General features: G+C 45.7%; 5 protein-coding genes and 6 pseudogenes (1 of these 11 only partly in view). 7 read left to right on the top strand and 4 right to left on the bottom strand.

The window, feature by feature from the left end:
• Positions 1-936 precede the first annotated feature (936 nt).
• A pseudogene (locus BCU34_RS23870) lies at positions 937-1174 on the top strand (transposase family protein); the annotation flags it as partial.
• Between the two features lie 398 nt (positions 1175-1572).
• On the opposite strand, the pseudogene BCU34_RS23865 reads toward BCU34_RS23870, so the two are convergent.
• Positions 1573-2382: pseudogene (locus tag BCU34_RS23865) on the bottom strand (IS5 family transposase); the annotation flags it as partial.
• An 84-nt stretch (positions 2383-2466) separates the two neighbouring features.
• Here BCU34_RS23865 and tnpA point away from each other — a divergent pair.
• A pseudogene (tnpA, locus tag BCU34_RS23860) lies at positions 2467-2773 on the top strand (IS66 family insertion sequence element accessory protein TnpA).
• On the top strand, positions 2770-3159 hold the full coding sequence (tnpB, locus tag BCU34_RS23855) for an IS66 family insertion sequence element accessory protein TnpB (RefSeq protein ID WP_102479617.1): 390 nt from the start codon (positions 2770-2772) through the stop codon (positions 3157-3159). Before tnpA ends, tnpB begins: the two are co-directional and overlap by 4 nt.
• Here the strand turns inward: tnpB and BCU34_RS23850 are convergent.
• Positions 3124-3687 (bottom strand): recombinase family protein, encoded by a 564-nt coding sequence (locus BCU34_RS23850; RefSeq protein ID WP_102479615.1) that lies wholly within the window; start codon positions 3685-3687, stop codon positions 3124-3126. The genes tnpB and BCU34_RS23850 overlap by 36 nt on opposite strands.
• A 161-nt stretch (positions 3688-3848) precedes the next feature.
• Here BCU34_RS23850 and BCU34_RS23845 point away from each other — a divergent pair, with 161 nt between their 5' ends.
• The 4 genes and pseudogenes from BCU34_RS23845 to BCU34_RS23830 all read left to right on the top strand — a co-directional run.
• Positions 3849-6731, top strand: coding sequence for a Tn3 family transposase (locus BCU34_RS23845; RefSeq protein ID WP_102479614.1), 2883 nt, complete (start codon positions 3849-3851; stop codon positions 6729-6731).
• Positions 6732-6773: 42 nt separating this feature from the next.
• A pseudogene (locus BCU34_RS23840) lies at positions 6774-7259 on the top strand (Tn3 family transposase); the annotation flags it as partial.
• A 45-nt stretch (positions 7260-7304) separates the two neighbouring features.
• Positions 7305-7661: pseudogene (locus tag BCU34_RS23835) on the top strand (tyrosine-type recombinase/integrase); the annotation flags it as partial.
• A 371-nt stretch (positions 7662-8032) separates the two neighbouring features.
• Positions 8033-8629 (top strand): annotated as a pseudogene (locus BCU34_RS23830) (transposase); the annotation flags it as partial.
• A gap of 175 nt (positions 8630-8804) precedes the next feature.
• On the opposite strand, the gene BCU34_RS23825 reads toward BCU34_RS23830, so the two are convergent.
• Together BCU34_RS23825 and BCU34_RS23820 are read right to left on the bottom strand one after the other, a co-directional pair.
• Positions 8805-9056: a hypothetical protein gene (locus tag BCU34_RS23825; protein ID WP_133146191.1), complete on the bottom strand. Its 252-nt coding sequence runs from the start codon at positions 9054-9056 to the stop codon at positions 8805-8807.
• A 103-nt stretch (positions 9057-9159) separates the two neighbouring features.
• A protein-coding gene (locus BCU34_RS23820; protein WP_413286285.1) for an ImpA family metalloprotease crosses the window boundary here: on the bottom strand, positions 9160-57671 show its 3' portion. Its footprint extends 17665 nt past the window's final position; 48512 of the gene's 66177 nt are visible here — the last part of the coding sequence; the start codon falls outside the window, past its right edge; it ends in the stop codon at positions 9160-9162.

The raw sequence follows: 57671 nt of genomic DNA, 5'->3' as shown, positions 1-57671 counted from the left end.
TTAAAATTAGGCTTAGGTGCTGGCTTTACTCATTTTGGTTCTTTTAGTGGGACTCTAATGACAGATAAGGCTCCTAGAGAATTGGTTAGTCAAATCATGGCTCCCGGTAGCGGGTTCTCACTCCTTGCAGCAGGGAAGTACCAATATGGGTTGTGGTCGACTACGCTGAGTATCGGACAACTCTATTGGTCTAATAACGTCCGCATAAATGATAACTCATATAACTCCAAAGATACCTCAACCATACTGGGAATAAATCTTGGATACGATATCCTTGAGAAAACAACCATTTCAACAGGGGTTAGCTTTTCTGAGTATAACAATAACAAGTCTATGTTATTTTTAGCACAGCTTACCTTCTCTCTATAATGTCATGTAGAGGGCTTAACACATTTGATAGTTTTACTGCTCTACATGCCAAAGAAAGGAATGTCCATCACATCAAAGTCTAGGGGACTGTTAATTTAGATTAGAAATCTATCTGGTATTGTATGAGTATTGATACCATACTTTTAATACCTTAATGTTATGTATGGAGTATAGATATGGCGGTACATTTAGTTCGAACTGAAGATAGCCTGATTGACTTATTGTCTTCTGAAGCATTAAGTCTGTATAAGCTTAAAGTTCATTGCACCTTTCCTCTAGACTCATCACAAAACTGGATTGTGGACCTAATAACGACTTCTGTAAGAATATGTGCTCTTCAAATAACTTTCAGTAATGGTTTTATTTTTCACAACAAAAATAATTTGTGTATCATGGAAAGAGTTCAATCCCATACGTATCATAATGGCCTGATTAAATAGTAAATCTATCCACGACAAGTAGGTCAATTCACAGGGTGAGATCGTGAACGTTTTTTAATCAAAATCATGACCAATTTGACGATCACATTTAGCTGTGATCATATACTCCCTTTTTAGGGAGAGCATCATGCACATTGACCACTTCAAAGAACATTTTCAAACGATTATCGACCAACGCCAAGGTGCAAAGGTCACATATTACCTGTTTGAAGTCCTTTTTGGCTCACTATGTGCGGTGATTGCTGGCGCCAAAGGTTGGTTTGATATTCGTGAATACATTCTCGGTCATCATGATTGGTTTAAGCGTAATGACTTGTTTTTGAATGGTATTCCTGCTGATGACACTATAGCTCGTATCATCAATTCACCACCTCTATTTCGGCCAACAGAATGTGTGGTAGGCATAGCTCACCGTTTTCATGAACAATTGCAAAACCATTTGCTGATCAAAGCCTTTTATACATTGAATACTTCAGCTATCACTTTGTCATTTCAAATAATGGCACTTGTCAATCTGCACTGTACTACTTGAAAATCCACCTACAACATTTTGAAAACCCCCTGTGTCAGGCTAGTTGTCACTGTTAAAAATTAACCAATCAAAGGGGCGGTAACAGGGAAGATGCGAATAAGTCCTACAATTTAGGTCTGGATCAAGCCTTTACTTTACGCGCTCAATTTTTAAACGATAAATTTCGATTTTAGGCCAACTTTGGGCCGTTTTAAACAGGGTTTTGGCCTTATTTCGGGCTATTCCCGGATTTTAGATAGATCTTTCCTGTCGCCGTAACATCTGATCTACTTTAAACACGTTTGCCAAAGTAAATAGCATGGCTAGCTGTGAGTCATTTTTCATCAGTCCCTTGTAACGTGCTTTGATGAAGCCAAACTGGCATTTGATAACGCGAAACGGGTGCTCTACCTTTGCTCGGATGCTGGCTTTTAAGTATTCGATGTTAATCATTGTCTTATTCTTGCGAGGGCGTTTTTTAATCACTCGGATTTTACCGGGACGCTCAGCAATCAGCCACTCCACATCCGTGCCTTTCAGTTCTTCCCGTTTCTGTGCGCCTTGATAACCGGCATCGCCGGAAACGAATTCCTCCTCACCGTGCAGCAAATTATGCAATTGGTTCAGGTCATGTTCGTTGGCGGCAGTGGTTACGAGCGTATGGGTGAGACCGCTCTTGGCATCCACGCCAATATGGGCTTTCATGCCGAAGTACCATTCATTGCCTTTCTTGGTCTGATGCATCTCTGGGTCACGCTCATTATTTTTATTCTTAGTGGAGCTCGGTGCTCTGATTATGGTGGCATCGACCAACGTTCCCTGCGTCATCATGACGCCACAGTCCGATAGCCATTGGTTGACGGTTTCGAATAATTTACGCGTGAGTTTGTACTTTTCTAACAAGTGCCTAAAGTTCATGATAGTGGTGCGGTCTGGGATCGTTTTATCCAGTGATAATCGTGCAAATTGACGCATTGAAGCTATTTCGTATAAGGCATCTTCGGTCGCTTCGTCACCAAGACAGTACCATTGCTGCATGCAATGGATGCGGAACATTGTCTCAAAGTAAGCGCATCATAAACCCCGCATTCTAATCGCCAAGCACTAATCATAAGATCAAGTCTCCAACCAAAAGGAAATTTTATAATGGCAAAACGACGCCCCAACCAAGAATGGCAAGCTCTCTTAGAACAATATGAAAACAGCAATATTACTCAACGCGTACCACGGACTGAGTTTATCGACATTCTTCGCCAAACGGCGCCAACTTCAAACCGCAATACGACCAACGCCAGCTGGATTTGTCAGAGCTGAAATCGTCGAAAAGACGACGAAATATCAAGCTCAGTTCGCAACGGCTAATATGACTCTTCTCATCAATGATGTTGAGCTGAGCATTCCACAAGGCACGCCAGCGGTCTATCTGGCGGAACTCATCGGCGCGCTGTCATGAAACACATACTCAGTGCTCCAGATGTTTACTTGTATCGTGACAGCGTTGACTTTAGAAAGTCCATCAACGGCCTCGCGGCGATTATCGAAAGTGACACCGATTTACCTCTAGGAAGTGGCGCACTGTTCCTGTTCACTAACAAGCAGCGCGATAAAATCAAAGTGTTGTACTGGGATAAAACAGGCTTCGCTCTCTGGTACAAGCGCCTTGAAAAAGCCAAGTATAAATGGCCTACAAAAGAGAAAGATGCGGTGTTTTTCCTGACTCAATTTGGGCTTGATAGACTGCTTTCTGGCTTCACAATTATCGGCCATAAAGGGGTAGTTTGCGGGAAAGTGCAGGGAACTACGTTAAGGTTTTTTATGATTTTTCATGTAGCTAAATAGTGTTCTTCTTGAAAAACCAAATAACTCACAGACCTCACGAGCCGATTTGTCAGAGTTTTGGTAAAGTATGCGAGCCTGCTCCAACTTATCTGGATCAATTCTAGGTCGACCACCGGATTTCCCTCTGGCTTTTGCTGCGGCCCTTCCTGCTTCTGCGCGCTCAGCCTTTATCTCTAGCTCCATTTGAGAAATAGCCCCCATTATGGAGAGGAACGCACGACCTGTGGCTGTTGAGGTATCTATATTCTCGCGGAGCGATTTTAGTTCAACTTTCCTGTCTTTTAGCTCATCGACAATCTCAAGCAAATGTGAGAGTGACCGCGACATCCGGCTTAGTTCCATTATAACCAGCATGTCCCCTGTACGGATGTAATTCATCATCTCTTGCCAACCAGGCCTATCTTTCTTTGTACCGTTTATTTTATCGGTAAAGATTTTTTCGCATCCAGCCAACTTTAATTGGTCAAGTTGTGCATCCAGATTTTGAGAGGCTGAGCTTACGCGGGCATATCCAATTAATTGTGTCATAGGTATAAGTGCAAAAAGAATAGATCATTTAGGTTTACGCACGTTGTTTATTGCTAAAGTTTTTGCGCGGCATTTTTGTATTATGCCACCCACTGACATTATATTGGAGTATCCGTGCAAGAAGTATACTTTTTGCACTCACTTTATTTGGAGGGTTCCCTTTGTCACATCGTACTATCCTGACTGAAAGGCAGCGTCAAGACTTGCTAGAACTGCCAAAGGATGAACCTACATTGCTGCAGTACTATATTTTAAGCGATGAAGACATTCAGCGTGTTAACGAAAAACGGAAAGCAGCCAATAAACTTGGCTATGCTTTACAGCTTTGTGCCTTTCGTTATCCAGGGAGGTTGTTGCAAAAGAAAGAGTTGATTCCGCAAGAAACGTTAATATTTATCGCTCAGCAGCTAGGTCTAGATCAGAATGAACTCATAGAATATGGTTTGAGAGCTGAGACCAAATATGAACATTCATCTTCTTTACAGCGCTCTTATGGATTTCGTACTTTCCAGGGCTCTGATGAAAAGTCATTTATCAAATGGCTTACAGAGACTGCAATAGAAACAAGAAGTAATGCTGAGCTAGCTGAACTGTTCGTGAAACAATGTCGTAAATATAAGGTAATTCTTCCTGGTATTACAGTGATTGAGAGATTGTGCGCCGATGCACGAGTCGCTGGAGAGCGTACTATCGTCGCTCAAATCACGGAGCGCCTTGATAGCAAAATGCAAAAAAGTCTGCATGGCTTACTCAAGGACACCGTTGACGGTCGACTTACCATCTATGGTTGGTTGAAACGGTTTGAGGCTGGTCACAATTCAGCCGATGTTAACCGTTTACTTGATAAGCTGGAATACTTGAAAAAGTTGAACATTCCGAAGTCTATTCTGCGAGGTATCCCACCACATCGCGTTATTTGGTTAAGGCAGCAGGGGGAGTCTTATTATTCAGATGGATTACGTGACATTAATGAATCCAGAAGGTTAGCTATATTAGCTACCTGTGCGATAGAGTGGCAGGCCATGATAACAGATGCGATCCTGACAACCCACGACCGAATTGTTGGAAAAACTTACAACGAGTGTAAGCGCTATCTGGACGACCAACTCACGCAGCAGAAGTCAGTTGCGAACAAGACCCTCAAATCCTTTGCTACGTTGGGAAAACAGCTTTTGAAGGGCCATGCAAAAAATCTCGCAGTGCCTGAAGTGATAACGGATGCAAACGAACTGCACTCTCTCATACTCACCGCAACAGAGCTATCGCAACGACTAAGTAATGACCCACTAGAATATGTCCTGCGTGGATACGGTAGATTTAGGCGCTATACACAACGTCTTCTTGAAGATATTGCCTTTGAAGGCAATGAGGTAACGAAGCCATTATTAGGCGCCATAACTTTATTGAAGAAGCTGAATCAAACTCATACTAGCATCCAAGCAAATGTCATTTTGCCGACTGAATTCGCTAATGCAAAATGGCGTAAACGCTTAGGTCAATCGCCCGAGCGAAAGCTTTGGGAAACGGCCGTTCTCTTTGCAATTCGTGATCACCTCCGCTCTCGTGATCTTTGGGTATCGGATTCTGGTACTTATCAAGATACTCGCCAACAACTACTTTCTCTTGAAATGGCTCAACATACGTTATCGCTACCTATTCCTCTTGATCCGCAAACATGGATTAAAAGCCGCCAAGACCTACTGGCACAACAAATCAAACAGGTAAACCAAATGATACGGCAAAGCAGTTTACCCAATAGTGGAATTGAGAAGGGAAAAATACGAGTTAATCGCCTTGATCGCCAGATACCAGAAGGTATGGATAAATTCTCAATAGAGCTATACAAACAACTACCAGACGTTTCGATTACAGAGATTTTACGTGAGGTCAACGAGGATATTGGGCTGACAGACAGTTTTACACACATCCATAGTGGTTCACCGTGTGCTGATGAAATTGGTTTGCTTAATGTCTTGCTAGCCGGCGGTATTAATATGGGGTTAAAGAAAATGGCTTCATGCAACTCATCCAGCATATCACCTTGGTCATTAATGCGGATCTCTAACTGGCATGTGACAAGTGAGACAATGACTGATGCTCTAGCCGTTGTCATCGAGAAGCATAAAGCTCTTCCTATGGCTAGCGCATGGGGAGATGGCACAAGTTCATCTTCAGATGGACAGTTTATGATAAGTAGCGGTTCTGGGCAGGCACTAAATGTTGTGAATGCTAAGTATGGCTTTATTCCTGGTATCAAAGCCTATACACATGTCTCTGATCAATATGGCCCCTTTGCCCTGAAAACCATCCCAGCAACGGCACATGAAGCGCCTTATATTCTTGATGGGCTTACGATGAATGATGCTGGGAAACGTATCAAAGAGCATTATGCAGACACTGGAGGATTTACCGATCATGTCTTTGCTATGTGTGCATTGCTTGGATACCAGTTCTCCCCTAGATTGCGTAACCTCTCATCTCTAACTCTTTATGGTATGGATGGAGTGACTGTACCCAAAGCAATGAAAGAACTTATCACTGCTAAAGCGAATATTACTCGAATTGAAAAACAATGGCCGGATATTATTCGTCTTATTGCCAGCGTTATGACGCATAAAGTGGTTCCGAGTGATATCTTGCGACAGCTCGCATCTTTCCCACGGCAAAACGAATTAGCCTTTGCCCTGAGAGAAATTGGACGGATTGAACGCACAATATTTATCCTAAAATGGATCAGTTCTATGCCTATGCAACGTCGGACTCAAATGGGTCTAAACAAAGGAGAGGCACATCACGCGTTAAAACGAGCGCTTAATTTCAATCGACGTGGAGAAATTACAGATCGCTTCTCTGAAAACCAACATCTACGTATGATGCACCTTAATTTGCTTGCAGCCATAATAATCTACTGGAACACCAAGCACTTAGGAGAGATCATTCAAAGCATGAAAGAGAAAGGTATTGAGATATCAGCAGAGAAACTGGCACATCTATCGCCTCTTGGCTGGGAGCATATTATCTTGACGGGCTTCTATGAGTGGTAAAACCCCTTAACGTAGTTCCCTGCACTTTCCCGCAAACTACCCCAACTAATCCGCACTTTGCTAAAAAGTGCGCGTCCTTCAAGCCTGGCACTGGCCATCATTGAAGCAGGTCGTATTAATAAGACGTTGTACCTATTGAACTATGTTGATGATGAAGATTATCGTCGTCGGATTTTAACCCAATTGAACCGGGGAGAAGGCCGTCATGCTGTGGCTCGTGCCATCTGTCATGGTCAACGAGGTGAAATCAGAAAACGGTATCGAGAAGGACAGGAAGACCAGCTTGGTGCCCTAGGTCTTGTCACTAATGCTCTCGTGCTCTGGAATACAATATATATGCAGGCTTCACTGGATCATCTGCGAGAACAAGATACTGAGATAAAAGAAGAAGATGAGGCTCGGTTGTCACCACTTGGTTACAAACACGTGAATATGCTTGGGCACTACTCATTTACGTTAGCAGATCAAGTGATGAAGGGGCAGCTAAGGCCACTGAAAAATCCTTCAGATTTTGATGATTGGCCTTAGCGTACGTTTTCGTTCCATTGGACTTCAAACCCCAACAAAGAACGTTTAGCCTTTATGCCTGATGGAACGCTAAAAAGATTGAATTTATGGGTTCAGGATGTCCGTGGTCAACAACCAGGTCCCCTTTTTTCAAGAATTCGGCGTCATGATGATGTTCAAGATACGCGGATGACTGATCAGGCGATCTACGAAATACTTAGGACCAGACGAATGGAAGCAGGCTTAGAGCATTGCTCTCCGCACGACTTGCGCCGCACATATGCAAGCACTTTGTTAGAGAATGGTGTGGATATCATGACGTTAAAGGATATGATGGGTCATGCTAGTATTACCACAACTCAACGATATATCCATATAAAAAACGAAAAAATGTATGACGCAAGCAAGCGATTAGTTATTTAGTAAGTTCTTATCATTCCGAGGAAAGAACTACCTTGACAACATGGTTTGTAAATCTAAACCTATTTATGTGAATAGAAGTTAGAGCAACCTTGTATTGAAACACCTACCACATTGGTAACGCCAATCATATTATTTGATTGTTTTTTTTGGACAAGTTATGCCCAACTAACTGGAATGTACAGGCTTGAACTGTCCTCAACCAATTTAGGAATAAACCGTTTCATATAACGTGCCAAGAAGCTTGAGCAGTCGAACCTAATGTACTTGGACACCCAAAACCGCGAAATTAGAGCGTATGGATACACACCTTAAGTAAAAAAGAGCAATTCATATTAGCTATCATAGACGCATAGCTGACATAAGTCCTCAGCTCACTGACCTTTTGGATTGATGAGGAAGCGATAGCCGAGTGGAAGCAAAACAAACAAGGTAAGCGTGGCAGACCTTGCCGATTCAGCGACTTAGCCATAACTACCGCACTAAACCTGTATAAGCCGCCGAGCTTTCATTTAAAGCCAAAACCAGAGGAGCGATACAACATCTGGCGTAAGCTGCATATCGCAGTAGATGCAAGCACCCATGAAATCGTCGCAGCAGAGCTGAGTTTATCTAACGTAACCGATGCGGAATACTCAAGCAAACACGCTGTAAAATCATTGAGATATCAGGTGATGGCGCTTATGGCACAAGGAATTGCCATGGTGCTATACTGTTCCACTTATCCCGCCACGAGAAGGGACGAGTAGGTTGTCAAAAACTCTACGGCTCCAACGACAACTAGAAAAAGCGCTATGGCTATCACAAGCGCTCACTATCAGAGACAGCAATGTACCGAGTAAAACAACTACTAGGTGGGGAAATGAAGCCAAAGAAACTGTAATGCTCAGGTTGGCGAGACTTACGCCATGATCAAAGCACTGAACAATCTTACAAGGCTTTGTATGAATGAAACTCAGTGCATTGTATAAAAGTTACTCAACTTTAGGAGGTTTGGTTCCTCGTCTGAATGACGCAACAAAGCCTTTTTTACTGTGACTCTTCCAGAGTTCGCAGGCTCTTTCGCTCCTCGAATTAATGATAATGGTCAGGTTCTCAAGCTTGCATCTTCAAGTTGATTCGGTATATAAGGTTCCAACAAGCCTTTTATTTTCTAAGTAATCTCGCTAGGATATTTTCCGCATCACAATATTTTTTTTCACCAATTAAAACATCGATGGAATCCATTTTCTCTGACACCTTTTGGAACTTCTCATTACTAGGGTCAAGCTTATAGATATAAATCATCATTTCTTTCACTTTTAAGTAGCAGATATCATCAGGATCAATGTGATTAATATGTGCCGAAACAATGGTTGGAAAACTTAGTAAAATAATAGTTAATATTTTGATTTTCATAAGTGCACCCACGATTAAAGTTACCTTAATTGTAGTCTAAATTTAACAGTGCAACACATTTCACATTCAAGCATACACATGGCAGATTCCGTTTGGCGATAGATCAGTATACGACTTGCCCTGTGCCGTAACCTGTAGTGTCTGGCTCGCCATTATCCAAGTAGCCATCGTTATCATCATCAGGGTCGAGACGGTCAAAGATGCCATCGCCATCGGTGTCTTGGTCAATACCCATGGATTTTTCATAAGCGGCGTTCAATTCGACTGCGGATAACGCATGGTTATAGGCTGCAAAACCATAGATGCCTTCATCGCCTTGTACCGAACCTTCCAAAATGCCAAGTGGCACACTGGTGTGATTGAGTAAAATGGCATGATTTAACTCACCAACCTGTACACCATTAACCCAGACTTCACTGCTACCGCTGCGTGTGACGTAAACAAGATGGGCTGGGCCGCCATAAGGTGAAGCCACTGACTGACCCGCAAGCGCCGTGATGGTGTAATCCCCTGCACCGTATTGGGTTGCCCCGAGTTTGTTCAAGTTTCTCCATTGCTCGAAACGCAAACTCCAACCACTGGCGCTATTACCCATAATCGCTAATGAATTATTCGGGTCAGTGACGAAGTTCACGACAAATTCGTAAGACACATCCCCTGCCAATGCGCTTAAATTGAGATAGTGCTGAGCATTTTGATTCACGAAGGTATCGACCACCACTTCAGGCGGATTATTGCCCGCCGCCACATGCGCACTCCAACCTGGTACATCCATACCACCGGCGCTTGATAGCGCCGTTTGCAAGGTTAACCAAATATCGGCAAACCCATCATTATTGGTATCAATCGAGAAGTCGATATCGCTGGCATCGTAAGGATCAAACCCTGCGGCTATTTCGATGTCATTGCTGACGCCATCGTTATCCGCATCGGGGTCAACACCATTTAAAATACCGTCACTGTCTACATCAGCAAGCGGACCATCATTGAGGTTGGTATCGGCATTATCACCGGAGCCATCACCATCAATATCCGCCCATTCTGATGCATCGAATGGGAAGCGGTCATTGATATCGTTCACACCGTCATTATCGTCATCGGGGTCCACCACATCATAGAGACCATCATTGTCTGAATCAAAATAGATGCTTAGCGCTTTACGGTGAAGGAACTGGATTTCTTCGACCGGTAATGCGCGATTGTAGGCGGCAAACGCGTAAATTCCGTCATCACCCTGTACATTGCCATCGTTAATACCAAAAGGTGTATTCGCATCATTGATTAAAATCGCGTTAGCGCTGATCTCGCCTACCTGCACACCATTAACCCATGCCTCTGTTTTACCATTTCGACCAATCACCACAAGGTGCACAGGGTCGCCATATGGGCTGGCAATCGATTCACCGTTGACGGGATCAAAAGTGTAGTCTGCGGTACCAAATTTGGTTGCCCCCATATTGCCACTTCCTTGCTCAAAACGGATCGCCCAATTGGTATTAATACCTTCGGCGTTATTTCTTAAACCCAAGAGTTCAAGACGCCCTGAGATATCTTGAGCAAAATGGACAATGAATTCATACGACACATCACCTGTTAAGCTACTTAAATCAAAATGTATTTGGCGCGGCGTATTGACGAATTCTGTGTGGGTGAATTCTGGCATATACGTTAATTGACTTAACCCTAATTGCCAATTGTCAACACTAATGGTTCCTTCGGCGGGTAAGTTAGTTTGCAGTAGTGCAAAAATGTCAGGAATGCCGTCATTATTGTCATCGATGCTGTAATCCACATCTGATGGATCAAGCGGATCATAACCATTCTGCGTTTCTTGTACGTCAGCCAGACCATCATTGTCGGTATCACTGTGCGGATCGTTATCGTCCACATCATAAATACCCAAGACGCCATCCATGTCTGCATCATATTCATTGGCATCCAACGGGTTCGTGCCCGCTAAAATTTCTTCTCCATTGGTCACGCCATCGTTATCGGTGTCACTCGACGCACCATCACTGGCATCATTGGGATTTAATCCAAATGACATTTCATCCGCATCACGAATGCCGTCACCATCACTGTCAATGTTACCGTCAGAGGCATCAAGTGGATTTAAGCCGGTATCGGTTTCATAGCCATCACTCAAGCCATCACCGTCATAATCTGAGTTACGATCGAGAGGCGCGCTGTCATCCATATCCGAGACACCATCGGCATCATCGTCATAGTCCATGTGATCAGGAATGCCATCAAAATCGGTGTCAATATCACCACCCAGCAGTGGAGAATGCGGATCATTAGCATTACTGCCTATTAGCTGTTCATAATAATCACCATAACCATCATTATCCGTGTCGATAGTCGGGTCGCCATTGAGGCTGATAGTAAAGCGCTGTAATTTCCCATCCGCACTGCTGTAACCATAAGCGGTACCATTCTCAACACGCAGTTCATCTGAGCGACCAAAAATGATGTCTTGGCGCATACGGGTGAGTGGTACAAGCACTTGCAACTCTTTATTTACCATCATGTAAGCGCTGTAGTCATAGCCTTCATAGTTATGAATTTCCATCAGGAGCAAGATGACATCATCGGCAAGTTTCAATGGCTTCACACGACTCACATTCTCTTGAATATCGGTAAAATCTGTTATCCATAACACATTGCGGTTGGTTACTTGGACATAGTGACTGTAATAACCATAGAAGCTCATCTCCTCATACTCACCAAAGCTTAAGTATTTATTTTCACTGATATTCTTACCCGTTGACACCACGGCGATATTACGTGACTTGTTGTGCGCTCGACCAGTTTCATGATTATTAAGGCCACGCTCACTGGCCATGAAACTAATGAAACGGTCGTCCATTTCAACCACACCACCTGGCTCAGAGTAGGTATAGGTATCATTCGACCATTTGTAATACGTCGTTGTTGGCGTGGAGATTTCGGTATATTCCTCAACTATATTGCCCAAACGATTCTCCGCGGTTGTGCCATGTTTCGCTTTTACACGGAGTATTTTTTGCGAATGTTTCTCAGTGTCGTTCCATTGGATGATATCAATGCCGCGAGGGACGGCATCACCCAGCACGGTTGAAATAAAGTTGCCTTGGCTATCCACCGTTAACATTCCACCTAATTGGTGACCAGCGATCTGGCCCCAGATTTTGGTAACGTCGAGGTTGTTCGCATCGAAAGTCACACCCCAACCACCTTGGTGGTTTATGCCATCGCTACTACGGATATAGGTACGCAGAAGATTCATACCGATACTATCACCAGACCAGGCTATTTTGGTTGGGTAGATACCCGCTTTCCAAATATCCAACGCATCGGGACCAGTAGCGCTGGTGTTGAGCATTTTTTCAACGACGGTTGTTTGACTCGTTAAATTATATCGAACCAAACGGGCTGTCGTTGGGGTGACTCTGTCGGGCGCGCCGCCTGTGGCGGCTAAGCCATACACAATATCACCATTGCCATTGCTTGCCGCTGATAATAAGGTCTCACTAGCGCTATTTGGCAAACTGATGGTGCGGCTGTGTGAACTATCGGCGTTAAATTCGCTGTAATACAGCGCCATCGTCGTTTGATCTTGCCACACTACGCCGTCTTTGGTGCCATTGCTCACGGCTGAGTACGCAACTTTTGGCATGTAGTTCGACGAATGGTGATTCAAGTGGAAGTTGTAGTGTTCGTATGGCACATACATATCTTCACTTCGTGTATGCGCTTCTGTCATGATGCGCACCACTGGCGAGGTGTATTCTGTACGTTCATGCGTTGCTGAGATAGTCGTGGTACCTAAACGTTCGCCCGTTGCTAGGTTATTCCAAACCATTGGTTCAGCATCATCTGGATCAGGAATGCCATCATGGTCGGTATCAAAACTGCTGGCATCACTCGGGTCAGAGCCGTCTTGGTATTCAACAAGGTTGGTAAAGCCATCACCATCTAAATCCCCTGTTTCATCACCCGTAACCAATGGGTTGAGCCCATGCATGGTTTCAAAACCATCGCCCATGCCGTCACCGTCAGAATCAGAAGTTACAGCGTAACCATTAATATCTTGGGCATCTGGCACGCCATCGTTATCCATATCGGTGTCGATACCGTCCTCGATGCCATCACCATCGAAATCGCTGTATGCTAAATCAAAATCGATGGTGAACGGATACATCGCCACTTCTTCACCGCCTGTCGCAACATAACGCAATTTCACCACACCGGAGTTATAACGCACACCAGTGGGTAAATCAGCAAAACTGGTGCTGTCCATCGCTAAATGGAAGTAACTCACAGTATCAAACTCTGGGCTGGCTTCTCCAGGGGTATTGGTGTGATGCATGGCGGTTTGAATGTCGTTGTAAACGCGATGACCAATTAAATCGACAGGATAGATATCGCCGTTTTCTGCCATCAAATCGACTTCAAAGCGGGTTTCTATTTCGACATCCGCCCACCAGTTCGGTAAGACAAGTTCAGTCGGTCCTGTAAGCCCTGTGTCCGCTAACATCGCAACGGTTTCATAACTGTTATTGGCGTTGTGGTTGATACGCTCAAAGCTCAATTGGGTATCTGGTGTTAAGTTCTCAACCGTGTAAACCTGCCCTGTGGTTGTCTCAATGGGGATCACTGAAACAGGCGTACCATCAGCATAAAGAAATTCCATTTCAGCGGTATGCTCACCCACGCTTAAGCCTGTGAGAATAACACTTGGATTAACTTGGGTTGCCCATGCGCCACCATCAATACGATAACGCCAACTGTGATAGTTAATCCGGGTAAAGAAAGATAAACGCGTCTCATCATTATTTATTTGTGTGAGACTAAAGCCACTGATAATTTGACCTAAAATATCCAGATCCGCAGGCACTGCCATCAGGGTCAATGGCGTGTTACGCCCGCTCATGTCTTCGTTGATTTGCAGCCAATCATTCGCAGGCAACGCATCCACTTGCAATGACATGATCTTATCGGCTTGCCATGTGTCGCCCGTCAGGGTTAATTCATAAATGTCATACGCCATGTCTTTAGGTAAGCGCAACATAGGGAAGATGCGTGGTACATTAAAAGAAGACGCTGGTTGCCCTGGGTTAATTTGATAAATAGGGATCGCCGTATTGAATTGATGGCTGATCATTTCTGACACAGCAAAGTTCGTGCTGGTATAAGCAGGTCCAAAACTGGTGCATCCATAACCATTCATATCATCAACGAAGGCAAGCGCAACATTTCCGACAACCTCAGTGGGGCTATAAGTTGCAGGGCAATCATCCGAAGCTTGACTGTACTCCCGTGACAGCTTATCGACATTACCAGACAACACACCCGACGTGAGCGTGATGCTAGTTTGCGCACTATCCAAAGTTCCATCACCATCCAAGTCAGTGTCCAGCGCATTGGTCGTATTATCGTTATCCGTGTCTTGTCCACCAAGATAGATAGGATGATTGGCATCATTCGGATCGGTAAATTGTGCAATCTCGACACTGTCCTCAATGCCATCTCCGTCGGTATCGACCGCATTGGCGAAATTCACATTGGTTAATAAGGTTTGCACCTCATCTGGCGTATTCCATAGGTTATTTGCCAGTGCATTTTGGTAATCCGTTAAGAGGCTAGAGATCAAATGTTGACTAGGCAATAAAGTTTGGATTTGTGTGATGGTAACACTGGAAGACGGCGTGTTTTGCAAATCAATAAAGGCGCTGGCTATACCATTCGTATCCGAAATAGTGCTTTCCAGTGCGGCAAGGCTGGTTACAGGATTATTGGTTAGCTCGCTACGATATAAGCTGAGTGTGCTCGCATCATTTGACAGTAAAGTAAGTCCGATAAACTCTGCGAATACATCGGCATCTGAAATCGTATTATCCGCCACACGGGTTGATAGGTTATCCAATGCCAATGGATTCACAATACTTATCACGGTTTGCGAAATCACTGGTGAGAAACGCACGCCATTTTTTACTACCGCCCAATCAAGACTATCGTTGGCGTTTCTGTCTACCGCCAAGTTAGTCATCAATGACAAGCTCGCATCTGTCCCTTGATAAGTGAGTGTCACAAAGCTGCTATCACCTGTGATGTTTTCTACCTGCAAATCGCCATCGGCATCGAGTGCCCAATCCACGCTTGGCGCAGTGCGTGGTACTAACACATCGACACTCACCACTTCTTGCCATTCGTTATCAGCAGCGGTAACCACAAAGCGAGCGATGCCATCTTGTGTGATTGTCATGCTAGTATTCACAAGACTTGTCACATCAGGCGTTAGATTTTCAATGGTCACTAGTTGGTTATCCGACGGAGTCACCGTGATAGTGTGCGCACCGTTTGTTAGATCACCAAGAACAGACGTTATTGACACAGGCGATGCTGTGGGTTGCATAGTAATGGTTTCGAATCGCGTAACTCCTTCTACATCCACACTGACATGAAGCTGTGCGCCACTGCTGTAAAGGCTAGTATCAAGTGTTCCACTGGTTACGTCAGTGAGACTATCCCCGTCCAACACACTCACACTGAGATTGCTGCCTGACGGCACATAGGTAGACAGCAAGTCAACGAGATCAAGCGAGCCGGTATTGGTTTGTAAAATTTCAGGGAAGTACGCCAAGGTTGGATCATTAGTAAAGGCAGTATCGACAGCTTGTTGCGCCGCGCTGTCTAAACCATAAGTCGGCACATTGAGCGCAAGATCTGTCATGCTATGACGACGCAACCATGTTTGGGTGTTCAGATACAAGGCTTTAGCGGTATTCACATCCAAGATGTTATCGGCCAAATCTGTCGCTAAATCTTGCGTCACATTGGCAAGTTTTTCACCACCGCCAAGTACCGACAAACCAATCAAGGCGGTGCGATATTGCTGCGCAATTCCAGTGCCAGTCGCATTCATCGCCGCTGGCGCAATCGCAAACACATCATCGGCATTAGCGGAATCTAAGAAGGTGCTGGCAATCAAGGCATTAGCGCCGTTAATTCCTGTCACGCTCAAATCCGTTGCCGCTACTTTGGCTGCAATATCCGTCAGTGGTGACACGGTCACGTTATCTCGGCGCGCAATCTCTGGTAATAGCGTGGTTAGCGTGCCGTTATTGATTGAAATCCCCGTTGCTTCATCAATATAGACACCGCCGCTGATTTCCATTATTACCGGAAGCGCAGTAGGTACAATGGTCATGCTGAACGCTCCGCTGGCATCGGTAGTGCCTGCCGTTTTGGTGAGATCAGTGCCTTTAGCACCTGTTTCAATTGCATAGACACGCACCATTGCACCGCTAATGTTGTTTGCCACCGCTTGCCCTGTGATCGCCCATTGTGGATCTTGCGCAAAGGCATCAGCGTCATTAACCAAGATTTGTAATTTCACCAGATCACTGACATCTTGAGCCTCGCTCTCTTCGATGAAATCTTGGTAGTAAGCCAGGTTATTGGTATCAAGCGTTAAGCCTGCAATACCTTGCAGCATGGCGATGGTCAGGGCATTAGCATTATTGTTTTCGGCATATTGGCTGATGCTATCGATTTGCGATTGACTGCTGTTAGCACTGGTGATCAGTGTTTGCAATTTGGTAGAGGTATCGACATTGCTGCCAAACTCATTCGATATCAAAGTTTGATAATAAAGCAAGTTATTGGCATCGATCCCGCTGAGGTTCATCACGCTATTGAGCTGAGTCACCGTCAAGGTGCTGGCATCATTACCATTCGCAAAGTCGACAATTGCCGCCAGCGCAGTAATCGATGCATTCACATCATCAATCAAGCCTTGAACCTCGGCAATAGAGCCAAAGTTACCAACAAGGGCAAGCTCAATGTTGTATTGCGTCATGTTAGCGCTCGTGATGTTGGTGAAACGACTACTATCAATCAAGAGGCTTTCGTCAATATTTTGGTTATTCGCCAACAAATCATTGATGTCACCGAGCACACCAGCAAGCACTTGCCCTGTACCGTAACCCGTTGTATCTGGGTCGCCATTGTCGAGATAACCATCGTTGTCATCGTCAGGATCTAAGCGGTCATAAATGCCATCGCTATCGCTATCGACATAAACATCGAGTGCATTTTGATGCGCTGATGTTATTTCATCTTGACTAAGCGCATGATTGTAGGCAGCAAAACCATAAATGCCTTCATCACCTTCGACCGTCCCTTCCATGATGCCAATCGGCACACTGCTGTGATTAATCAGTAAGGCTTGATTGGTGAGCTCACCCACTTGTATGCCATTGACCCAAATTTCCGTGATACCACTGCGGGTAATATAAATAACATGTGCAGGGTCGCCGTAAGGACTGCTAACAGATTGACCTGACAAGGCATCAAAGGTGTAATCCCCTGCGCCATAGCGGGTTACGCCTAATTTATTCGTATCACTCCACTGCTCTAAACGCAAGCTCCAACCGCTCGCACTGTTACCAAAGATGGCTAATGAGTTAGAACGGTCAACGGCGAAGTGGACAATAAATTCATAAGAAACTTCACCACCAAGCGTGCTTAAGTTAACCGTTTCTTGTGCTGATTGATTGATAAAGGTATTCACCACTACTTCAGGCGGTATATTTTGGGCGATAATATGCGCATTCCACGTATCAATATCCATTCCGCTAGTTGGCATCGCAGCTTGTATCGTGAACCAAATGTCCGCTTTACCGTCATAGTTATTGTCAATTGAGAAATCAATGTCAGCACTGTCATAAGGGTCAAAGCCCGCCGCGAGTTCGTATTCATTGTTGATACCATCGTTATCGGCATCGGGATCTTCACTGTTAATAATGCCATCGCGGTCGTAATCGCCCGTGGGTCCAAATGCCAGAGTAAGCTCATCATTCACATCAACGATCAGACTTTGTACATCAGACGGAGACATCCATGTATTGTCAGCCAGTGCGGTGCGATAATCATCAACAATGCTCTCATGCAAAACTTGCTCGGGCATCAAAGCTTGAAGTTGCACAAGCGTGATACTGGCGACATCAGTGTTTTGCAAATCAATGAATGCTGTGGCGGTTAAATTTTGCTCGGTGATAAGCGTTTGCAATGCGGTGATGCTACTCACTGAGTTACTGCTCAGTTCATTGCGATATAAACCAAGCGTAGTGGCATCGGTTGCAACATCCACCAAGCCCATGAACTCAGCCAACAAATCTGCATCAGTGATTGAGGTATCTGACACACGCGCCGTTAGGTTATTCATGGCAAGTGGATTGACCACATCCGCCACGTCAACATTTTGTACCATGGAGTAACGTACGCCGTATTTTTCCACCATCCAACTAATGCTATCGCTCGCATTCCTGTCTACTGGTAGAAGCATCATCATGGTCAAGCTCGAATCACTGCCTTGATAACTCAAGCTGACATGGTTGTTATCGCCATTGATGCTCGCCACTTGCAGATCACCATTGTTATCTAGCTGCCATGTAATGCTTGGTGCAGTGCGAGGAGAAAGCACTTCAAGGCTCACAATCTCTTGCCAAGCGTTATCCTCCGATGTAATCGCAAGACGAGCAACACCATCGGTGAGTACGCTGATGCTATCGTTAGCAAAGGTCGCCACATCAGGGGTTAAGCTTTCGATAGTGACACTTTGGCTATCGGAAGCTGTCACTGTAAAGCTATGTGAACCGTTATTGATGTCGCCAAGGGTTGAAGTAACAGAAACAGGTGGCGCGCTAGGTTGCAGGGTAATGGTTTCTAAACGCGCAACCCCGTCTACGTCCACGCTAACTTGAATCTGGGCACCACTGCTGTACAAGCTGGTATCGAAGGTCCCTGTGAGTGCCGTTAAGCTGTCACCCTCAAGGACGCTGACACTGACACTGCTGCCTGTTGGCACATAACCTGAGAGTAACGCAGTAAGATCAAGCGACCCTGTACTGGTTTGAAGCACTTCAGGGAAGTACGCCAAAGTTAGATCATTGGCAAAGGCGGTATCCACTGCTTGTTGTGCGGCGCTATCGAGGCCAAAGGTTGGTACATTAAGCGCCAGATCGGTCATGCCATGACGACGAAGCCAAGTTTGGGTATTGAGGTACAAGGCTTTAGCTGTATTGGCATTGAGTGAGTTGTCAGACAAATCTGTCGCAATATCTTGTGTCACATTGGCAAGAGCTTCACCACCGCCAAGTACCGACAAGCCAATCAAGGCAGTGCGATATTGCTGCGCAAGTCCTGTGCCTGTCGTATCCATCGCCGCAGGCGCAATCGCAAACACATCATCGGCATGAGTGGAATCTAAGAAGGTGCTGGCAATCAAGGCGTTCGCGCTGTTGATCCCTGCCACAGTCAGATCCGTTGCCGCGACTTTAGCTGCTATATCTGTGAGTGGTGATACTGTCACAGCATCGCGGCGAGCAATCTCTGGTAATACGCTGGTTAATGTGGTGTTCGTTATGGTATTGCCGGTGGCTTCATCTTGATAAGACCCGCCTGAGATTTCCATCATCACCGGAAGCGTAGTAGGCACAATCGCCATACTAAAGGCACCATTGGCATCGGTAGTGCCTTCTGTATGAGTAATATTGGCACCTTTCGCGCCTGATTCAATCGCATACACACGCACTGTTGCGCCGCTGATGTTGTTCGCCACCGCTTGCCCTGTCACTGCCCATTGTGGATCAAGTGCAAAGGCATCGGCATCATTAATGATAAGCTGTAAACTGGCTAAATCAATGATGTCCGCCGCCGCACTATCAGCGACAAACTCTTTATAGTAACTGAGGTTATTGCTGTCTACCGACAAGCCGGCAATGCTTTGTAACATAGCAATGGTCAAGGCATTGGCATTATCGTTCGCAGCGTATTGACTAATGACATCAATCTGCGCTTGGCTAGCATTGGCGCTATCAATCAGTGTTTGTAACTTGGCTGCGGTATCGACGTTATTGCCAACGTCTGCAGCAATCAAGGCTTTGTAGTACGCATGATTATTCGCAACAAGCGCGGTTAAGCCCATCACGCTGCTTAAATCCGCGAAGCTTAAGTTGTTGGCATCATTGGCATTCGCGTATCCGACAATCTCCATCAACACACTCACGGAGGTATTGACCGTATTAATCACATTTTGTAGTTGTGCTGATGAGGTCAAAGTGCCTAGGCGGGTAAATTCATCATTATATAAGGCCATGTTATCGCTGATAATGTGACTGAAGTAGCCACTCTCAACTAATAGCGCTTCATCAATAGTTTGGTTATTCGCCAATAACGCATTGATATCGACAAGCACACCAGCAACCGCTTGACCTGTACCATAGCCTGAGGTGTCTTGGTCGCCGTTATCAAGATAGCCATCGTTGTCATCGTCAGGGTCAATCACATCATAAATGCCATCGCCATCGCTATCGAAGTAAATACTCAGCGCTTTACGATGAGCAAGCTCGATCTCTTGGGCACTCAATGCGTAATTATGAGCTGCGAAACCATAGATACCATCATCACCACTAATAGTGCCACTGTTGATACCTAATGGCGTATTTGGATCATTAATTAATATACTATTGGCCGATATCCTACCAACTAGCTCACCGTTAACCCAGGCCTCGGTCGTACCATTTCTACCTACCACCACAAGATGAACAGGGTCGCCATACGGACTGGCAATGGTTTGGCCATAAAGAGGCGTGAATTGATAATCCATAACCCCAAATTGGGTCACACCCATATTGCCATCGCTTTGTTCAAAACGAATGCCCCAAGCAGTATTGATACCTTCGGTATTGTTTCTGTGGCCAAGTAATTCAAGGATTCCAGTATTGTCTTGTGCAAATTTAACGATGAACTCATAAGAAACTTGACCACTAAGGCCACTAAGATCGACTGAATGCTGACGTGGAATATTAATAAAGTCAGCGACCAGTGTTTGAGCAGGGGCCGCCATTTGCTCTATATGGCTAGACCACTGGCTAATGTTCATCTCACCCTGCGCAGGCAATGCCGCCTGTAAACTCTCCCAAATATCCGCTTCTCCGTCATTATTTGCATCAATTGAGAAATCAATATCAGACGGGTCTGTTGGATTAAAGTTAAGGCTGGTCTCGAGTATATCGCTGATACCATCGCCATCGGTATCTGAATGTGGATTGCCATCATTTAAGTCAACAAGTCCCAACACACCGTCACCATCAGCGTCATAAACGTTAGCATCCAACGGATCAGTGCCGACACTCACCTCTTGTCCATTGGTAAAGCCATCTAAATCAGAATCGATATTTTCCCCATCACTTGGATCATTAGGGTCAAGGCCGTATAAAAACTCATTAACATCCCAAATTCCGTCGTTGTCCGAGTCAGTGTTACGATCAAAGCTATCGAATGGATTAAGCCCCATGCTGGTTTCGTAACCATCCGTTAACCCATCACCATCATAGTCAGAATTTGGATCAGTCGGCGCACTGTCATCTCTATCCCAAATGCTATCAGCATCATCGTCATAGTCCATATGATCTGGGATGCTGTCACTGTCGGTGTCAATATCACCATTCGTAAGCGGTGAATTCGGATCGTTGGCGTCGCTACCTAAGAGTTGCTCGTAATAATCACCGTAGCCATCGTTATCGCTGTCAATCGTCGGATCACCATTGAGTCTGATGGTAAAGCGCTGTAATTTGCCATTAGCACTGCTGTAACCATAGGCTACACCATTTTCAACCAGAAGGTCATGCGAACGATTAAAGATGATATCTTCATGCATACGCGTTATCGGCACTAACACTTGTAAATCTTTATTGACCATCATGTAAGCACTGTGATCGTAGCCATCGTAAGTATGTATCTCCATTAACAGCAAAATAATGTTATCCGCTAATTTTAAGGCTTTCAGACGAGAAATATTTTGTTGAATACCCTTAAAATCAGTCAGCCAGACCAAATTTTGATGTTCTTGCTTAGCATAGCCTCCAGAGAATGTGTAATACTCTGCGCTTTCGTACTCACCAAAGGTTAAATATCTATTTTCACTTGTATTTTTACCGGTTGAGACCGCTACCAGATTACGTGCGAGGTTATGTCCTCTCGCTGTGAGGAGGTTATCAAGCCCCCTTTCGCTTGACATGAAACTGATGAAACGATCATCCATTTCCACCACGCCGCCCAGTTCTGAATAGATTTGAGTATCATTTGACCATTTATAGTATGTCGTCGTATCGGTTGAAATTTCCGTATATTCACCATAATTTCCGCCTCGAGGGTCTGTTCCATGCTCGGTTTTGAAACGCATAAGCACCTGTCCTGATCTTGAGGTGCGATTCCACTGCGTTAAATCAATACCGCGTGGATAATTATCACCAATAGTCAATGAGACAAAATTCCCTTGGCTGTCGATCATAGTGGAATTGTCAAATTGGTGCCCCCCAACCTGTCCCCAATGCTTCACAGCATCTAACGTATCCGCATCATAGACACTGAGCGTACCACCTTGGTGGTTAGCACCATCGGCCATACGGGTATAATAACGAACAATGTTTAACCCTATCATGTCACCCGACCATGAAATTCTGCTTGGATAAAGTTTGGAAGCAATTCCGTAGACATCAAGCTCTTCACGACTGGTATCCACAGTTTGATTAATCGTAACAGATTCAGTATCTAGGTTATAACGCACTAAGCGCACAGCAGAAGGCTCATCTTTGTCCGCAGATCCACCTATCGCCGCAATACCATACACAATATCGCCACTACCATTTCCCGCTGCAGACAAGAGGATTTCATTAAACGCGTTCGGTAATGTAATTGTTCGGTTGTGTGTACCATCACTATTGAATTCACTATAGTACAACGCCATTGATGTTCGATCTTGCCAGACGACCCCATCTTTCGAACCGTTTTTAATGGGTGAATAGGCAATAATGGGCATATAGTTTGCGTATAGATGATTTAATGGGTACGGGTAACCCTCGTAAGGAATATACATTTCTTGGCTATGGCTGTGCGCGTCAGTAACAATTTCTAGCATTGGAGAAGAGTAAACCGAACGTTCATGAGTACCCGTTACGGACGTTACTTCTAGGCGCTCGCCCGTTTCAACCTTGTTCCAGACTGTCGGTTCAGCATCGAGACTATCCACAATGCCATCATGGTCAGTATCAAAACTGAATGGATCCGTCGGATCCGAGCCATCTTGCGATTCAACAAGATTGGTAAATCCATCACCATCATTGTCGTCAGTGGCCGCGTCTGCAATGAGAGGGTCGAAACCATAGGTGGTTTCAAAACCATCGGTCATACCGTCGCCATCAGTGTCTGACAACACGCTATAACTGTTAACATCCACAGTGTCTCGTACACCATCGCCATCCAGATCAGGGTCTATACCGTCTTCTTTTCCATCACCGTCGAAGTCATTGTAATCCAGCGTAAAATCAATAAGTAATGGATAGATACCCAGCTCTTGCCCTGCTGACGTAACATAGCGTAATGTCATTACGCCACTGTTGTAATGCATGCCCGTCGGTAAGGCACTGAAGCTGGTTGAATCCAATGAAAAGTGGAAAGAATTGCTTGCACTGCCTTCCGCAATGGTAAAGCCTGGGTGTGACGCGGAGTTAATCGCTGTGGGATGCGTATTGTACTCACGGTAACCTATCATGGTGACAGAATACGGTGTGCCATTGTCATCTTTTAACTCTACTGTAAATTCAGTCTGTGTTTTATTGTGAGCAGAGCCCCAGTTATCCACAACAATGTCGTTAGGGCTTGTCAATCTGTCGCCGGCCAACATGACGACAGTTTGATAATTTGTTCCCGTAGAGTAATTGGCTTGTTCAAACGTGAGTGAGTCTTGGTGAGTTAAGGTTTCTATTGAATAAAACGCACTCGTCGCGGTCAGTGTACCAACGCTGGCCACTGGCAGCCCTTGAGCATCTAAGAGGTTCATATCGACAACATAGTTACCGAGTCCGGGTACATCAAATACTGTGCTAGTACCACTACCCATTACCCAGTCCCCACCATTGACACGGTAGCGCCAATTGAGATCACCAATCACTCGACTTTCAAAAGTTAAACGCATTTCAGAGTGGCTGTACTGCACTAATTCAAGATCAAATATCAAACGCTCATTCATATCAGTAGTAGCTGGCAGCGCCATTAAGGTTAATGCTTCTGTCTGCTGCGCGATATTTTGGTCAATCAACAACCAATTATTGGCAGGGAGTTCATCGACACTAAGAGACATAATCTTCGTTTGCTGCCAAGTGCCATTAATTAGTGTCAATTGATAGATGTCATAATCCGTCTCTTCTGGCAAATACAGCATCGGGTAAATCGCTGGATACTGTTGTATTGTTGCTGAATTTTGACTTGGTTCGATCCGATAAATCGGAATCATTTTATTCAATTGATAACTAATGAACTCCGTGACAGGGAAATTAGTGTTGGTGTACCAAGATGTGAAGTTTGTACATCCGTTATCAAATTGATTATCAATAATGGCGAGAGAAATATTGCCCAGCGCTTCAGTCGGATTATAGGTATCAGGACAACCCGCCATAGATTGACTGTATTCAGTCGATACAAAGTTGGTATTACCCGCTAAGACAGCAGAACTTAAGTTGACCATAACTTGTTCACTGTCTAACGTCCCGTTACCATCGAGATCGGGATCCATGGCGTTGGTTACGCCGTCATTATCTGCATCGAGTTGACCTAGGTAGATAGGACTGTTCGCATCATTCGGATCAGTAAATTGCCCAATTTCAATCCCATCCAAAATGCCATCGCCGTCACTATCAGCGCCATACTGGTTATTCACTTGAACCAACAAGGCTTGCACGTCTGCTTGGGAATTCCACACATTGTTAGTTAACGCTGTACGGTAGTCGTCCAATAACGTATTTTCCAAATATTGGTTTGGAAGCAAGGCGGTTAACTGCGCCATTGTGATAATAGTGCTATCAGCATTTTCAAGTTCAACATACGCTGTTGCAAAACTATTGATCTCGGCAATCTCACTCTCTAGTGCTGCCAACGTGGTAATCGCATCATTTAGCAATTCACGGCGATATAAGCTGACCACAGCAGGTGTGCTATCAAAACCACTGAGGCTAACAAAGTGCGCAAATACATCACTATCCGCAATATTGCTATCGGCGATACGCGAAGCTAAATCAGAAGTGGCGAGTTGGTTGACCAGATCACTCACGTTTAGGCTGTTCACGTCAGAGAAATGCACACCATTTTTGATAACTGACCACGTAATAGTGTCGTTAACGCTTCGGTCTACGGGTAAGGTGGAGAGTAAAATTAAGCTGCTATCCATACCTTGATAATGCAGGTTAACATTCGTGTTATCACCCGTGATGCTTGCTATTTGCAGATCGCCATTCGAGTCAAGCTGCCATAAGATATTTGGCGCTGTTCTTGGTGCTAACACATCCAATTCGACCACATGCTCCCATGTGTTATCAGCCGCGGTAATCGCAATGCGCGCCACGCCATCATTAGTGACGGTGAGTAGCTCATTGGTAACACTAAAGACCGTAGGTGTAAGAGAGGTTAACTGATAGGTTTGATTATCTGAGCTATTAACGCTCAGACTGTGCTTACCATTATTTATATCACCGAGGCTGGCTGTGACAGTGATAGGGGTAGTCACTGGTTTAATCACAATATTTGCAATACGCGAAATACCGTCTACCTCAACACTCACTTGAAGCTGCGCTCCTGCGGTGTAAGCGGCAGTATCTAACATGCCACCGCTAACTGGCGTTAGGACATCCCCATTCAATACACTCACGTTCGCCGCCTCGCTGCTTGGTAGGTAAGCCGATAACAAAACATTGAGATCAATCGTGCCCATATTGGTTTGCAGCACTCGTGGGAAGTACGCCAAGTTACTGTCATTTGTTAGAATGTCATTCACTGCCTGTTGTGCGGCAGCATCCAATCCAAAGGTAGGTGCATTCAACGCGATACTCGTTAAGCCATGACGACGCAACCAGGTTTGCGAATTAAGATACAAGGCGTTCGCGGTGGCTGACGCCAAGCTGTTATCGGCCAAATCGGTGACAAAGTCAGTGACCATACTCGCTAGTGGCTTACCGCCGCCCAATACAGACAGCCCCACCAACGCAGCGCGATAACCCTGCTCTATGTCAGTACCACTTCCGTCCATTTGACTTGGCGCAACACGATATACATCCTCAGCGACCGTGCTACTGAGTAGCTGTTCAGAAACCAGCGCATTTGCGGCGTTGATACCTGTTACGGTTAGGTTTGTGGTGGCCAATTGCGCGGCCATTTCTGTGAACGGGGAGATAGTTACTTGAGCACGACGTGCAATCGAAGGCAATACAGCCGTTAAGGAACCATTACTGAGGGTGATTCCCGTGGCCTCATCGACATAACTGCCGCCTGTCACTTCCACCATAACAGGTAACTGGGTAGGCAAAATCGCAATGGTGTAGGTACCGCTCACGTCTGTGGTGCCGACTGTATGCGTTATATCGGTTGCTTTCGCGCCCGATTCGATTTCATACATACGCACAGTCGCCCCCGCGATATTGTTGGCGACGACTTGTCCTGTTACAACCCATTGTGGATCAAGTGCAAACGCATCAGCATCATTGATAAGGATTTGTAAACTCGCAATATCGCTGATATCAGCCGCATTGCTTTCTGCCACAAAGACTTTGTAATGACTCAAGTTATTGGTATTGACCGTCAAACCAGTAATCGCTTGCAGCATCGCTATCGTCATGGCGTTGGCGTTATTGCTTGCGGCATATTGACTGATCTCATCAACTTGGTTTTGTACGTTGTTTGCCGTTGTGATCACCGATTGCAATTTACTTATAGTATCGACGTTCGTACCAAGTTCACGCGCAATAAAGAAGCGATAATTTTCAATATTATCCGCCTGCACGTTCATCAGCCCCATCACGTCAAACAAAGCTTCAGTCGTTAATGCCGAGGCATCATTACTGTCGGCATAACCCACAATTTGTGCCATGACAGCAACAGAGGCATTGACGCTGTCTATCACATCTTGCACTTCCGCTGTCGAAGTGAAGCTGCCCGCACTTAAAAATTCAACATTGTAAGCCGCCATGTTGGCAACGATGACATTAGAAATATCTTCACTGTTCATCAAGATGGCTTCATCGATGTTTTGGTTGTTTGATAAACGTAAATTGATTTGAATGAGTGTATTTGCCACCACTTGACCTGTACCATAGCCGGTGGTGTCTGGCTCGCCATTATCAAGATAGCCATCGTTATCGTCATCTGGGTCAAGGCGATCAATGATGCCATCGCCATCGGTGTCTTGTTCAATGCCCATGGCTTTTTGATGGGCCGCGTTCAATTCGATAGCAGAAAGCGCGTGGTTATAGGCGGCGAAGCCGTATATGCCTTCATCACCTTGTACCGCGCCCTCCATAATGCCAAGCGGTACACTGGTGTGGCTAATTAATAACGCTTGGGTTAATTGCCCCACTTGCACGCCATTGACCCAAACTTCGGTAACGCCACCACGTGCGATGTAGACAACATGCACCAGATCGCCGTAAGGAGACGTAACCGACTGCCCAGGTACGGCGTCAAAAGTATAATCACCACCACCATATTTGGTTAAACCGAGTTTATTGGTGTTTTTCCACTGCTCAAAACGCAAGCTCCAACCACTGGTACTATTACCCAATATCGCTAATGAATTATTCGGATCGGTTGTGAACTTAAATACAAATTCGTAAGACACATCCCCAGCAAGGGCACTTAAATTGAGCATGTGTTGTGAGCTTTGGTTAACAAAAGTATCGACCACCACTTCAGGCGGATTATTGGCCGCTGAGACATGTGCTGACCAAGCAGGGACGCCAGCACTCGGTAACGCCGCTTGCAAGGTTAACCAGATATCAGCAAATCCATCATTATTGACATCAATTGAGAAATCGATATCGCTGGCATCATAAGGGTCAAAACCTGCTGCTATTTCGATGTCATTGCTGATGCCATCGTTATCCATATCAGGATCAACATTATTTAAGATACCATCACCGTCGGTGTCAGAAAGTGGTCCATCGTTGAGGTTGTTATCGGCATTATCGCCAATGCCATCACCATCCACATCTGACCATTCTGATGAATCGAGAGGGAAAGAATCGTTAACATCATCAAAACCATCGTTATCATCATCAGGATCGAACATGTCATAAACGCCATCAAGATCGGTATCCGTATAAATACTCATGGCTTTGCGGTGTAATAAGGCAATATCATCTTGGCTAAGCGCATGATTATAGGCTGCGAAGGCATAGATACCATCAGAACCAGATACTGTCCCTTCATTGATACCCAGTGGCGCGCTTGGGTCATTGATTAACAAGGCACCTGCATTGATCTCACCCACTTGAATGCCATTTACCCAGCCTTCGGTTTTACCATTTCGACCAATAATCACCACATGAGCTGGATCACCGTAAGGGCTAGCCACTGACTGACCATTAACGGAAGCGAAGGTATAATCGCCTGCCCCAAATTGGGTTGCGCCTAACGTGGCATTGAGTTGTTCGAAACGGATACTCCAATTGGTATTAATGCCTTCATCAAGGTTTCTAAATCCAAGCAGAGTGAGCTTGTTCGATTCATCTTGCGAGAAATGCACGATGAATTCATAGGATACATCACCATCTAAATCACTTAAATCAACGTTGACTTGGCGAGACTGATTAATAAATTCGGTATTGACCACTGCTGGCGCAATCGCCAATGACCGAAGTGCCATTTCCCATTGAGACACACTCATGTTGCCCTGCTCAGGCAGATTGGCTTGAAGTTGCACCCAAATATCAGGCAAACCGTCATTGTCGCTGTCGAGGGTTAAATCGACATCCGATGCATCTGTCGGATCAAACCCATATTGAGTTTCAATAATGTCAGCCAAGCCATCGCCATCAGTATCAGTATGAGGGTCAGTGTCATCAAGATCTGTAATACCCAGGACCCCATCCATATCCTCATCATAAGAATTTGCGTCATTTGGATCCGAACCCGCTCTGATTTCTTGACCATTACTAAAACCATCGTTGTCTGTGTCAGCATCTTTGCCGTCACTAGCATCATTCGGATTTAAACCATTATTCATTTCATCCGCATCGCGAATACCGTCACCATCACTATCAATCGAACCATCAGCGGCATCATAAGGGTCTAATCCGCTGAGAGTTTCATAACCGTCAGTTAAGCCATCTCCGTCCCAATCAGTATTAACATCGTAATCGTCACTGTCGTGTAGATTCCAAATGCCATCGTTGTCGATATCGTTATCTTTATGATCAACCACCCCATCGTTATCAAAATCGGCTGAACCATCCACTAGTGGACTAGTCACATCATTGGCATCCGAGTCGATTAACATCTCATGATAATCGGTGAACCCATCTCCATCAGTGTCGTTACGCACAGTCGGGTTAACTTCTATTTTGTAACGCTGTAGTCGACTAGTGCCATCGTCGTTATCAAACCCTACGTAACCATAAATAATATTGTTTTTAACGCGCATTTCATGGCTTTTACCAGTAGGGAAAACGCCTTCCATACGTGTAAATGGCATGATGATATTCAACTCTTTATCAAATATCATGTAGGCGTTGTATTTGTAGTCTAAACGGCCCCATATCTCCATTAATACAAAAATCATGTCGTTATGAATACGCACAGGCTTCACGCGCGACACATTATGCTCAGGGTCAGTAAAGTCAGTGAACCAAAGAGTATGTTTATTCTCTTGAGGGGTTTCTCTGCCGATCGCATCATAATAGAATTCGCTTTCATGCTCGCCATGGGACAAATACGTCAAGCCATTACTTGTATCTTTAGACACAGACGTTGCCATCAAGTTGTAGGCTTTGTTTTGCATGCCACCAATTTCAGCACTGTTGAGCCCTCTCTCACCAGCACTAAAGCTAATATACCTGTCATCCATGACCACAATGTCACCTTGTTGCATGTAAACATAGTTATCATTTGACCAGGTGTAGAAGGTTTCAAGCTCCGAAGAAATCGCTTCATACACTTCCTCCGGTTCACCCCACATGTTATTAGGCATGTTGGCATGTAGGGTTTTAATGCGATGCATCGGAATATTTATTTTTTCATTTTCATTGAACTTCACGATATCCAAACCGCGCGGTACGTTATCGCCTGTATTTAAAAATAAAAAATACCCATCAGGATCGTACGCGACGCTCGTACCAAATTGATGACCTCTTAATTGACCATAATTTTTAGTAACTTCTAATGTATTAACATCAATGATCATCCCTCTGCCGCCTTGATGATTAATACCATCATTGCCCTTTGGATAAGCCACAGTGGCATTCAGCGCAAGTATGTCTCCAGCCCAATGCATTTTACTCGGTATCATCCGATTGTTGTCAGATGTATGATAAGGGTTATCGGTCAACGCCCAACCATTGAATCCATCGGGTCCTCCATCCATGGCTTTGGTTTGTATCATTGTCTCCACATTAAGATCATAGTGAGTGATAAATACAGGAAATGGCGTCACTTTATCTGGATTACCCTTCGCATCAGCCACGATATAAATCACTTCGCCTGTTCCGTTGTCAGCAACCATGCTTAAGGTTAAGTTTGAAGGGTTTGGTAGCGATAAAGTGCGGCGAATTGTTCCATCAGAATTGAACTCGGTGTAGTAAATAACCGTCGTATCTTCTTCCTGCCAAACCACACCGTCATAAACACCATTGAACACCGGTGTGTAAGCGTTGTATGTCATAAAATGATACGCCGGGTTTGGATACGCGTTCACATTAGGATCGTGAAGGTTTCCACTGATTTGGTGCACATCGGTTTGAATTGTCAAAGCAGGACTTGAATAGTGATTCATGGTGTGGGCGGTGCTAATACTATTTGAGTATCGATTTTCACCGGTCGCCAGATTATTCCAAACGCTTGGTTCGGCATCCACACTGTCTACAATACCATCGTGGTCAGTATCATAACTGGACGCATCGCTTGGATCAGAACCATCCTGATATTCCACTAGGTTAGTAAAACTATCACCATCCAAATCGGCGATTTCATCATCATTATTGATTAACGGATCAAAACCATAAGTGGTTTCAAATCCATCGCCCATACCATCACCATCGGTATCGGAATCAACGGAGTACGCATTGGCATCAATGTCGTCATTGACACCATCTCCGTCGAGATCAAGGTCGATCCCATTTTCAATCCCATCACCATCTAAATCAGAGGTTGGCAAATTGAAGGCTATGCGCAATGTTTTTTGGTTAACCAACAAACCGGAAGAAGAAACAAGGTTGACCGATAAGAGACCAGAATCGTAGTTTTTGCCTGTTGGTAAGGCATACAAACTACTTGGATCAACCGACAACTCGAAGGTATTCACATCCGCCGCGGTTAAAATAAAATCGTTAAACGAGTTCGCATGGGTGTAGGCACCCGCCAATCCTTTGTAGGTACGACGACCCGTGATAACGATGTCATATTCGTTACCATCAAGGTCAAAGATTTTGGACAGCAAGGTAGATGACAGTGGATATTCAAGTTGAGTACTCGTTGTTGTGTATATATTCGTGCTACCTAGCACACCAGAGCTTGGTAGTAATACAATGGTCTCCCCCTGACCATAATTGATGATATTACGTTCTTCAATCGTCACCATGTTGTCATGCTGAAGAATATGCAGGTCGACTTGCTCAAACTCTACCGGATCCGTTACTGCGATCTGTTGAGCGTCAGCATCAAATAAGGCGATTTCGATTTGATGTAAACCCGAAGATAAATCTGTTAACGCAACCCTGCTACCAGTGCCATCTACCCAATCTCCACCATCTAAGCGGTACTGCCAAGTTTGATATGCCAAGAAGCTATTAAATCGGATCTCAGTAGCATTGCTGCTGGTTGCATCAGCATGCACACTGACCAAATCGGCGGCAAAAAGCGGCGTGTCATCAGGTACTACCACAAATTGTGTATCTTGAGTTTTTTGACCGAGGGAAATCGGCAATTGTACCCAGCGATCATTGGCAATAAATTCTGGATTAATCGTGGTGTAATGCTTTGCCAACCATTGCGTACCATCATGATTGACTAAATAAACGTGATAAGGTTTATCGTCAGCTAAGTAAATCATCGGCATGACAGTAAAGTATTTTTGATAATAACTACTGCCGGCAAGTTGATGCATACCAACGGTGTAAATAGATAACGCCGGATTCAGAGACGGTGAAATCGATTGGGTCACCGAGTATTGGCGATTGATTTTGCTTTCGTGATTACTCTTCCAAGCGCTACAGGTGTAATTAGTACCACCATAAACCGATAAAGCAAGATCTCCTAAACGCTCAGACGGTGTGAAAGTTTCGCTACAATCCGCCGTAGTACCGTCGATAGCATAACGCAATGGCACAATGTCATTGGTACCATTAAAGACATTGCTACCTACTTGTACCATCAACTGATTGACATCAAGTTGACCGTTGCCATCCATGTCGGTATCCAGCACGTTTATAGAGCCATCACCATCTAAATCACCCGCACCATCAAAAACAGGATGATTGGCATTCTGTGGATCAGAGCCTTGAGCGATTTCGATGCTATCTAAAATACTGTCACCATCCGAATCCATCACATTGTCATTATTCACGACTGCAATCAAAGCTTGCACTTCAGCTGGGGTATTCCACACATTACCTGCCAATGTCGCTTGGTATTCAGCGATCAAACTCGCTGCCAAATATTGCGTTGGCAACAAGGCTTGGATTTGTTCAATCGTGATATTCGCGTTTGGCGTGTTTTGTAAATCAACAAAAGCAGTGGCGGTGCTGTTCACGCTGTCAATGGTATTTTCAAGCGCTGTCAATGACGTTACCGCTTGATTGGCCAGTTCACTACGATACAAGCTCAAGACCGTTGCATCACTTGATAGGCCAGTTAGACCGATAAAGTGCGCAAACAAATCCGCATCTACGATGTTAGCGTCTGCCACGCGCGCCGCCAAATTCGCAACGGCTAATGGATTCACCACATCCACCACAGGCAGAGTCACTACATCAGAGAAGCGCACTCCGTCTTTGATCACTGACCAAGAAATGGTATCGCTGGCAGTGCGATCGACTGGCAAACTGGTCAGTATCGTTAAGCTAGAATCCACGCCTTGATAATTCAAGCTAACATGGTTGTTATCGCCATTAATGCTCGCCACTTGCAAATCGCCATTGCTATCAAGCTGCCAAGTGATACTTGGGGCGGTTCTTAGACTGAGCACATCAATACTCACCACCTCTTGCCATGCATTATCAGAAGCAGTAATCGCAAAACGGGCAACGCCGTCGTTAAGTACACTGACGCTTTCGTTGGCAAAGGTCGCTACATCAGGGGTTAAGCTTTCGATGGTGACACTTTGACTATCAGAAGCGGTCACCGTCAGAGTGTGAGAGCCATTATTGATGTCGCCAAGGGTTGAAGTAACAGAAACAGGTGTCGCGCTAGGTTGCAGGGTAATGGTTTCTAAACGCGCAACCCCGTCTACGTCCACGCTAACTTGAAGCTGGGTACCACTGCTGTACAAGCTGGTATCGAAGGTCCCTGTGAGTGCCGTTAAGCTGTCACCCTCAAGGACGCTGACACTGACACTGCTGCCTGTTGGCACATAACCTGAGAGTAACGCAGTAAGATCAAGCGACCCTGTACTGGTTTGAAGCACTTCAGGGAAGTACGCCAAAGTTAGATCATTGGCAAAGGCGGTATCCACTGCTTGTTGTGCGGCGCTATCGAGGGCAAAGGTTGGTACATTAAGCGCTAGATCGGTCATGCCATGACGACGAAGCCAAGTTTGGGTATTGAGGTACAAGGCTTTAGCTGTATTGGCATTGAGTGAGTTGTCAGACAAATCTGTCGCAATATCTTGTGTCACATTGGCAAGAGCTTCACCACCGCCAAGTACCGACAAGCCAATCAAGGCAGTGCGATATTGCTGCGCAAGTCCTGTACCTGTCGTATCCATCGCCGCAGGCGCAATCGCAAACACATCATCGGCATGGGTGGAATCTAAGAAGGTGCTGGCAATCAAGGCGTTCGCGCTGTTGATCCCTGCCACAGTCAGATCCGTTGCCGCGACTTTAGCTGCTATATCTGTGAGTGGTGACACAGTCACGGCTTCACGGCGAGCAATCTCTGGTAATACGCTGGTTAATGTGGTGTTCGTTATGGTATTGCCGGTGGCTTCATCTTGATAAGACCCGCCTGAGATTTCCATCATCACCGGAAGCGTAGTAGGCACAATCGCCATACTAAAGGCACCATTGGCATCGGTAGTGCCTTCTGTATGAGTAATATCGGCACCTTTAGCGCCTGATTCAATCGCATACACACGCACTGTTGCGCCACTGATGTTGTTCGCCACCGCTTGCCCTGTCACTGCCCATTGTGGATCGAGCGCAAAGGCATCGGCATCATTAATGATGAGCTGTAAACTGGCTAAATCAATGATGTCCGCCGCCGCACTATCAGCGACAAACTCTTTGTAGTAACTGAGGTTATTGCTGTCTACCGACAAGCCGGCAATGCTTTGTAACATAGCAATGGTCAAGGCATTGGCATTATCGTTCGCAGCGTATTGACTAATGACATCAATCTGCGCTTGGCTGGCATTGGCGCTATCAATCAGTGTTTGTAACTTGGCTGCGGTATCGACGTTATTGCCAACGTCTACAGCAATCAAGGCTTTGTAGTACGCATGATTATTCGCAACAAGCGCGGTTAAGCCCATCACGCTGCTTAAATCCGCGAAGCTTAAGTTGTTGGCATCATTGGCATTCGCGTATCCGACAATCTCCATCAACACACTCACGGAGGTATTGACCGTATTAATCACATTTTGTAGTTGTGCTGATGAGGTCAAAGTGCCTAGGCGGGTAAATTCCGCATTATACAAAGCCATATTCGCCGTCAAGATGCCAGTGAATTCTCCGCTATCAACGAGAACTGACTCACTCACCGTTTGATTACTGGCAATAAGCGTATTGATATCATCAATAATGTTGACAAGCGAGGCGACATGATCCAATGCCACACTGTCATTTTCCATGCCATCATTGCTGAGTAATTCAACAAAGGTTGTGGCATCAATACGGCTTGGTAGTGCAATGTAACGTTTAGTCGTCGTGTGGTCACTCACAGGATGGAAGAAGAAAGTCAATTCATTGGTGTTGACGTTTTCCACCTCAATAACGCTGGTCAAACCGTAATTGCTGTCGACCTCATACAAGGTATGTGCTTCATTGCTCGCTAATTGCAGATAGATATAGGTCTTATTGTCATAACTTGATGTCGCATCATTAGCAGGGCCTGAGATATCATACATCGGGTAAACACCTTCGCCCGCCACGTTGGCAAGGAAAACCGTCACATCAAAATCATGGTGGGACCAAGATGTTTCAGAATAACAGCCGTAATCGGTCGATTTAAAGTCGGCACCCACGGCAAGATACAAGGTGTGCGCGTATTCGCTATTATCCGGCCCGCTACAGCTACTCGCTGATTGACTACTTGGCCAGTTTGCGGCGACATCATTTGGACGAACAGTAATATCACCAGGCAAGGCAATAGTACCAACCTCAAGTACGCCATCGCGAACATAGGTACCCGAAGCAGGATCATCGAGATTTAAGACGGTATCACTTGAGCTGCCTGTGGAACCGCCATTATTTGTACTGCCAGCGCCTAGCGTGTTGTAAGTGCCTGATGTATCGACTGTGACGCCTGACATGTCTGTGCCTACTGGCACCATCACAAGGTAAACATCGGAAGTAATTTCATTAAACTTACGGTCAATAAAGACAAAACCATTTGGATTAAAGTCCGTACCTGCAATGTCCATAACTTTAGCATAGGTCCAACCATTGTTTACGCGTACGACTTGATACAAAGTATAATTAGCCGGCACAACTTTAATGAACAGCTTGGTTGGGTTAATAAAAAATGCAGAAGGAGGCGTTGTCGCAGGTGAAATACGGTAGTGTGGTAAGGGTCCCAATGCAGGGCTCACCGTAGTCGCTACATTGTAATCGGTATAAGCATAAGACGGAGCTTTGTAGCACATGTTATTATTGGTGCTATCCGGGTTAGCTTGAACTAGATAGATAGCTTCATGTTTATCATCTTCACTTGGCCCATCGTCACAAATATCGTTGATTACAGTACCGTCAATGCCGCTCAGTAATGAACTTGATAAGGCAGGAAGCGTCGTTTGAACATTATCTTCGGTTCCGTCACCATCCAAGTCGGTATCAATACCATTCACAGTCCCGTCGTTATCGGTATCCAAATTACCTCGATATACTGGGTCATTAGGGTCATTGGCAGCATAACCGCTATTTAGTTCAGTGATGTTATTGATGCCATCCCCATCCAGATCCTCCTGGCTGTCATCGATGCCCACATTTAAGCCAAAGATGGTTTCCCAGATGTCCACCATGGTGTCGTTGTCACTGTCGATGCTTAAATCGACATCATTCGCATCAAGCGGGTCTAGACCATTTTCTGTTTCGACAATATCGGCAATGGAATCACCGTCAGTATCAGATAATGGGTCGGTATCATCCACATCATAGATTCCGTGTACACCATCTAAATCGCCATCATAAGCATTGGCATCAAGTGGATCAGTGTTAGCAACAATTTCAGCTAAGTTGGTGAAGCCATCTCCGTCACTGTCAACGTTTGCACCATCACTGTTGTCGTTCGGGTTGAGGTTCCATGCCAATTCCAGAGCATCGCGTAGACCATCACTATCGCTATCGGTCATACCATCACTGTTATCATAAGGATTAAGACCGGCTTGTGTTTCATAACCATCAGGTAGGCCATCGCCATCGTAGTCCGTATTCGCATTGAGCGGATTACTGTCGTCCATATCCGAGACACCATCGGCATCATCGTCGTAGTCCATGTGATTTGGAATACCGTCACTGTCAGTGTCTAAATCACCATTAGCAAGCGGCGAATTAGGATCGTTGGCATCGCTACCAAGCAATTGTTCATAGTAATCACCATAGCCATCATTGTCGGTGTCGATAGTTGGATCACCATTGAGAGTAATGGTAAAACGCTGCAACATGCCATTCGCACTGCTGTAACCATAGGCGGTGCCACTTTCAACCCTTGGTTCATGCGAGCGACCGAATATGATGTCTTGACGCATACGAGTGAGTGGCACTAGCACTTGCAACTCTTTGTTGACCATCATGTAGGCACTGTAGTCATAACCATCGTAGGTGTGGAATTCCATCAAGAGTAAGATGACATTATCGGCAAGTTTCAAGGGTTTCAAGCGACTAATGTTGTCTTGAATATCGGTAAAGTCTGTTAGCCACACTACATTACGGTTGATCTCTTGACGATAAGCTCCCCCAAAATCGTAAAACGCCGTCGCTTCGTACTCGCCGAAGCTCAAGTATTCATTCTCACTGAGGTCTTTACCGGTTGCCACAACCGCGATATTACGAGATTTGTTGTGCGCTTGACCGGTTTCATCATTGCGAAGCCCGCGCTCACTATTCATGAAGCTTAGGAATCGATCGTCCATTTCAACCACACCAGCTAGCTCAGAATAAGTACGATTATCATTCGACCATTTATAGAAGGTCGTGGTCGGCGTCGATATTTCCGTATACTCATCAAACGTCATCCCCGCAGGATTGTTTGGCGAGCGACCATGCAAGGTTTTTATACGGAGTAAATTTTGAATATATCGCGTACTGTCATTCCATTGGAGGATATTAATGCCACGTGGATAAGCATCTCCAAGAACGGTAGAGATAAAGTTGCCTTGACCATCCACCATTAGCGTTCCACCAAATTGGTGTCCCGAAATTTGCCCCCATGATTTAACGAAATTAAGCGTGTTAGCATCATATACGTAAGCGCCGCCGCCTTGATGATTAAGGCCATCGCTCGGCGTCTGGGTATAAGTACGCAAGAGATTAAGACCAATACGGTCTCCCGACCAGGCTAACTTGCTTGGGTAATTACCTACTTTCCAAAAATTCAACGCCCCTTCACCGCTAGGACTAGTATTAAGCTCTTTTTCAACGATGGTTGTTTGGCTATTTAAATTATAACGGACCAAACGGGCTGTAGTTGGGGTGACTCTGTCTGAAGCGCCGCCAGTGGCTGCTAAACCATACACAATATCGCCACTACCATTACTTGTTGCTGCCAAGAGGTTCTCAGCCGATGCGTTCGGTAAAGTGATCGTCCGATTATGCGTGCCATCGATATTAAATTCGCTATAGTAGACCGCCATATTGGTTTGATCTTGCCAAACCACACCGTCTTTAGTGCCATTGCTCACCGCAGAGTACGCTACTTTCGGCATATAGTTGGACGAGTGGGAATTCAAACTAGCTGCATAATCTTCATAAGGTACATACATGTCTTCATTACGGCTATGTGCTTCTGTCATGATCCGAACTACTGGCGATGTGTATTCCGTACGTTCATGGCCTGTAGATACAGTGGTAACGCCCAAACGTTCACCGGTAGCTAGGTTGTTCCACACAGTTGGCTCTGCATCGTCTGGATCAAGAATGCCATCATGATCGGTATCAAAACTGGTATTATCAGTTGGATCGGAACCGTCTTGATATTCCACCAAGTTGATGAAACCATCACCATCCAAATCGCCACTTTCATCGCCAGCGATTAATGGGTCTAAACCATAGGTGGTTTCAAAGCCATCTCCCATGCCATCGCCATCGGTATCGGATATCACGCTGTAGCTGTTAACATCAACGGTATCTTGCACACCATCGCCATCCAGATCGAGGTCTATACCGTCCTCAATACCATCACCATCAAAATCATTGTACGGTAAGGTGAAATCAATACTGAATGGATAAATACTCAGCTCTTCTTGCGCTGAAGTAACATAACGCAATTTCACTACGCCACCATGATACTGGATCCCTGTTGGCAAGGCGCTGAAACTGCCGCTATCTAGCGAAATGTGGAAATAATTAACTGTATCAAAACTCGGCGATGGCTCACCTGGAATGGTGACATAGTGCATCGCTGTTTGAAGTTGATTGTAAATACGATGCCCTTTCAACATCACTGGATAAGCATTGCCCTCGGCATCTTTCACCTCTACCGTGAAACGGGTGTCGAGCTCGAAGGTTTCCCAAAAATTTGGGGTCACTGTTGCGCTAGGACCTGTTAAGCCCGAGCCTGGCAACATAGCAACGGCCTGGTATTCACTGCCCGTGTAATGGTTTACATAATCGAAGGATAAGGTGTTCTCTGGCGTGAGGTTTTCAACCGCATAAATTTCCGCTGTTGTGGTTTGCGAATCGATCGCCGTTATTGGATTGCTATCGGCATCAATGATTTCCATTTCTGCCGTGTGCTGACCAAGGTTTAATCCTGTTAAAACCACGCTTGGATCTATAGCTGTTATCCATTCACCGCCATCCAGACGGTAACGCCAAGCGTCAAAGTTGATCCGAGTAGAGAAGGATAAACGGGTGTCATCATTATTCAGTTGTACCAAGCTAAAGTTAGAAATCAGCTCACCGTAGAGATCCAAATCTTCTGGCACTGCCATGAGGTTCAACGCCGTGGTGCGCTCACTCACGTCTTGATTAATGAATAACCAGTTGTCATCAGGAATATCATCGGCCTCAATGGTTTGTAATTTAGTCGCGACCCAATCACTGCCATTTATGGTCACTTCATAAATGTCGTATTTCACAGCACGCGGCAAACGCAGCATTGGGTAAGTTTCATTTAAACGGAACCCCGTTGGTGCTAATTGATGTGGACCGATTTGATACAAGGGTATCGCGGTATTGAACTGATAGCTGATCCCTTCGTTGACAGTATATTGCGTAGCACTGTAACCGGTGTTGGCAAAACTACAGCCGTAGCCAGCATCATGGTAAACCAACGCAATATTACCCACCATTTCGCTTGGGGAAGCACTGGCAGGACAACCATCACTGCTGCTTGTAATGTAAGGAATAGGTAAAGCATCAACATTACCAGCAAGAACACCGGAATTGAGCGTGACATAGAGTTCGTTTTCATCCGCTGTGCCATTGCCATCCAAATCGGTATCTAAGCCATTCACTGTGCCATCGTTGTCAGTGTCTATTTGACCAAGGTAAATCGGATGATTGGCATCATTCGGGTCGCTAAATTGCGCCAATTCCACCCCGTCAAACAAGCCATCACCATCGCTATCAACGGCATTGGCATTATTGACAGCGATTAACAAGGCTTGTGCTTCATCTGGGGTATTCCACGTATTACTCGCTAAGCTGGCCTGATAATCCGTCAACAAACTGGCTGCAAGGTATTGACTCGGGAACAAGGTTTGCAGTTGCGTTAATGTAATGCTGGCATTGGCGGTATTTTGTAAATCAATAAAGGCTGTGGCGATGCTGTTCACACTGGCAATGGTATCTTCAAGCGCGGTCAATGACGTTACTGCTTGACTGACCAGTTCGCTACGGTACAAGTTTAAGACCGTTGCATCACTTGATACGCCAGTTAAACCGATAAAGTGGGCAAACAGATCCGCATCTGCGATGTTCGTGTCAGCCACTCGCGCCGCCAAATTCGCGACAGCTAATGGATTCACTACGTCCACCACATGTTGAGTGACAACATTTGAGAAGCGAACACCGTCTTTGATCACTGACCAAGAAATGGTATCGCTGGCAGTGCGATCGACTGGCAAACTGGTCAGCATGGTTAAGCTCGAATCCACGCCTTGATAATTCAAGCTGACATGGTTGTTCTCGCCATTGATGCTCGCTACTTGCAAATCACCATTGCTATCAAGCTGCCAAGTGATACTTGGGGCGGTTCTTGGACTGAGCACATCAAGAGCCACCACCTCTTGCCATGCATTATCAGAGGCGGTTATCGCAAAACGGGCAACACCATCGTTGAGTACGCTGACGCTGTCGTTGGCAAAGGTCGCCACATCAGGGGTTAAGCTTTCGATAGTGACGGTTTGGATATCGGAAGGTGTCACCGTAAAGCTATGCGAGCCGTTGTTGATGTCGCCAAGCGTTGAGGTAACAGAGACAGGTGTGATGCTAGGTTGCAGGGTAATGGTTTCTAAACGGGCAACACCGTCTACGTCCACGCTAACTTGAAGCTGGGCACCACTGCTGTACAAACTGGTGTCTAAAGTGCCGCTGCTGAGTTCGATTAAGTTACCCGCATCAACAACACTGACCGACAATGACGATCCCGTTGGTATATAAGCAGACAACAAGCCTGTCAAATCAAGCGTTCCTGTGCTGGTTTGCAGCATTTCAGGGAAGTACGCCAAGGTCGTGTCATTGGCAAGCACGGCATCCACCGCTTGTTGCGCTGCGCTATCTAAGCCAAAGGTTGGCACATTGAGCGCCAAATCTGTCATGCCATGACGGCGTAGCCAAGTTTGGGTATTGAGGTATAAGGCTTTGGCGGTATTAACCTCTAGCGTGTTGTCAGCCAAATCTGTCGCGAGATCATTCACCACATTGGCAACGGATTCACCACCACCAAGCACCGACAAACCAATCAAGGCTGTGCGATATTGCTGCGCAAGCCCTGTGCCTGTGGCATTCATCGACTCTGGCGCAACCGTAAACACATCATCGGCATTAGCAGAACCCAAGAAGGTGCTGGCAACCAAAGCGTTCGCCGCATTAATGCCGATCACGGTCAAATCACTGCCCGCGACTTTAGTGGCAATGTCGGTAAGTGGTGATATCGTCACGACTTCACGGCGAGCAATCTCTGGTAATACGCTGGTTAATGTGGTGTTGGTTAATGTATGACCCGTGGCTTCATCAATGTAAACACCGCCGGTAATTTCCATCATCACCGGAAGCGGCGTTGGCAAAATCGTCATGCTGAACGAACCGTTCGCATCGGTAGTGCCAGCCGTGTGAGTTATGTCAGTGCCTTTGGCACCCACTTCAATTGCAAACACACGCACTGTCGCGCCACTGATGTTATTCGCCACCGCTTGCCCTGTCACTGCCCATTGTGGATCAAGTGCAAAGGCATCAGCATCACTGATGACAAGCTGCAAACTGGCTAAATCCGTAATTGACGAAGCAGTACTATCGGCAACAAACTCTTTGTAGTAAGACAGGTTATTGCTGTCTACCGACAAGCCTGCAATGCCTTGCAGCATGGCAATGGTTAACGGTTCCGCGTAGTTGTTAGCCGCATATTGGCTAATGGCATCGATTTGAGATTGGCTCGCGTTCGCAGTGTTGATTAGAGTTTGTAACTTGGCGGCGGTATCTACGTTATCGCCAACATCTGAAGCAATCAAGGCTTTGTAGTACGCATGATTATTCGCACCAAGCGAAGTTAAGCCCATCACGCTGCTTAAATCCGCAAAACTTAGGTTGCTGGCATCATTAGTATTCGCGTACCCCACAATCTCCATCAACACACTCGCGGAGGTATTGACCGTATTAATCACATTTTGTAATTGTGGTAATGAGGTCAAAGTACCTAAGCGGGTAAATTCCGCATTATACAAGGCCATGTTACCTGTGATGATATTACTAAACCTGCCACTATCGACTAATAGCGCTTCATCAACAGTTTGGTTATTCGCCAACAAGGCATTGATGTCGTTCAGCACCGTAGCAACCGCTTGCCCCGTCCCATAGCCCGAGGTGTCTGGGTCGCCATTATCGAGATAACCATCGTTATCATCGTCAGGGTCAATCACATCATAAATACCGTCGCCATCCGTATCGGTGTAAATACTCAAGGCTTTACGATAACCTGCGGCGATTTCTTCGGCTGAAAGCGCGCGGTTATGGGCAGCAAAGCCATAGATGCCTTCAGCCCCTTGTACACTGCCTTCATTAATACCGAGCGGTGTGGCGGGATCATTGATAAGCATAGGTTGACCACTGATTTGCCCAACTTGAACACCATTCACCCAGACTTCGCTATTACTGCCTCGGGCAAGGAAGACAATGTGGATGGGATCACCGTAAGGGGAATTAATAGATTGCCCATTCACCGCCGTAAACGTATGGTCAGCCGAACCATATTTCGTCGCACCCATCTTGCCGTTAGTCGAATATTGCTCAAAACGTAAACTCCATTCGGTGTTGAGTCCAATACTATTATTTCTCAAACCCAGTATCGCCAAGGAATTAGAACGGTCCGTTTCAAAATGTACGATGAACTCGTAAGACACTTCTCCACTTAATGCGGTCAAATCAATGGATTGTTGACTTGGTTGATTAATAAAACTTGTTACGACCACTTCAGGCGTAGTTGCCATTTGACCTTGATATTGCGCCCAAGTCGTGGCATTCATGACCCCTTGCGCTGGTAACCCCTGTTGCAAGGTTGCCCACACGTCAGCAATGCTATCGCTGTTTTCATCAATAGAGAAATCAATATCGAGGGGATCGTTTGGATCAAAGCCCGCTTGTTTTTCAACGCTATCCGCAATGCCGTCTCCGTCATTGTCTGTCATGGGATCGGTGTCATCGCTATCAATGATACCGAGAACGCCATCCCCATCTCCGTCATAGGAATTGGCATCCAGTGGGTTGGTGCCAACAAGGATCTCTTGTCCATTAGTGAAGCCATCTAAATCAGTATCGGCGTCTTTGCCATCATTCGGATCATTCGGATTTAAACCAAGTAGCATTTCATCCGCATCACGAATGCCATCACTGTCACTGTCTACACCACCGTCACTAGCATCCATCGGATTAAGGCCGTTATCGGTTTCATAGCCATCACTCAAGCCATCACCGTCATAATCTGAGTTACGGTCAAGTGGCGCACTGTCATCCATATCCGAGATACCATCAGCATCATCGTCATAATCTATGTGATCAGGAATGCCGTCGCTGTCGGTGTCTACATCCCCATTCATTAACGGTGAATTCGGATCGTTGGCGTCGCTGCCTAAAAGTTGCTCGTAGTAATCGCCGTAGCCATCGTTATCGCTATCAATCGTCGGGTCACCATTGAGACTGATGGTAAAGCGCTGTAAATTGCCATCGATACTGCTGTAACCATAGGCGGTGCCATTCTCAACACGCAGTTCATCGGAGCGACCGAAGATCACGTCTTGGCGCATACGCGTCAGCGGCACAAGCACTTGCAAGTCTTTGTTGAGCATCATGTAAGCGCTGTAGTCATAACCCTCAAAGGTATGGATTTCCATCAAGAGCAAAATTACGTTATCCGCCAGTTTCAATGGTTTAACACGCGTGATATTTTCATTGATGTCGGTGAAATCCGTCAACCATACGACATAACGGTTTTCAAGCAAGGCATAGCCTCCGCCGAAACTGTAAAAATCACTGCTTTCATATTCGCCAAAGGTAAGGTACTCACCGTCGGCGACATCTTTCGCGGTTGCCACCACAGCGATGTTACGTGATTTATTGTGGGCTCTGCCGACTTCGGCATTGTTAAGGCCACGCTCACTCATCATAAAGCTGAGGAGACGATCGTCCATTTCTACTACGCCACCTAGCTCTGAGTAAGTCCGATTGTCGTTTGACCATTTATAATAGGTCGTCGTTGGCGTTGAGATCTCGGTGTATTCTTCGATGCCATTTTTCGCGGTTGTCCCATGCTCAGTTTTTAATCGAAGCAACTCTTGGGTATTTCGGCTTGCATCATTCCATTGCACCAAGTTGATACCCCGCGGGTAATTATCACCTAGGATCAAAGTATTAAAATTACCTTGACTGTCAACCATCAACGTAGAGCCAAATTGGTGGCCAGAGATCTGCCCCCAGGCTCTGGTAATTTCGAGATTGTTCGCATCATAAATGTACGCACCACCACTTTGGTGATTTAAGCCATCGCCACCACGAGTAAGGGTACGTAAAAGATTCATACCGATACGGTCACCTGACCACGCTAATTTGGATGGGAAGTTGCCTACTTTCCAAAAATTCAACGCCCCTGCACCGCTAGTACTAGTATTAAGCATTTTCTCAACAATGGTTGTTTGGCTATTTAAATTGTAACGGACCAAACGGGCTGTAGTCGGGCTGACTTTATCGGCCGAGCCACCAGTGGCAGCTAAACCATACACAATATCGCCACTGCCATTACTGGCCGCTGATAATAAGTTCTCATTAGCGCTATTTGGCAAACTGATGGTGCGGTTGTGTGTACCTTCGGCGTTAAATTCGCTGTAGTAGACCGCCAAATTGGTTTGATCTTGCCAAACCACACCGTCTTTAGTGCCATTGCTCACCGCAGAGTACGCTACTTTCGGCATATAGTTGGACGAGTGGGAATCCAAACTAGCGGCATAATCTTCATACGGCACATACATATCTTCGCTACGGCTATGTGCTTCTGTCATGATGCGAACTACTGGCGATGTGTATTCCGTACGTTCATGCGTTGCTGAAACGGTGGTGGTGCCTAAGCGTTCCCCTGTTGCAAGATTATTCCACACCGTTGGCTCTGCGTCATCTGGGTCAAGAATGCCATCATGATCGGTATCAAAGCTGCTGGCATCACTTGGGTCAGAGCCGTCTTGGTATTCCACTAAGTTGATGAAACCATCACCATCCAAATCGCCACTTTCATCGCCAGCGGTTAATGGGTCTAAACCATAAGTGGTTTCAAAGCCATCACCCATACCATCACCATCGGTATCGGATGTCACGCTGTAGCTGTCAACATCAAGTGTATCGGCGACACCATCGCCATCCAGATCGGGGTCAATACCATCCTCAATACCATCGCCATCAAAATCACTGTACGGCAAGGTGAAATCGATACTGAACGGATACATACCCAGCTCTTCTTGTGCTGAAGTGACATAACGTAATGTCGCTACGCCACCATTATAATGAGTTCCCGTCGGCAAGGCGCTTAAACTACCGCTATCGAGTGAAATGTAGAAATAATTGACTGTATCAAAGTCAGGCGATGCCTCACCAGGGATGGTGACATAGTGCATCGCTGTTTGAATTTGATTGTAAATACGATGCCCTGTTAACGTTACAGGATAAACATTACCCGCGGTATCTTTAAGGTCTACGGTGAACACCGTTTCAATTTCAGCCTCATCCCACCAATTTGGGGTCACTGTTTCGCTAGGACCTGTTAAGCCCGAGCCTGGCAACATAGCAACAGCCTGGTATTCACTGCCCGTGTAATGGTTTACGTAATCAAAGGATAAGCTGTTTTCTGGCGTAAGGTTCTCTACCGTGTAAATCTGCCCCGTTGTAGTTTGCGGATCAAGCGTCGCCACAGGGTTACCGTCACCATCAATGATTTCCATCTCGGCAGTGTGTTGACCAAGGCTTAAGCCCGATAAAATCACGCTTGGCTCTATAGCTGTCACCCATTCACCGCCATCTAGACGATAGCGCCAAGCATCAAAGTTGATGCGGGTAAAGAAAGATAAGCGGGTATCGTCATTATTTAGTTGCACCAAGCTAAAGTTAGAAATGAGCTCACCATAGAGATCTAAATCTTCTGGTAATGCCATGAGGTTCAGTGCTGTGGTACGCTCACTCACATCTTGATTAATGAATAGCCAGTTATCATCGGGAATATCCTCAGCCTCAATAGTTTGTAATTTGGTCGCGACCCAATCACTGTCATTTAACGTCACTTCATAAATGTCGTATTTCACATCGCGTGGCAAACGCAGCATTGGATAAACTTCATTCACGCGCCATGCAGTGGGTGCCACTTGAGAGGGGCCAATTTGATACAAAGGTATCGCGGTGTTGAACTGATAGCTGATCCCTTCGTTTACCGTATATTGGGTAGCACTGTAATTGGCACTATTAAAGCTACAAGCATTCAATCCATCATAATAAACAAGCGCAATATTGCCTACCGTTTGGGTTGGTGCAGCGCTGACAGGACAGTCATCAGTCTTATTTGTCGTGTAAGGAATAGGCAGGCCGTCAACATTACCATCAAGAACACCGGAATTGAGCGTAACGTAGAGTTCGTTTTCATCCGCTGTACCATTGCCATCCAAATCGGTATCTAGACCATTCACTGTGCCATCGTTGTCTGTATCGGTTTGACCAAGATAAATCGGATGATTGGCATCATTCGGGTCGGTAAATTGTGCTAGTTCAACCCCATCTAAAATACCGTCACCATCACTGTCAACGACATTGTCATTATTCACGATTGCAACCAACGCTTGCACTTCATCTGGGGTATTCCACACATTACCTGCTAATACCGCTTGGTATTCAGCGATCAAACTCGCTGCCAAATATTGCGTTGGCAACAAGGTTTGGATTTGTTCAATCGTGATATTCGCGTTTGGTGTGTTTTGTAAATCAACAAAGGCCGTGGCGGTGCTGTTCACGCTGGCAATGGTATTTTCAAGCGCTGTCAATGACGTTACCGCTTGATTGGCCAGTTCACTACGATACAAGCTCAAGACCGTTGCATCACTTGATACGCCAGTTAAACCAATAAAGTGGGTAAACAGATCCGCATCTGCGATGTTAGTGTCTGCAACGCGCGCGGCCAAATTCGCAACGGCTAATGGATTCACCACGTCCACCACATTTTGACTGGCGACATCAGAGAAGCGCACTCCGTCTTTGACCACTGACCACGAAATGGTATCGCTGGCAGTGCGATCAACGGGCAAACTGGTCAGCATGGTTAAGCTCGAATCCACGCCTTGATAATTCAAGCTGACATGGTTGTTATCGCCATTGATGCTCGCTACTTGCAAATCACCATTGCTATCAAGCTGCCAAGTGATACTTGGGGCGGTTCTTGGACTGAGCACATCAAGAGCCACCACCTCTTGCCATAAATTATCAGAGGCGGTTATCGCAAAACGGGCAACACCATCGTTGAGTACGCTGACGCTGTCGTTGGCAAAGATCGCTACATCAGGGGTTAAGCTTTCAATAGTGACGGTTTGGCTATCGGAAGGTGTCACCGTAAAGCTATGTGAACCGTTATTGATGTCGCCAAGGGTTGAGGTAACGGAAACAGGCGTTGCTTTGGGTTGGAGTGTAATGGTTTCTAAACGGGCTACCCCATCCACTTCTACGCTGATCTGGATTTGTGCACCGCTTGAATACAAGCTGGTATCGAGTGTGCCGCTGGTGAGTTCCGTTAAGCTATTACCATCAAGCACATTGACGCTGACATTACTGCCTGCTGGCACGTAACCTGAGAGTAAAGCGCTAAGATCAAGCGTACCGGTGCTGGTTTGTAAAACTTCAGGGAAGTACGCCAAGGTGGTATCGCTAGCCAGTGTGCTATCCACTGCTTGTTGCGCTGCGCTATCGAGGCCATAGGTAGGCACATTGAGCGCCAGATCGGTCATGCCATGACGACGAAGCCAAGTTTGGGTATTGAGGTACAAGGCTTTAGCTGTATTGGCATTAAGTGAGTTGTCAGACAAATCTGTCGTAATATCTTGTATCACATTAGCAAGAGCTTCACCACCGCCAAGTACCGACAAGCCAATCAAGGCAGTGCGATATTGCTGCGCAAGTCCTGTGCCTGTCGCATTCATAGTGGCAGGAGTAATCGCAAACACATCATCGGCATGAGTGGAATCTAAGAAGGTGCTGGCAATCAAGGCGTTCGCGCTGTTGATCCCTGCCACAGTCAGATCCGTTGCCGCGACTTTAGCTGCTATATCAGTCAGTGGTGACACCGTCACAGCATCGCGGCGACCAATCTCTGGTAATACCGTGGTTAGCGTGCCGCTATTGAGCGAAATACCCGTTGCTTCATCAATGTAGACACCGCCGGTGATTTCCATCATTACCGGAAGCGAAGTCGGCACAATCGCCATATCGAAGACACCGTTGGCATCGGTAGTGCCTGCCGTTTTAGTTAAATCAGTGCCTTTTGCGCCAGATTCAATCGCATACACACGTACGCTGGCACCACTGATGTTATTCGCCACCGCTTGCCCTGAAATACTCCATTGTGGATCGAGGGCATAAGCATCCGCCAGATCAATCACAGATTGAAGTTTAACGATGTCATTGAGTTCTGATTCAAGGCTGTCTTGAATGAATTCGCGATAATAAGTGAGGTTATTGCTATCAAAGCTCAAACCTGTGATAGCCGCTAACATGACATCGGTAAGGGCTGCCGCATCTGTACCCGCATAATCTGCAATACTGTCGACTCTGATTTGGTTGGCATTGGCATTGTCAGCCAAGGTTTGCATTTGTGTCAAGGTCGCTAATTCTGACGCTTGCGCATTCACAATATCGGTTTGATATTGCACCAGCGCCGCCGCATCAAGGTTGTTTAAGTTTGGTATGGCTTGTAAGTCACCAAAGCTAATAGTGCTCGCGTCACCTGCTTGATTCGCTGCAGCAATCATTGCAAGGCCATTAACCGTATCAATCACCACTTGGATCTGCGCTACCGACGAGAATGCACCTTGGGCAACAAAGGCTTGGCTGTATTGCGCTTCGTTTGCCGTTTCGATGTTTGCTAATTGACCACTACCCGTTAAGTAACTTAACGTTATCGTCGTATTCGCTGCCAGCATTTGATTCAGTTCAACCACCAAATTCGCGGTTACCGCGCCCGAACCATAGCCAGTTACATCGGGATCACCGTTATCCAGTACCCCATCGTTGTTGTCATCTGGATCAAAGAAATCATAGAGACCATCGCCATCAGTATCGGTAAATTCACCGTTGAGTGCATCCGTGTTTGATTGAATCAGCGTCCAGATATCAGCTTTACCATCGTTGTTATCATCAATGGTGAAATCAATATCATTTGGATTAAGTGGATTAAACCCGATAGCGAATTCAATGCTGTCTTGTAATCCGTCACCATCCGTATCAGTCAGCGGATCGTTATCATCAAGATCATGCAGCACAGACACGCCATCACCATCTGCATCATAATCAGCACCATTTAATGGGTCAGTGCCTGATTGGAATTCCTGCAAGTTAGTGAAACCATCGGTATCACTGTCTGCGGTGGCTCCATCGTTGACATCTGTTGGATCAAGCCCTAGTGCCAATTCGATGAAATCTAACAAACCATCACCATCGGAATCTGGGAAAACAGACAGTGCCATTTGATGATGTAAGGCAATTTCTTCTGGCGTTAACGCCTCGTTGTAGGCAGCAAAGGCATAAATCACATCATTATTGGTAAACGCATTACTGTCATTGTTACCTAATGTTGATGATGCGCCATTAATGAGGAAGGCATTTCCGCCCGTGCCCACATGTACCCCGTCAATATACAAGTTCGCGGTACTACCGGAAATGGTGTAAATCACGTGTACGATGCGCCCAAAGACGGTCGCCACAGACCCGCCATTAGTCGCGTTAAATTTATAGTCACCAACACCAAATTTGGTATAGCCATAAGTATTGCTATTACTCCAAACCTCAAAACGGAGCGCACCATTACCCGATTGTGCCAACATGCCACCCGATGCGAAGTTGTCAACGGGATAGTGCAACAAGAATTCATAACTCACTTCACCTGACAACGCGCTGAGATCGACGGTTGTACTCGCAGAGCTACGGACTTCAGTATTATGTGTTGCCACGGCTTCTACGCCCGTCGCGGTTTGTCCTAACCAAGCGTCAAGATTGAGTGTGCCACTGGCAGGTAAATCAAGGTTACGGTTTACATACTCGATGACCAACGCCAAATCAGTCTGTGTCTGCCAATTGGTTTTTGGCAACGCCACTTGATATTGTGCCAAGGCAAAATCGTAAAGTGGCGTATCAGGCGAAGCCATTGCTAAAGCTTCCAAGGTAATGTTTGACGCAATATTGGATTTAAGTTGAACAAACACATCCAAGAATTCGTTGGTAACGCTGATCAAGCTATTTAATTCATCAAGGGTATTAATGGTTTGAACTGCTAAGGTTTCACGGTATTTTGCCATAGAATTCGCGTCAGTTCTGACGTCAACTAAATACATGAATTCAGCAAATACATCTGCATCATCGATGGTCAGATTCGCCACGCGATTCGCTAAATTCGCGATCGCAATTTCGTTGTTGATTTCTGCAATAAACAGAGTTTTCGGCGCTGAGAACACCACGCCATCTTTTTCTACTTGCAAGGTAAAGGTTTCATTAAGCGAACGATCAAACACCAAGGCTGTGAAGTCAGACAAGCGTGTTGTATTGCCTTGGAAAGTCATCACAATACTTGACGCATCGCCATCAAGCGCCACTACTGCCAATTCACCGTTATTGTTTAAGCCCCAAGTAATACCAGATATTTCTGATTCACCGCGCACATTGAAACGCACGACTTTTTCCCAATCATTATCTTCATGGGCGATAAGTAAACGCGCGACGCCGCTTTCTAGCACGGTGATTGTATCGCTTTCAAGGCTTATCACATCAGGAGTGAAGTTGGTGACGGAGACAAGTGCATTCAAGGAATTAGCCGTCGTTAGTGCATTGACACCATCGGTGATGTCACCCAGCGTAGCAGTAACAACAACAGGTGAAGTTTGAGGAAGAAGGACAATATTTTCCAGATATTCAACACCTTCCAGATCAAAGGCCACTTCGACAAGAATGTCACTGCCATACAAACTGCTATCAAGCTGCCCATTCGTCAAATTAACCACGCTATCACCATCAAGAACACTGAAACTTGGTGTTAAAGACGTTGGCAAATTCGCACCCAGTAATGCAGTGAGATCGAGGGTACCTGTGCTGGTTTGCACTCTTTCAGGGAAATACCCCAAAGTTGGATTATTAGCCAATAAGGTATCCACTACTTGCTGTGCCGCAGCGTCTAGCCCAAAGCTTGGCACGTTCAAGGCGAGATCCGTCAGGCCGTGACGACGCAACCAACGTTGAGTATTGAAGTACATCATCTTGGCAGTAGCAGGTTCGAGCGAACCATCTGCCGCATCAAGTGCAATGGCTGAATTCACAACAAAAATTGATTGCCCGCTGCCAACTACGGAAAGCCCTGTTAACGCTGTGCGATAAGCTTCTTCTGCGCCTGTTTCTGTTGAATCCAACTCTGAAGGCATGACAGTGAAAATGGCGTTAGCATCGGTCGAGCCCAACATCCATTGTGCTAAGGCAGTGTTGGCGCTAATAATGGCCGACAAGCTGTAATCGGTTTGCACCATATGGGCGGCAATGTCCGTCACTGGCGACACAATCACGTGATCACGACGTTTTACTTTAGGTAGCACAGCACGAAGCAGCGTATTCGTGCGCGACAAACCGGTGGTATCATCTTGATATGTACCGCCAGTCACTTCAATTAAGACTGGATTTGAAGTCGCAGACATGACCAAACTAAAATTACCGTTTGCATCAAGGCTTACCGTGCCGCGAGTAATATCCGCCCCTTTCGCGCCGTTATTCAAGTCAAATACCTGAACCGATGCACCAGAAATATTTTTGAGAGAGACATACCCTGTGATACCAACAGTTGGATCAATCACATAAGCATCCGCTTCGGTGATCATGGCTTGTAAGCTGGTGAGATTGCCTACTTCAGTTGCATCGGAGGTACTGATGAACATGCGATAAGTTTCTAAGTTCGCATCCGTGATGCTTAACCCAAATACCCCTTGTAACGTAGCCAAGGTGAGGTTTAATGCATTTTGAGTTTCTGCCATTAGCACCAAAGCGTCAATTTGCGTTTGGCTTGCATTGGCATTGTTCACCAAGTTTTGTAGATCTGAAACCGACGCCAAGGTAGTTGAGACGTTCATGGCAATCAGGGATTGATAATAACCAAGATTATCTTCATTCAAATTGGCTAAATCAATCACCGCAGAAAGATCTTCGAAGCTGATGTTTTGCGCATCGTTATTATCTGCCGCCACACCAATGGCAGTGACCATGTCAATGCTGGCATTCACTGCATTAATGATTTGTTGCAAGTGAATATTGCCTTTAATGATTCCAGCTTTGGTGAACTCGCTGTTGTACTGAGTGATATATGACTCATTACGGACATCAATCAGGATGGATGAACTTGATAACAGGTCGTAGCTCACCGGAGTGTTGCTGGCAATCAGTACATTAATATCACCGCTAATACCACCAATCGCCACGCCAAGGCCGATACCCTGCTCGTCTAACGTACCGTCATCAAAATAGCCGTCATTGTCATCGTCGAGATCCAGCACGTTATAAATACCATCACCATCGGTATCTTCATAAATGCTGGTGCCTCTGCGGTAAGCAGCCTCTACTTCTGAGGCGGTTAGCGCACGGTTATGTGCAGCAAAGGCATAAATGCCCTCTCCTGCATTTACAATGCCTTCATTGATACCTAACGGCGTTTGTGGATCATTAATTAATAACGCATCGGTAAAACTGCCCACTTGTACGCCATTGACCCAAATCTCACTGCTGTCATTTCGCGCTATATAAACGACATGCACAGGATCGCCATAAGGACTATCAACAGACTGACCCTCGATGGCGGTGAAGGTGTAATCCCCTGCACCAAATTTAGTTAAACCTAGGGTGGCATTTCTTTGTTCAAAGCTTAAGGTCCAAACGGTATTGAGCCCAATACTATTATCTTTGCCGCCCAATAACACCACTTTCCATGAACGATCCACAGGTAAATCTAATAAGAACTCATAGGACACATCACCGCTGAGCGCACTCAAATCCAAAGACATTTGATTCGCTTCATTTACAAAATCGGTCACCACAACTTCAGCAGGTACAGTTAAGCCGCTTATATGCTGTATCCAAGCCGTCACACCTATTTCGCCTTGATCTGGCAAGGTTGCCTGTAACTGCGCCCAAATGTCAGCAGTGCCGTCATTGTTTTCATCAATAGAGTAATCAATATCTAACGAATTAAGTGGGTCAAAACCTGCATTGGTTTCAATGATGTCGGCAATTAAATCACCATCAGTATCACTGTAAGGGTTATTATCATCGACATCATCTGAACCAAAGACACCATCGCGGTCACGGTCATAAGAGCTACTGTCAAGTGGGTCAGATCCTGCTAAAGATTCTTCAAAATTGCTGATACCATCGTTATCAGAATCGACATCCGCTCCATCCGCGTCACTTTCAGGATTAAGGTTCCACGCAAGTTCATACGCATCGGTCAAGCCATCGCTGTCCGTGTCTAAATCACCATCATCTGGGGAGTAAGGGTGTTGTCCACGCACTAGTTCATAGCGATCGGGTAATCCATCACCATCAGAATCGGCTTCAACATAAAAACTCGATAGGTCGTAGTCTTGTTCGATGGAGTACACCAAACCTTTCGGTGTACGGTAGAAGAAAGTGATCGGGTCGCCCAATAAATTTGGCGTGAATTCGAGATAATCGGTCACTCGATATTCTTTACCATACATGCGGTAATACAAGTTATCGGTGCTGCCTTGAGTGAGTACAATGGTTCCACGCGCATTCTCTTCCGAGAATACAAGACCTAAATCTTGAATTTCATTCGCAACCACTTGGAACTTGAAGATTCTATTGGTCGCACCGCCAGTGATGTGCAATTCAGCCACGCCGTCTTGCAACACAGTCACACGCTGGTTAGCGCTATCATAGTTAATAATCGTTGGCGTATTGTTGCTCACGTCAAGCGCTGCGCCCTGAACCGTGCTCATTGCCACATCAATGGTGCCATCTGCATTGCGAGTAAAGTCAACCTCTACAGGTGGGTTAGGTACGCTGAACCCATCACAATCAACAGGTGAACTATCACCAAACGGATAACGTACACTTGGATTATCTATATCAATGTGCACCCATGGAATACCACCTATGCCATCCCATGGTATTGAAAGCCCCTCATGTGCGTAAAGCCCAGTTTCTTTTACGCCATGAATGCCGTTAACGGCAGATTGCGCCATCGCTAAATCTGACACAGGCATGTCATACATTTTGAAATAAGGCACCCAATCCAATCCAGTAATATAACTAAGTGCAACTAGCATAAAGTCGTTACCAGGAATCCGGCGTATATCACGATCATTTCCGTAGTCGGTGTTATACGCATTCGACCCTCTGAATGGGAATAGACTGAAGCCGAGATCATCTCTAAGTCCAGCCCAACGCACCTCATTTTCGGCATCGGTATATTGCCATATGCCGTTCATTGCCAACATGAATTGACGATCCCAAATCCGCAGCATAGTATGAAGGCCATGCTGGTCACGCAGCACCGTCCCATCACGTAAACGCATACCACGACCTTGATAGACAATTTGCTTGAAGAAGGATTCTGACACGGCACGTCCATACATGCCGAGCTGCTCGGTAAAGTTCAGTGAATCTTCACCGCTGTCCGTAATTTGGACGTTACAAGTACCATCAGTGTTTTGACGCAGTGACACCCTTTGGTTAGATCCGTTACGCATATCTGCAAGCGCTGAGATGATCCGCGACGAGGCTTCAAGTGACCCTGTCATCTTCCACATAGTAATGCGATCAATCTCCTGATTCCTTTTGTAATAGTTCTCTACTGCAATGTCGCGATAAAGGTCTATTTGGGTTTCGGTACTCATCCAATAATAGGTCGACCAATTATTGCGATCATTTGTCCCAAAGGCTTCAAGACGTTTACGCTGCTGCTGATGCCCTAACTCATGATTGTCAGACGCATTACCAAAAATAACACTTAGGGATGTGCCCTGATCTGACGGATTACCTGATACGCCTGATGCCGTATACATCGCTGGATAGTAATCATAGTTATAATGCTGAACAAATTGATGGCCATGCATGGTCGTATCTTTACATGAAGCTTCATCCACTAAATTGATACATGCTTGCATCACATCTGGCGATAAGACCTCTTCCATGGTTTCTGACTGTTCCACAGCCCAACCATTCATCCAGTAAACAAAGATATGGTCTTTGTACCAGCTTTCTAAGTGCTTCTCACGATCACCACCATATAGATCGACTCCATCGAGATAATCACTCAGCGTCGAATGCGCTTCATGACGGCCGTATTTAATATCCAAGTGTGGGATCTCGACTGTATCGAGTATGTCAAAAAAAGCTTCACGCTGCGCAAGATCGCTGGCGTCAAAGATCGCTGGATGATTGGCTGCACCTGTAACGGTAAATTGGCTATAGCGATTTATATTGCCGCCATCAATCGCCAAATAAATCGGCGCACCATATGGTGTGACAAAAGTAACAGATTCGTTATTAGCAAGGTCGAAAATTTCTTTCTGCTCAATGATCGGCGACCAATGCTCGTCAAGGATACGGTGCGTCCCCCTACGAGCATAATGCAAACGAATAGAAACGTTGCTGACTGTCGACTCCACCATGTCGTTACGAGTGATAGTGACAGGCACACCAGGCAGAGCATACCAGCCTGTCATTGTCCATTGTCGCTGGCCAGCGTAATAGCCGTAGTCTGAATCAAAGCCTAACGACCAATTTTTACTGTCAATACCCAAAGTACGCTGCTGATTCACCACCGTTTCAGGGTAATTGTAATGAAAGTTTTCTCCTTTAATGATGGTCTCGTTCGCTTGACCGAAATAACGACCTAAATCAGGTTGCGCCTTTTGTTCAGCCCACGAGTGAGAGACCATCAATTCAGCAAACAGCGCATTGATGTATTCCTTTGCAGTATCGGCATTGATTTCAATAGGATAATCAATTTCAAGGCGGTATTTTTGTGCTAATAACAGCAAAGATTGAGTCAAAGGATCAATGACATCAAAAGGGTTAGTTTTTGTGGAATCATATCCCCTTAACATCTCACTCAGTACGTTGATATCATCAAATAAATCAGCGTTCAATGCGGATGTCGTACAATTTAACAACGTTCCCTTCCCGCCCCCACTACCACAATTTTTCGCTGCCGCATAATTCCAATTTCCGGTTTGCAAACGTTCAAAAAGGTCTTTGGTATTCATCAACGGATTAGCACCTTGTGAACTCGCCAAGGTAACATTAGAAGCCACAGTATTTTGCCCAATACTAGTTGTGGTAACATTCATTAAGTTGCGCAGTTCCAAAGTGAAACTGGATGCCCCAAAGTGAGCATAGCGATCTTGATGCTCGAGAATGGTAGGGATCGCATTATCTTTGAGGTAATTGAAGGCATCACTCATGTCTGTAGCAGAATACTGGTCGGCATTTTCATCACCGACAATCACCAGATCAGGCGAATCGGCTTGTAAACAACCCAGCAAGGCAGGACCGCTACAACCATTGATCGTATATCGCCCTACATACTCTCGCTCAAGCCATGCAATCAGATTATCCCAGTGTGCTGAATAGTTATTATTTGGCATATTGGCGACTACAATCTTAATCTGCTTATCTGCAGATTCATCGCCCACCACCCAATCAAGCACATTATGCGTCAAGGTGTTCATGCCTGAATCATTCATTGCCCCTATAAACATCGAATTGGCAGGCACGGCATAACGCCAACTCCCCTGCTGTGCCACCAATAACATGTTTTTGCCTGCACCATCACCCGCGCTGGTCGAAGGCAATAATTCAAGCGATGAGCCAAGCCCAGATGAGAAGGTGCTAGCACTTATCCCTGTTGACCAATTAACACTGCCGACACCCTCCCAGAAGTACTGTTTAATCGAACTTTGCAAACTCGATGTGAGATCGATTGAAGCATTGATCACGTTTA

The organism is Vibrio sp. 10N.286.45.E10, assembly GCF_002874195.2.
Taxonomy (GTDB): domain Bacteria; phylum Pseudomonadota; class Gammaproteobacteria; order Enterobacterales; family Vibrionaceae; genus Vibrio; species Vibrio crassostreae.
The sequence above is the reverse complement of the archived record's forward strand: the minus strand, read 5'-3'. Positions and strand labels throughout refer to the sequence as shown.

Bases quoted from the DNA above. Each gene is read 5' to 3' on its own strand.
- tnpB (WP_102479617.1), top strand. From the start codon at position 2,770: ATGAAACACATACTCAGTGCTCCAGATGTTTACTTGTATCGTGACAGC.
- BCU34_RS23850 (WP_102479615.1), bottom strand. From the start codon at position 3,687: ATGACACAATTAATTGGATATGCCCGCGTAAGCTCAGCCTCTCAAAAT.
- BCU34_RS23825 (WP_133146191.1), bottom strand. From the start codon at position 9,056: ATGAAAATCAAAATATTAACTATTATTTTACTAAGTTTTCCAACCATT.